The sequence below is a fragment of the Acinetobacter sp. NEB149 genome, assembly GCF_012516415.1.
In the GTDB taxonomy this organism is placed as follows: Bacteria; Pseudomonadota; Gammaproteobacteria; order Pseudomonadales; family Moraxellaceae; genus Acinetobacter; species Acinetobacter lwoffii_V.
In genome coordinates this window covers 1,038,083-1,095,753 of sequence record NZ_CP051208.1, presented here as the reverse complement: position 1 = coordinate 1,095,753, position 57,671 = coordinate 1,038,083, and the positions used below count along the sequence as shown (strand labels likewise).

The following is a 57,671-nucleotide window of genomic DNA, read 5'->3' as shown; positions in this document are numbered from 1 at the left end:
CCCAACAATGCATCCTTATCAATATCTTCCTCACCACGATAGACGGTAATGCCTAAACTGATAGTGATATGTTTCGCAACCGAGGATTTTTCATGTGGAATTTCCAGACGGTCAATCGCCTTAAAAATATTTGAAGCCACTGCATAAGCACCATGTGCATCTGTTTCTGGCAAGAGCACTACAAACTCCTCCCCGCCATAACGCGCGACAAAGTCCATATGCCGGATCGCATTCTTGATGGTTTTGGCAATAGTCGAAATGACATCATCACCTTTCTGATGTCCATAAAAATCGTTGTAATTTTTAAAGAAATCGACATCGATAAACAGAATCGCCAAAGCCGTTTCTTCACGGCGTGCACTTTCGAAATGCACTTGCAGCGTCTCATCAAAGGTACGTCGATTGGAAATTTTGGTCAGTTCATCGTACTGACTCAAATGTAATAATTCGTTGGTATGAATACGCTGGATCTGCTCACTGATTCTGGCGCGAATGCTATAGAGAAAAATCACACGCTCACGGGCAAAAATCATATGGCTAATCACGTAACCAAGCAAGCAACTTCCAATTAAAATCCGGCCAAAAACCATAGGATTAAATTCAACTGAAAGGCTAAACAATACAAGAATAGTAGTTGCCGCAGCGAGTAATCCGGTGACCAGCATCTGAATCGGTTTAATGCCGGTCAGAACATAACCCAGGATATACACGATTGTGACTATCGCCATGGATTGATGCTGCAAGGCATCAGTTTTAATCGACATGGTGATACATGAAATTGACACCTGTACCCAGAATACCAACAGCATCGAAGCCTGAGGAAAAAAGCGCTTGATCTTGGGTAAGCAGGAGAACATATAAAAGATAATTAGCGACACGCCGCCATTGAGCAAGCCCAACATACACAGGACAAAATCATGTACGAAATATTCTTTGCTGATGCTCCAGTAATCTGTGGGAATCATCACCACCAAAAAAAGGAAATAGGCTAGTACTCCAGCCCACACATATTTTTCGACATGTTTGCGGGCGCGTTCCAGATTTTTGGTCCAGAATTCTTGTTCCAGATTTTGAGGGAAGACCGGGCCTACACGCTGGCTTTGCCGTGTAATCAGTTGTTCTATGTCTTCTTTATCATCTTGCAATTTCGCTAGATTGTACTTGTATTCCATTGCCAAGTATTTATGTAATTTTTTTATTAATTTTAAAATAACTAGGACTTACGCACTATTATTTATAGATTCTCTGTGGTAGCAGATGATTTTTATCGAGAATAAAGTCATCAATGAAGTTTTTGATAACTGGTCTAAATAATTTCTTCTGCCAACGATATACATTTTCAAAGATCCGCTCAAACTGGTTCTTTTGTATCTCAACGTAGGCCATCAAGGCTGAAAAAATATGATTCAAAATCAGTTTAGATCGTCTTACTTGAAACTTTTCAATATGACAAACCTGTTTAATCACCCGGTGATATTGCTCTATTTTCCAATGACTTGAATGTAATTCATGAAAACCCTCAAAGGACAATAAATCATCTTCATCTTGATGCACAATATAAAACCTCTGCTGTTCTTTTAACTGAGTCTTAAATAATTGTACAAAGCCAAAATCTTTGAGCCAGACCACTTGACCCTGATGGAAATCTGGCAATAAACGCAGTTGAAACCATTGTCCTTTTTCTGGGGAAACCTTACGGTTACAGTCGATACCAAACATAAATCGAATACCATATTTTCTTATGGTTTTTAGATTTCCAGTCGATGAATACCAACTATCACCTGTAATAAATTGAATCTTTGCACCCCAACTGAGTACTTCACTTAACATATCCATAAAGTAATCATTCTTGGTTTTACTTTCAGATTTGTCATAAATTCGGAAATTAATTGGAATATTTTGACCATTTTGATCTGTCGCATACAAGGTAATGAGATTAATACCCTTGACGGATCGGTGGTGTTTGCCTGACCAAAAATAGCTAACCAAGTCCATATGTTGACTATATGGTTTATCTAAAACAGTATCATCAATGCTGACTATAAGTTTATTATTATCAATATGTTGAATTGATTCTTGATATAGGTCGTGAGGTGTGTAGTCTTCACACTCTAGAAAGCGATTTACACTATCATGCGAGATATTATAAGTCTCGGCAAGTTGTGTGCAGCTAATAGAGTTCGGTTCTGTCATGAGAAAGCCCATATAAATGGGTAATGTACAAGTTGCTGTAGAAGCATGTTTAATTCGTCTAATCACAGATACTTTATAAAGTATTTTAATACTTTTTTGAATCCGTCAATGCGTAAGTCCTAATAACATACTTTTTAAAATTAATTTATACATATCCCTTATTTTGTAGCGCTTTCTCGTTACCATTTTTACTATAGATGGATTATCATTTGTTTTATTTGTTCGACTGAATTTGCCTTGAATACGATTACGATTCTCCAGCCAGATGATTGGCACGTTCACCTGCGTGATGGTTTAGCACTTCAACGTACCGTTCCCGATTTAGCCAAGCAGTTTTCTCGCGCCATTTGCATGCCAAATCTGGTGCCACCCGTTAAAACTGTCGAAGAAGCCAATGCCTACCGTGAACGTATCATGGCACATGTGCCTGAAGGGGTAAATTTCGACCCGCGTATGGTGCTGTATTTCACTGACAACACCCCGGCAAGCGAAGTTAAAAAGATCAAAGAATCTGCGCATGTCAATGCCATCAAGCTCTATCCTGCGGGTGCGACCACCAACTCCGATAGTGGTGTGAGCGATATGAGCAAAGTCTACGGCGTAATTGAACAGCTTGAAGAACACCAAGTGCCTTTATTGCTACATGGTGAAGTGACGCATAATCATGTCGATATTTTTGACCGTGAAAAGCGTTTCCTGGATGAAGTGCTGGCTCCCTTACTCAGACAATTTCCCAAGCTGAAACTGGTGCTCGAACACATCACCACCAGCGAAGCAGCAAACTTTGTACTTGAGCAAGACCGTAATGTCGCTGCAACCATTACGCCGCAACATTTATTGTTTAACCGCAATGACATGCTGGTTGGTGGGATCAAGCCGCATTTCTACTGCTTGCCGATTTTAAAACGTCAAACGCATCAGCAAACTTTGCTGGAAGTCGCAACCAGCGGTAATCCTAAATTCTTCTTGGGAACAGATAGCGCGCCGCATTCAAAAAATGCAAAAGAAAATGCGTGTGGCTGTGCAGGATGTTATAGTGCGCCGACTGCTATTGAGCTGTATGCTCAGGCATTTGATCAGGTGGGTAAAATTGAACGCCTGGAAGGTTTTGCCAGCCATTTTGGTGCAGACTTCTATGGTCTGCCACGTAATACCAGCACAATTACCCTGGTTAAAGAAGATCAAGTAATCCCTGAAAGTTTAGACTATCTGGATGGTGAACAGATTATCCCACTGTATGCTGGTAAAACCATTCAATGGAGAAAAGTGTGACAAATGAAACGCTCCCAATCATTGGTCAACGTTTTCGTGGATTCTTACCTGTAGTTGTCGATGTCGAGACTGCAGGTTTTAATGCGCAGACTGATGCATTGCTGGAAATTGCGGCCATTCCGATTGTTTATAATGAGGAGGGTCAATTTGTGCCGGGTCAAGCTTACCATGCACATATCAATCCTTTCGAAGGGGCAAATCTCGACCGACGTTCGCTGGAGTTTATTGGGATCGATCCTTCGAATCCGATGCGAATCGCAATGGCCGAAGATGAAAAAACTGCGCTTAAGCGTATTTTTAAATCTGTGAATGAAGTGCGTCGCCAGCAAAACTGTACCCATGCAGTTTTAGTTGGACACAATGCACATTTCGATTTGGGTTTTCTTCAGGCCGCGATTGCGCGTACCGGAACCAAAAACCAGAACCCATTTCATAGTTTTTCTGTCTTCGATACAGTGACTTTAAGTGCGGTGATGTTTGGTCAGACCGTACTGGCAAAATCCTGTATTCAGGCTGGGATTGAGTTTGATGGCAAAGAAGCCCATTCTGCATTATATGATACGCAGAAGACCGCTGAACTGTTTTGCTATATTTTAAACAAACTCGCACCTCACCTGCTTGACACTCTGGTGGCGGATCAATAAGATACCGCCATCTTCTAAATGTCCCTATCGTCTAGAGGCCTAGGACATCGCCCTTTCACGGCGGTAACCGGGGTTCGAATCCCCGTAGGGACGCCATCTATTTTTTCTCTTCTTTATATTTCTTTGATCAGCATCTTAAGCTGCTCAAGTCTTACGCTTTTACTAATTAATGAAAATAATTCTCATTACTATTGATTGCCTTCTTAAATTTAATGATAATCACTTCCATTATCTTTCGCATATTCAACCCTTCTCATGCGTTTTGCTTATTCCCCACTTTCTATTGCAGTTTTAACAGCTTTATCAACATCTAGTTTTGCAAAAGAATCAAATTATCAAGAGCCTGTTCTCAATGAAACAACGATTAAGTTCAACACAATTATTATCGAAGCTCAGCAAGAAAATGAAGTTGGAAAAACCATTTATTCAAAAGAAGATTTAGAAAAGACGCCGAATAGCTCAAAGAACATTACCGATTTTTTAAAAGTGAATCCGAATGTGCAGTTTAGTCAATCACAACTTGCAGCAGGTTCTCAAGGTGAAATTAAACCTGCCGAAATCTCTATTAATGGCGCACAAACCTTCCAAAACAATTTTATTGTGAATGGTGTTTCCAACAACCTACTTATTAATCCAGCAAATTCAAACACAAATACATTTCAAGATATCGGAACTGGCGCACAAGCTATGGCAGTGAACACTAACCTACTTTGTGAGCTTGAAGTATTAGATAGCAATGTGTCTGCCGCTTATGGTCAATTCACAGGTGGTGTTATAAATGCTAAAATATGCGCACCGCAAACAGAGATAGGTAAAATTCACGGTTCTATCACTTACGATTACACTGAAAGTGATTGGGCTCGCTACAACTCAATTTCACCTTTAGAAGAAAGTAAATTTGAAGAACCTACAGATTACTACCAAAAGGAATATACCAAACAAGGTGTAAGCACCAATATTTATGGGAAGCTCTCGAATGATTGGGGCTTTAATGCTTATGCTTCTCGAAGAGAGTCCATTATTCCAGTCAAAAGTGGCTTTGAAACACCTAAAACAATTGATCAAGAACGACATATCTCAAATCTTGGTGCAACATTATTTTATACACCAAACGCCTCAACCAAAGCGAAGTTTGGTTTGGATTATGGATTGCTGGACAGTTTGAGCTATGTGGACAGCAATCGTGATTCGGGAAGTACCACTGAAACCGAAACACTTACATTATTCTCTGAACTCGAACACCAATTCAATCTAGGTACTCTCGTACATAAACTTAATTTCCAAAACTCGGCGACACAACGCATTGCAGATAATAACTACAGTATGCATTGGTACTACGCCGAAGGAAGTAAAGATTGGAATAATACCGATGTTGTTCGAGAAGGCGCCATCATGGGAGAAATCAAACAACTCCAAGACGTTCTCTCTTACGACCTACAAGCCAATATAGACCCATTTAAAGTTGGTCAATCCCAACACAACATGACTCTAGGTGCGGGTTATAGCCATGCTCATGTTGAGTGGAAACGAGCCGAGGATGTTTTACTCGCGACAAAGATCAACTTAAAAGAACTTGGCAAAGATACTACCTGCCTTCAAAGTGACCCATATTGTGATGATAAACTAACGATAAATGGTTGGAATGGACAATATATCGCTGGTGGCACTCTGTACAAAGCTGGTGATATTCAAGCCCAGCAAGATCGCCTAAATATATTTATTTAAGACAATATTCAATGGAATGATCAAATTTCAACACGCCTTGGTGTTCGCGCTGATTATGACTCTTTAAGTAGTAATATCAATATTGCTCCTCGTAGCCATCTCTCTTACAAACCCTTTAGTAATGATCAATTGCATTTATCCGCTGGGTGGAATCGCTACTATGGTCAGCAAACGTTAGGTACAGAACTGGATGAAATTCAAAATGATTTGCTCTATAAACTGTCACGTGAAAACCCACATGCGCCTTGGGTAGAAACACAAACTGCACTATCCAGCGGTGCGCGTAGTTCAGCGCTCAATACGCCTTTCAGTGACGAGACTGTTTTAAGCCTGAATACACAAATCCAGAATTGGGATCTAGGGCTAAAATGGGTCAATCGTAAATATCAGGATGAAATATCAAAAACTAAAGTTACTCCTTTAGATGGATCAAAATTCTTCTACGAATATAATAATGATGGAAGTGGCAAAGCTGACATCTACACCTTAACACTTAGAAATCGTCAACCGATCGCTCTGGGGGATAGCCAACATTTATTTGCCTTGGGATTTGACTACAGTGAAGTCTTCCGCAGTTATGTAGATTACACTTCAGCCTATGATCAAGCCACTCAAGATGAATGGGTCTCTTATGATGGTCAAATTATCCGTTGGTCAGACCGCCCTGCCCCAAACTTTAACCAACCATGAACCGCACGAGTAAACTGGGATATTGCATTCGATACACTGCCTGTACGTATTTCAAACTTCTTTAGCTATAAAGACAGTTACGATGATATGGTTGCAGTCTCCGATAAAAATGACAAAGTCGAGTATGAAGGTGAACTGTTTGACACCTATTTAGCCTCTGAAATTAAACCAAAATTTACATGGGATATGCGCACCACCTATGATTGGGAAATTTCAAAAGATTTAAGGGCAATTTTTGGTTTAACCATTAACAATGTAACCAACCGCGTGAATACCTATACAACAGGCTCGACCTCAAATGATAGACCACGTGTGATGACTGAAATCGGCCGCCAATTTATTGCGGATGTTACTTTTAAATTCTAGAGCCTGAATAGGTACATGCTGCTGCTCTTTTTAATTTGCTTAGGCTATAATTAATGCGATTTCATATTTTGCCTTTGTATCATGTTAAAAAAGATCTTACTGGTTTTACTGATTTTAGCCCCATCCGCGCTATATCTCTATATCGTCAACCGTGATGATGACAACACTGCGGAGACTGAGACAGTATCAACCCCAGCTGAAAACTCTCAGCCTGAGCAATATCAAACTCCTGATCACTAAGTTTTAGTGATCTTTTCAAATATTTATTTTTTATAGTCCTGAAATCTGTTCAGAAAATAACATCTTAATAAAATAAAGTTTTTGTTTTGCCTAATGTTTAAACTATTAAATGAATTTTAGCAAAAACCCTTTTGACAAACCCCGGCTTAATCCTTAATATACGCATCACCTCGCAACGTCCCTATCGTCTAGAGGCCTAGGACATCGCCCTTTCACGGCGGTAACCGGGGTTCGAATCCCCGTAGGGACGCCATCTATTGATCTCATACGATCAGACCTTATTCGAAATTACCATTATTCGATTGCAGATTTGTAGTTTTTCACTACAATAGCTCGCTTCATTCCTTTGAAGTATTTCTTATTTCCTATGCACTCATCTCCGAATGATGCTACGCATCAGGGCAATTCTGCGCCTTTAAAACGCGCTATGAGTACTCGACATCTGGTCATGATTTCGCTTGGTGGCGCAATCGGAACAGGCCTATTCTTAGGGTCGGGTGAAGTCATTGCACAAACGGGGCCTGTAGGTGCCATTCTCGCTTATCTCCTGGGCGGTATTATCGCGTACATGGTGATGCTATGTTTGGGCGAACTTGCCGTTCATATGCCAGAATCTGGTTCATTTGGTGCTTATGCCAAACGTTATATTGGACCAGGCACAGGCTATACCATCACCTGGTTATACTGGCTGACATGGTCGGTCACTCTTGGAACTGAATTTACTGCAGCGGCCTTGCTGATGCAGGAATGGTTCCCGGATATTTCCATGTGGTTATGGACCATTATCTTTGGTGTATTCGTATTTAGTCTCAATATGATTTCGACCCGCTGGTTTGCCGAATCCGAATTCTGGCTGGCACTGGTAAAAGTGGTCACGGTTGTTGCTTTTATTCTTTTAGGTCTATTGGCCATCTTTGGTGTTCTGGGCTATCAAGGCTATGAAGCTGCGCCTTTATTTACCAATCTAACTGCACAAGGCTGGTTCCCTGAAGGTCTATTCCCGATTTTTGCTACGATGCTGATTGTGAACTTTGCCTTCTCTGGTACCGAGCTGATTGGTGTGGCTGCCGGTGAAACTGAAGATCCTGCGAAAAATGTTCCTAAAGCAATTAATACTGCGATTTTCCGCTTATTAATTTTCTTTGTGGGTACCATTATCGTGGTGACGGCATTACTTCCGCATCAGGAAGCAGGCTTAGCCGCTGAAGGCGTGAGTAGCAGTCCATTCGTAACCGTATTCCAGCACATTGGTATCCCATATGCTGAAGACATCATCCGTTTTGTCATTATCACTGCGTTGTTGTCTGCTGCCAACTCGGGCTTATTTGCTGCTTCACGTATGATGTGGTCATTGTCATACAGCAAACAGTTGCCTGCTGTATTCTCAAGACTGAATGCTCGCGGTGTACCGTATATTGCAGTCATGGTGACTATGCTAGGTGCATTGCCAGGTTTATTGTCTGAACAGTTTGCGCCAGAGACGATCTTTACCAACTTGCTGGGCGTTGCAGCGTTTACCATGGTGGTGGTCTGGATGAGTATTTGCTTAAGCCAGTTCAACTTCCGTCGTCAATGGTATAAACAGGGTCATACGGCCAAAGAACTGGACTTTGCTGCACCATTGTTCCCGATTGTACCAATCCTGGGCTTTGTGTTCTGTTTTATTACCTGTATCAGTATGGTCTTTGATCCATCAATGCGCATCAGCTTCGTAGGATGTCTGCTGTTTATTGCAGCGTGTTATGCAAGTTATTATGCCTTTTATCACAACAAGTCTTAATCATCATGCTTAAAAGAGCGGCTTCGGCCGCTCTTTTTTTTATCTATACTATAACTATAATGGGCAGCCTTAAGGGTGCGTCGATGAAAATTGTGTTTATTCACGGCATGAACAAGCAACAGTATACGGCGACTTCATTACGTCAACATTGGCTGCATCTCCTCAAAACAGGCCTCCGGAAAAACCCACAACAGCAAGCCCGTTTTACTTATTTAAAACGGCATATCCGTATCCCTTTTTATGGCGATTTACTCTCCCGGCATCATTTTCATAACGTTTTGAATGCCAGTACCCTGATGCCGCAACAATGGCCGCATTTCCCTTTTTTACATCCCGCCCAGCTGCAACCGGCACCACCACCAGATCAGTGCACCTATCAAATTTGTGACGTCCCGCAGTTAAATCTTGATGATGCCTTGAATTTCAATCAGAAACTGAAATTCATTACAGCATTAAGCAAAGATATCGCTTTGCGGGATTTTGCGGTACTTATCAATTATTTTCCCAGCTTACACACCAGCTTTTTGCATAAGTTTTTGCTGGAAACTTATCTTTATTTATCCAACCCGCATTTTATGCAGGAAGTTCACTGCCGCATTCATGATCAACTCTATAGTAGCAGGCCACAGATTCTGGTGGCACACTCGCTCGGCAGCGTGATTGCCTATAATTATTTGATTCAGCATCCGGAGCTGAATATCAAGCGTTTTATTACCCTCGGATCACCGTTGGCATTTCGGGTCATCCAGGCTCATCTGCCGCAACCGATTGTACGACCTGCTGCAATTTCAGGCGACTGGATAAATTTCTATTGTAGCGATGACTTTCTGACTGCCTTTCCATTATCAGAACCACCCTTCCAGTTTCAGCCAGCGATTATTAATCAGGAGATTCATACCTCCATCTATCATCCGCATGATATTGATGGTTATATTCAGCATCCGGACGTCATTAAAGTGCTCCTGGAATTACTATAAAACTCACGCCAAACTCTAAATTCAACTTTTACAGCTCCATTCATATTCTTTTTCTATTCAATATAATCTTTCATCCGAACCTACCAATTTACTGCTTTTTCTGCCTTTTTTATAAATATACAGATGTCTGTTAATGATTGTTTTATCAAAGATAATTTACACATTAACGCCACAAAAAGTGCAGCTTGGCTTGCCGCAATTTTCTCTATACTGTGAATATATAGATCGACCTCCGTGAGGTATCGATGAAAGTTATTTTTATTCATGGAATGAACCAGCAACATCATAGTGCTGCATCGATCCGCCAGCGCTGGCTGCATATACTTCAAAAAGGCATTCGCAAACACCGTCATGATGCCAGATTCAGTTATTTACGACGTCACATTCACATTCCATTTTATGGAGACTTGCTTTCACACTATAACGTTCGCAACATCCTGAATGCTGGCACCTTGATGCCACAGCAATGGCCCAGCTTTCGTTTCCGTCAACCTATACATCCTCAGCTTCCTGCACCAGTTCCACGTCCTGGCTGGCGCAAGCCCGTGATTTCAGATCTTCCTCAGCTTCATCTGAATGACCCGATGGATTTCAAACAGAAATTCAAATTTATTACCACGCTGAGCAAAAATGTTGCACTACGAGACTTTGTATTATTGCTGAATTATTTTCCCAGCCTGCATCGTAGCCTGCTTCAGAAATTTCTGATTGAAACCTATCTGTATCTCGACAATCCTGCTTTCATGAAGGAAGTTCATGAACGGATTGCCCGGCAATTGAATGGTCGCAAACCTTGCATTGTGATTGCTCATTCTCTGGGCAGTGTGATTGCCTATAACTATCTCATCCAGCATCCTGAACTGAATATACAGCGTTTTATTACTTTAGGATCGCCACTAGCCTTCCAGGTGATCCAGTCACATTTACCGCAACCCATTGTACGACCTACTGCAATTACAGGCGACTGGATAAATTTCTATTCAACTGATGATTTTCTTACCGCCTTTCCTCTTACACAACCGCCATTTCAGTTTCAACCCGCCATTATTAACCACGGCATTCGTACGCATATTCACTGCCCGCATGACATTACCGGCTATTTACTCCATCCGCAGGTAGTAGAAGCAATTCTGGAATTGCTTAAAAATCCAGCTTAAACCATGTAATTTTCCAGTATTTTCTCTAGATTGTTTTAATTTTATGCACTCAACCCAGAAAATCATTTTTTTTATGGAAATGCGTTTGACACCCCCCTGTTTTCACCATATTATACGCCCACCTCTGAAACGTCCCTATCGTCTAGAGGCCTAGGACATCGCCCTTTCACGGCGGTAACCGGGGTTCGAATCCCCGTAGGGACGCCAATTTTCAGAAGTACATTTTATTAAGTCCCTATCGTCTAGAGGCCTAGGACATCGCCCTTTCACGGCGGTAACCGGGGTTCGAATCCCCGTAGGGACGCCATTACTTCAAGCTAAAAGTAGCGGTTTTAAAATTTATCTTCTGTACTGTCCCTATCGTCTAGAGGCCTAGGACATCGCCCTTTCACGGCGGTAACCGGGGTTCGAATCCCCGTAGGGACGCCATATTCGAGATGGCAACATCTCAACAAAAAGCCCGAGCATTGCGACTCGGGCTTTTTTTTATCTTGCAAATTTTATTTCTGAAAACTTTAAACCTTGTTTTTATCATTCGTTCAAATCTAGCTCTCTTTCTGGGGGCTGCCATCCCATTCTTAATTTTACAATTTGTATTGTTTTAACATTTCTATGCATAGAAATATCCGTTCATTTTCATTTAAAGCAATACACCAATAAATTAGAACAAAAATTCAACACCCTGCTTTTAGAGGGCACGTTAAGGTAAATCAAGAGAAATCTGCAAGGATCAGATTATGTTCGTCAGCACAGAGCTAAGTTTACCTTTATCGCCAAATAAAAATCATAATTATCAAATTAAAAGCTTTAAGGATTGGGTCGACTTTTTTCAAGATACTGAAATTTCGACATATACCAAAACTGAAAAAGCTGAATCTTATTTGAGCGATCTGATTAAAAATTTAAATATTGATACTCTCGGATGGTTAGATCAGCCCCCACAGGTTGAACAGCATCTTTTAGAACAACATCATCAAATCTGTGCCACTTTCCAGGCCTATGTCAATCGCCGTAAACAGCAGCAGCCTCGGGGATATTTTCCAACGGTTTCTCATGCTTTCGAATTCCTGGCGAAAGTTGCACCGGTCAAACTGGTCGATGGTGCCTGGTTATATTCGACCGTGCCAAACTGTAATCAGCCCGAGCTAAAAGATTTGATTTACATCTATCTCGAAGAGCTTGGTTTAGGGCATCCGCGTGCCAATCATGTCACCATGTATCAGGACCTGTTGAGTCATTATGAGCTGAACAGTTACGCCGAGCATTTGGATGACAGTTACTACGAACAGGCTGCCGTACAGCTAGCACTAGCTTATGCCCCAGCCAAATATTTACCTTTGGTCATTGGCTTTAATCTCGGCTATGAACAGTTACCGCTACATCTGTTAATCACCAATTATGAACTGGCTGAACTAGGTATCGATCCGCATTATTTCAATGTGCACATTACTATTGATAATGTTCACAATGGTCATGCGCAGAAATCCCTGCAAGCGTTTATCCAGCATTTTAATCAAGCTGAAGATCCACAAATTTATCTTGAACTGATTAAAAAAGGCTATGTTCTGAATGACATCGGCAAAAGTTCCTCTCAGATCATTAATGAACTGGATATTGGGCAGATGGCTTTAAAAGTTTTCCAGAATAAAGCGCTGATTGGTCAATATATTCATAATCAGAAATGCCAGTTTAGTGGCAAGACCATCAATGACTGGTTATCCGATCCTGCCCAGATTGCCGAGTTTTTGCAGGTCATGATTGACAAAGGCTGGATCGTAAAAGATGCACCAGTGGAGCAAAGCCGTTTCTGGAAAATGATAGATCATCCGGAAGGTAAAATGTTTGGGGTCTTTAATGCGACCGAAAAACAGATTATTAAAGACTGGATTCAGGGCGCAGGCTTGGCAACTCGCCTGTCCTCACGTAGTGCAACCCCATCACAGGCAAAAATTGAACCTGCAATGAGCCGTATGGACCAGCAGCGCTTGAATCAGTTAAAAAGTCGCTTCATGCGCTGTGAAGGTGCGGAACAGAAAATTGATTTACTGATTCCTTATACTGCACCGCATATGCATCATACTGAAATTGGTTTATGGGCGACTCGTCAGTTAAGCCAGTTATTATTTCCTTTTCAGACCCAGGCGATGCATTATTCCTAAAGCACCCCTAAGTGCCAGAAATTAAAAAACCGGACATTTGCAGTGTCCGGTTTTTTAATAAAGATTAAGCCGATTTTCGCGAGTTTAATTGTCCCTTGATCACCGCTTTGACATTGCCTTTCAGATACTGCAAAAAGACCTTTAGTGGTGACAGCTTTGGATTAGGCTGCTTGCCTTTGGCAATTTCTTTAAACTGCGCGGCATACCAGATGATTTCCATAATCGCCATTTTGTCGACCATTGGAATACCGGTTTTAATTTTCTCAACCGCATAACGTACATCCTGCCCCGCAACCAGACGATTACCCAAGTCAGGTTCTACCGCAAAGGGACGTGCAATCCCGACAAAATCACAGGCACCACTGTCGAGCGCGGCATTCATGCCTTCAACTGTTCGGAATCCACCAGTGACCATGATATGGCACTTCACTTCCTGACGGATTTTTTCGGCAAAATCGAGGAAATAGGCTTCACGGGCAATGGTCGAGGCCTTGCGCTTGTCTGCTTTCACGCCGGCCATCGCAGGTGCTTCATAGCTACCACCTGACACTTCAATGATATCAATGCCTGCAGTGTCCATCGCCTTAAAGACATAAATGACATCTTCTTCGCTAATACCACCGCGCTGGAAATCAGCTGAATTCAGCTTGACTGAAATAATAAAATTTTCCGAAGTCGCAGCACGAACAGCCTGATAGGTTTGCAGCAAGAAACGGGTGCGATTCTCAATACTACCACCCCATTGATCCTGACGCTTATTGGTCAGCGGTGACAGAAACTGGCTAATCAGATAACCATGTGCCCCATGCAACTGCACCCCCTCAAATCCTGCTTGTTCACAGATAGCAGCCGAAGTGGCAAAGCGCTGGATAATATCCAGGATTTCATCTTCACGCAGTTCCCGCGGGGTTCCAAAGCTCATTGCCAAAGCCGGACTAAATGGGACTGCGGACGGTGCAACCGTTTCTTGATTCAGGCCCTTGGGACACTGGCGGCCCGGATGCGACAACTGGACCAGTTGTACCATGCCATGCTGTTTGCCTACGTCGGCCCAGACTTTGAGCTGCGCCAGATCGCGTTCTGTTTCTACCACTACGACCCCCGGTTCATTCTTGGCACGATAATCCACCATGACATTACCCGTAATAGCACAACCCAAGCCACCTTCGGCCCATGCTTCATACAACTTGAAATGCGCCTGATTGGGCTGGCCGGCATCATTGGCCAGTGCTTCACTCATGGCACCTTTAATGATGCGATTTTTAAAAGTGGTATTACGAATTTGAATGGAATCGGCCAATTGAGTCATGATCTGTCCTGATACGTTACTATTATTTTGTATTCGTTTATAACGTAAGCCAGAACAATTGACAATCAGTCTTGTCAAATTTACACAATTTTTATCTGCTTATTTTTTTATGGTTAAAGATTTTTGTGATTTAGTTTCTTGGATCAAAAGCATCCCGTACTGCTTCTCCCATATAGATCAGCAAACTCAGTACAATCGCCAAACTAAAGAATCCAGACAATGCCAGCCACGGCGCATTTAAGTTGTTTTTGGCCTGAAGCAAGAGTTCCCCTAGGGATGCCGAATCGGGTGGCAAACCATACCCTAAAAAATCCAGCGCTGTCAGTGCAGTAATATTGGCGGTTAGCATAAAAGGTAACTGTGACAGGCTAGAACCTATCACATTGGGGAGAATATGTTTGAACATGATCCGTCCATCCCCGGCCCCAATACTTCTTGCTGCCCAGACGTATTCCAGATTTCTGGCGCGCAAAAACTCAGCGCGCACCATACTCACCAGTGTGGTCCAGCCAAATAACAGCATGATCAGAAATAACCAGTAAATACTCGGGGTAAACAGACTGACCAGTACCATCACCATAAACAGCATCGGCAAACCGCTCCAGACTTCGAGTATGCGTTGCCCGATCAGGTCAATCCATCCACCATAATAACCCTGAATAGCCCCTGCTAAAATTCCCAGCGCCGCAGACAATAAAGTCAGTGCAAAACCAAACAGTAATGAAATCCTTAAGCCATATAGAATCCGTGCCAGAATATCACGGCCCTGGTCATCTGTTCCCAGCCAGTTTTGCACACTCGGGGGCGAAGGCACCGGTTCAGCCAGTTCAAAATTTGGCGTTTGATAGGAAAACGGAATGATGGGCCAGATCGCCCAGCCTTTTTCTGCAATCAGTTGCTGTACGGCAGGATCTTTATATTCTGCTTCTGTCTCAAATACTCCACCAAACGTGGTTTCCGGGTAGGATTTCAAGATGGGCAGATAAAAAGCATGATCATATTTCACCAACAGGGGCTTATCGTTAGCAATCAGTTCTGCACCCAAGGAAATGATGAAAATAGCACTGAAAATAATGAAACAGCTAAAACCCAACTTATGCTGCTTAAAACGTTGCCAGCGTGCTTGCATCAAGGAAGACATTATTGTGATCCTCGACTTGAACTGAAATGAATCCTTGGATCAATCAGTTGATAGAGCAAATCGCTCAGCAAGCGCAGCATCAGGCCGAGCAAGGTAAAGATAAACAAAGTACCGAAAATCACCGGATAGTCACGCTGGATAATCGCCTCAAAACCTAAAACACCTAACCCATCCAGATTAAAAATAATCTCGATAAACAGGTTGCCCACGAAAAACACCCCGATCAGAACTTCGGGTAAACCTGCGATAAGCACTAAAATGGCATTCCGGAATACATGCCGATACAGTACTGCATGTTCAGTTAAACCTTTGGCCCGCGCAGCCAAGACATATTGCTTGCTCAGCTCTTCCACAAAAGAAAATTTCACCAGATAAGTCAAACTGGCAAATCCGCCAAGCACCATGGCCAACAGCGGCAAGGCCATATGCCAGAAATAATCTTGAATTTTCGCAAAGAATGAGAGTTCTGCAAAATTTTCAGAGCGAATTCCCTGCAAGGGAAACCATTGCAGATAAGATCCGCCAGCAAAAAAGACGATGAGTAAAATGGCAAAAATAAAGGCTGGAATGGCATAGCCTACGGCCAACACTAGAGAGGTAGTCTGATCAAACAGACTGCCATGTTTTCGGGCTTTCCTAATCCCTAAAGGAATGGAGACCAGATAAATCAGCAAGGTACTCCACAGGCCTAAAGAAAGTGATACTGGCAATTTTTCCCAGATGAGTTCAGTCACAGGTTTGTCTTTGAAAAAACTCTGCCCCAGATCAAACTGCGCATAACGCGTTACCATTTCCCAAAAGCGGATATGCAGCGGCTGGTCAAAGCCGTACTGGGTATTGATCTGCTCAAGCATCTCCGGTGTGAGGCCTTGCTTTCCCTGATACTGCAATCCGGTATGCGCCAAACCATTCACCTGTTGCGCCTGATAAATCGCCTGCTCCACCGGACCACCGGGTGCCAGCTGGATCACCATGAAATTGATCAGCAAAATGATCAGCAAGGTTGGAATCATCAGCAACAGACGTTTGAGAATATAAGTGCTCATGGCACTCCCTGATAGGCTTGGAGCTTAATGCTGTTTGAAATAATCAGCCACATGTCTGACCTTTTCTGCATTGACCCACCAGTAATCAATCCCGGCGGAGAGTTTAGGTTTTCGTTGCGGCTGCTGATACATATTCCAGTAAGCATACCAGTATTCGCCCGTACCATAAGTCAGAATATGATAATAGCCTGCTCGCAGTAAACGGTCTAATGCTCGGGTACTATTCACCAGCTGTTCACGGTTTTGAGCTTGAGTCACCTGCTGAATGACTCCATCAATGGCCGGATTTCGAATACCGGCATAATTATAATTACCTGACTGCGCTGCGGCCTGACTGCCCCAGAACTGTTTCTGCTCCTGCCCCGGTGTCAGGGATTGCGGCATGGTATCAACAATCATATCAAACTGATAATTCCGCAGCCGTTCATAATATTGCGCGGTTTCTACCATACGAATGCTGGCCTGAATGCCCAAGCGTTTTAAATGACGTAGATATGGCATCAGATCACGCTGTTGCTCCGCCTGATGCAACAGGAACTCAATCTGTACCGGTTGACCCGCAGCATTGACCAACTTCCCCTGTTGATAACGATAGCCTGCCTTTAATAGCAATTGACGGGCTTTTAACAGATTGTTCCGGTTAAAACCGGAGGCATCTGACTGAGGATATTTCCAGTCCTGCAGTACAGCCTGACGTTGAACCGGATCAAGCTGCTTTAAATGGGGTTTTAAAATGTGCAGTTCTTGAATGCCTGGCCGTCCATGAGATGCAAGCTCGGTATTGGAAAAAAAGCTGTTCAGGCGCTGATATTCACCATAGAACATGGCTTTATTCAGCCATTCAAATTCATAGGCAAAACTCAAGGCTTGGCGGAAACGGATATCGGCAAAAGGCTGACGGCGGGTATTGAATATCAGACTCTGGGTCGGAATCGGGTTGTGATGCTGAAAGCGGTAACGCTGCACCTGTCCTTGCCGAACGGCGGGAAACTGGTAGTCTTTCACCCAGCGGTTGACCTGTTTTTCCTCATGCAAGGTAAATTGGCCCGACTTGAAAGCTTCAAACTTGATTTCAGGACTACGATAATAACGATACTTGATCCGGTCAAAATTATAACGCCCGCGATTGACCATCAAGTCTTTGCCCCAGTATCGGGGATTGCGTTTGTAGCTAATACTACGTCCAGCATCTATGTGTTCAATGACATAAGGCCCTGAACCCAGCATCGGTTTCAGCGTCAATTCTTTAAAATTACGTTTTTGCCATTCCTGTTTAGAATAAATGGGCATCTGCGCGACAATCATCGCCATTTCCGGATTATGTCCGGATTTAAAATGCATTTTGACCTGTAAAGGTGACAGGACTTCCAGCCGGTTTAAATCAGCTAGATACATTTGCAGGCCAAAATTGGACTGGGTCTGAAACAACTCAAAACTGTATTTGACATCTTGTGCAGTCACCGGCTGGCCATTGCTAAACCGTGCTTTGGGATTTAAATGAAAAATAATAAAGGCAGTTTTCTTGGGGTCAAAACTGACTTTTTCCGCCAGCAAAGGATAGTACACACCGGGCTCATCCAGTGACTTGGACAGCAAACTGTCAAAAATATAGTTGCCCCCCTCAGTGACATTGCCCTTGCCATTCATGCTGTTCAAATTATCGAAACTGCCATCAGCTGCCAGAATCAGCGTACCGCCTTTCGGTGCTTGCGGATTGGCATAAGGCAGGGATTTGGCCTGGGCATATTTCGGCTGGCTATGTAGTGCAATATATGGGGTGGTGATCAGAGCTGCCCAACTGCTACTTACGAGCAGCGGGGCTAGCCAGATCAACCTGAAAGTTTTAAATAAATGCGCGAATCTCATGATCCATTCATTAATTCGGCACTTTAATCACATCACCAATACGCAATTGTGTATTTGGTTTGAGATCATTCATTTCCGCCAGTTCATTGCTGTTCAGACCATAACGTGAAGCCAGACCGATTAAGGTATCACCGCGTTTGACTTTATAATCCGTCACCAGTTTTGGAATCTGGATCGTTTGACTGACACGCAATCCTGCGCGTGGACTCAGATTATTTAACTGAGCCAGGTCGGTCACGCTTATGCCTAAACGGCTGGCAATTGCATTCAGGGATTCACCGGATTTTACCGTATAGGATTCAGTTGCCTTAGAAGCTACAGGCTTAGCTGCCACTTTCACGCCTTCAACTTTTTTATCTGCCGGAAAGTCACCCTCAATTTTTAAACGCTGACCAATACGCACTGTGCTATTGGTATTCAGGCCGTTCAAATCTGCCAGATATTGCAGTTGTAAATGATACTGACGTGCAATAGAGCTTAAGGTTTCCCCTGACTTCACCACATGCGAATCCGATTTTGTATTCTTGACCGCAGTTTCCGCGACCACTTCACTTACCGGTTCTGTCACGTCACCACTCAGTTTCAGACGCTGCCCCACTCGCAAACCTGCATTACGTGACATGCCATTCAGGCTCGCCACCTGGTCCATTGACAAATTATATCTTGCGGCAATACCGGTCAGCGTATCATCCGATTGAACCGTATAGGTTTCAGGGATTTGACTGCCGGCTGGAATCTTGATGGTCTGACCTATACGTAAACCACTATTGGCAGACAACCCATTCAGTGCAGCCAGTTCAGAAACACTCAGCTTGCTTTGACTGGCAATGCTATACAGGGTTTCACCGCGTTTGACCTGATAGTTTTCAGTCGCAGTCTGATCGACTTTGACATTTTCAAACTTCTGCTCAGTTTTCTGGCTAGATGCCGTTAGCCCTTCAACTTCCTGAAGTGGTACATTGATTTTCTGTCCCACCATCAGACTGCTACCGGCAGTCAGACCTGAAGTCAAGGATGCCAGTTCAGCATTTGAAAGCCCATAACGATCGGCAATCAGTTTCAGATACTCACCACGTTTCACTGTATAGGATTTGGTCTGAACCTTGACAGTTTCAGCTTTTTTCGTGTCTTCAACTTTGGCTTTGGACTGCCCTGTATCTTTCAATGACAGCTTTTGCCCAACAAACAGACCGCTATTACTATTCAGTCCATTAAAATCAGCCAGTTGTTTCACGCTAAAACCAAACTGGGTCGCTACGCTAGTCAGAGAGTCATTGGCCTGAACGACATAAGTTTCCGGCTTTTCTTTGGCTTTGCTGGCTTCCTGTACAGGTTTGGCATCATACAGATAAATGGTGGTGCCCACATACAGTGGAGAATTTGGATCAATCTGGTTCCATTTCGCCACATCACGCCAGTTCACCCCATTTTTAGCCGCAATCATTGCCAGATTATCACCTGGTAACACCTTATAGGTACTGCGTTTTCCTTTTGGAGCAACCACTACCACTTCAGAATCCGTCTTGACGTAATTTTTGCCCTGATTTAGCTTGGCTTCAACCGAGTTCGCAGTGGTATTGTCAGCAACTTCTTTCGGATAAGAAAAGCCTTTGGTGAGCTCTTTGCCTTGCTGCTCAGCAACAGACAGGCTGGTTTGAATGGCAGTCAGCTTGATTTTACCGTCATAAGGATCAACAATTTCTGTGCCAGCCGGCGCCAATGCTTTCAGCTCTTCAACCACTTGGGCCTGTTCTGCCGGTGTTGCAACAGGCTGCAGAATTTCATCTACAGTTTTCTGAATATCCTGTGCGATGACCGCCTGCTGAACTTGCTGACGCTCAGCTGCCGAAATCGGTGGTTCGACCTGAATCTGTTTCGCTGGCGCTGCAGGTGTTACAGCTACCGGAATACGCGGCGCACTTGGAATTGGCAAATCACTTTGTGCCGCAAAACTGGCCAAGGCAGATGAGCCTTTAGGCGTCGAAATCTTTTTCGTAGTTTGGGTCACAGTATTTGCCGTTGTCGCGGTACTTACCGCTGCTGTGACGACAGGTGGCGTACTTGCAGCTTTAGCCGGAGTCGTTGTTTTAGCAACGGTCGTTGCAGGCTGATTACTAACAACCGCTGGCGGAGTCTGTTTAGAAGGCGTAATCGTTTTCGTATTTAATTCTGGCGGTGCAGCTCTGGTGGGCACCACTGTCGTCGTATTTCGCGGCAGGCTGCTCGTGTTACTCGCCCATAAACCACCTGAACCGGATAATTTTTTCAGCTTCTCATCCACTGAAGGACTTAAGTCAGCAGGAATCAGAATACGGCGCGGACTTGCAGGATCAATATGATCACCACGATGACCCGGGTTTAATTGATACAGTTCTGCACGGCTCAAACCGGTAATCGCTGCAATTTCATTTAAACTGGCAACACCGACCGATACTTCACGGAAATGCGGACGGTTGGCAATCGGTGGCAAACTCACCCCATAACTGCCCGGATTTTTAATAATTTGTGCAACCGCCAGGAAACGTGGCACGTAACTCATGGTTTCTTGTGGTAGTTTCAATGACCAATAATCGGTAGGCAGACCTGCAGCTTTGTTACGGTTAATCGCCTGCTGGATACGGCCTGGGCCGGCATTATAAGAAGCGAGCGCCAATTCCCAAGAACCAAACTGGTTATACAGACTGCCTAAAAATTCATAGGCTGCACGGGTAGATTCCACCACATCACGACGACCATCGTATAAAGAAGTCTGCTTTAGACCATAAATGCGGCCGGTACTTGGAATAAACTGCCATAAACCTGCTGCCGCCGCACTACTGGTCGCTGCCGGGTCATAAGAACTTTCAATAATCGGTAACAGTGCCAACTCGGTCGGCATGCCACGGCGTTCTGCTTCTTTTACTGTGTAATATAAATAACGTGATGCACGCGCACTTAAACGATCCAGATAAGGCTGACGTGAAATAAACCAGCCACGCTGCGCATCAATCCGCGGATTCCAGACACTTAAGTCCATCTTGAAACCTACGGTCATGCGTTTCCAGACATCACCATGTTTCAGAATCTGTAAACGGTCGCCTTCGACTGCACGCATATCCGTTGCAGAGAGTAAATCTTCGAGTCCATCCAGACTGCTGGCATCCAGATATTGTGATCCAACCTGCTTGCTTGATGCTGTTTGGGTCGCACTTTGTGTAGATGAACAGCCCGTCAGTCCTAGAGAAGCAAGCGCAGTTCCCAGTACAGAATATTTTAAAAATGTAGGTAATGTCGGCTGCCACAAAATTGCGGTTGGTTTATACATAAAGAAATCCAAACAACTCGTATATAAATTTATTTTTTAGATATGCCATTGTAGTGAAGCATGTCGAAGACTCAAGCCAATAATTTACCGCGATTTCACGTTAAATGTTACAAGAAATTAAAAAATCCCGGACATATAGATTGATCGACTGCATTTGCGCTATACAATAAGCCTTCCAGCTTGTTCTATTTTGATCGGATTTAATCTATGTCACACACTATCACACTTTATGTTGATGGCGCCTGTCGCGGCAACCCGGGTTTAGGCGGCTGGGGTGCGTACATTGTTAATGGCCAACAAGAACACAAAATTTATGGCGGTGAAGATCATACTACCAATAACCGCATGGAACTGACGGCTGCGATTGAAGGGATTCTGTTCTGTGACAAGCAAGACAAACTGGTGATCTATACCGATTCCAAGTATGTCAAACAAGGCATTACCGAATGGATTCACGGCTGGAAAAAGAAAAACTGGAAAGACGTCAAAAATCCGGATCTGTGGCAAAAACTCGATGAAGTCTGTCAGGGACGTGACATCGAATGGCACTGGGTCAAAGGTCATGCTGGACATCCGGGCAATGAAATGGCCGATCAGTTGGCCAATCTGGGTGCTGATGAAACCCTGAAAAAATCCAAGCAAAGCCCTTCAATGTCTGAAGATAAAAAAAAATCTGAACCCGACTGGTTGCTAGACGATCCATTTGGTCTTGATCTGGCCGATAGTGAAGAAGAGCTGGAAGATCTACCGGAAGAAATCATCGAAGTGACTGTTGAAGAAATTACCCAGACTGAAGTTTTAGCAACGGACAGCAATAAAGATGCTTCATCTTTAGAAGCATCTACCTCGACTGAGCTACATCCGCAAATTGTCATTACACCAGCAAAGCTACAGCTGCATGGCCCACGACAACTGATTCTGGATACTGAAACTACCGGTTTTTATTATCAGGATGGTGACCGGATTATTGAAGTCGGCGCGCTGGAAATGATTAACCGTAAACTGACCGGCAGCTCGATTCATATTTATATCAATCCGAAAACACCGGTCGGTGATTCTGTCAATGTCCACGGGATCACCGACGAATTCCTGCAAGACAAACCGCTGTTTGAAGAAATTTCTCAAGTGCTGTTTGACTATTTACACGGCGCGGAAATTATTGCGCATAACGCGACCTTCGATATGAACTTCCTGGATATGGAATTCAAGCGCGCAGGTTTTAAAGCGCTCTCCGAGGTTTGTGAAGTCACCGACACCTTGGCACTGGCCAAGTCCAAGCATCCTGGACAGAAAAACTCGCTGGATGCCTTAGTGCGCCGTTACGAGATTCCACAACGCGACCGTACCTTCCACGGTGCCTTGCTCGATGCAGAGATCCTGTCCGATGTTTATCTGGCCATGACCGGTGGACAGGTGTCTTTTGATATCGATGCCCTGTCTCAGTCTGAAGACCAGAATAGCCGCTCAGGGATGGCCAGAGTTGAAATTGAATTGCCGGTGATTCTTCCGTCAGAACAGGAATTGCAGGAACATGAGAATTGGGTCAAACAATTCGAAGAAAAACATGGAACTGCTTGCCTTTTCGCGAAATAAAATCTACATTTCCGGGGATACTTTAGGTTTAAAACTATCGTTCTTCAGTTATAGTAAATACAAAGAGGCCCCGCAGTTTAAAGCGGGGCTCATATATAGATAATACTCCAGGAAAGGTGCAGATCATGTCTTACCAAACCTCTATACATTTTGATCCAACAGCTTTACTGATAATAAAAAATGAGGTTGATAACTCGATCAAGTTAGTCGAATCAGCAGTAAGCACCTTGGTAGAAGACCAGACCTTACCTTTTGGTATTGATGATGCATTAAATCAGTTCGAACAATGCGCCCAGGTTCTGGCACTCATCGACATGTCCAGTCTGGCAAAAGTCGCTCAATATTCAGCAGAATTAATGCGCAAGATTATGGGGAATCCGGCGCAGGTCAATACTCAAGAAGTGATCGCCTTGAGTGAAGGCACCACCATGCTGAAACGCTATATCGAATTTATCTGCCTGCGTGAAGTAAAAATTCCACAGTTTTTGCTGGATACCCTGAACCGTCTGGAACTGGCTTTGGGTAAACCACTGACGACTGAAGGCCAGCATGTAGAAGGTTTATTGGATTGCGTCACCCCTGATTTTTCGTTGCCACAGGCACCAAGTCTGGAAAAATCCCAATATGTACATCGCCTGTATAAGCTGTCACTAAACAAGCTGATCAATCAGGAAGAAAGTGAACTGGATCTGCAAGCCATCAAACTGGTAGGTGCTTATCTGGCTGGACTTTCAGAACAACATGACAGCAAGCAGTACTGGAATCTGGTCTATGTCGCGTTGAACAATATTGATCACCTGCTGATTAATGAGCCACGCCTACGCACATTGGTGAGCATTGAACGTAACATGGCACAGTATTTTAGCTCGGCAGACAGTTTCAAGGCTTCGCTGGCTGATCTGGCCAATGTGCTCAGCCTGTGTATCAGTCAGGAAGATGAAACTGCGCAATCTATCCGTAGCCAGCTCAATGTGGGCGATGACCTGCTGACCGATATGCAATTACAGGTCTTCAGTCGCCATCTGTATGGCCCAGACTTTGAAACCATGCATACCATCAGCGAATTGGTGACCACGGAAATGGCGCAAATTCGTAATGACATCGAGTTCAACTATCAGAACATGACGCCTGAAAAGACTCAGGAACTGCAGGCACAACTGAATAATCTGGCGAATATCTTCAAGGTATTGAACCTGAATGAAGCCTATCATGACCTGACTCGTCAGGCCGCTTCACTGAGCCAGCCGGAGATGATGCAGGATGCCAGCTTTGCCGAGCAGTTGATGAATGTGATTCTGTCTGCCATGAACTCGATTGGAGTGCTGGAACGTCATCATACTTCGAGCCGCTTGCAGCTGCGCGTCAACAACATGAATATTTCTCTGGACCGTCTGGATGAAGCACACGCTGCTTTACTCACAGAAACCAAGGCCCTGATCGAGCTTTCTAGCCAGATTCTCAGCAATTACCTGCAAGATCATGACTTGACTGCCCTCGAACCTGTTCATGTACAGTTTTGCGAGATTGGCGGCGCGATGCTGTTCCTGAATGCAGAACATGTTCGTACTGCGTTCACCACCACTGCAGAATTCATCAAGAACCGTATTGATCTGTCGATTGCATTAAGTCCGGAAGAAATTCATCGTGCTTTAGACACCCTGGCCAGTGCCGACATGATGATTGATAACTTAAAGAACAAACAGCCTGTATTACAGGCGATGTTTCAGGTAGCATTGGACAGTAGTGAGAAACTCAAAATAGTTGCCTAATGTCCAAATTATCACTTGCTTATATTTTTCAACAACAGCAACTGCTGGTCGATCAACACTTTCAACTTCCACGGGTTGAAGCCTTAGCAAGTGATTTGCTACTCCACACGGGTGATCAGGTGATTGCCCGTGATCTTCTTCCCGATGAGCCGATTCCTGCAGGCTTGCAACTGGTTCCCATCCGTCAGCTGTTACAGTTCTGGAATACCCAGCAATTCGAACAGGCCAGCCGCGCAGTACAACTTTTAGAATGGCGTCGTAACCATAAGTTCTGTAGTCATTGCGGTACAGCGACTGAAGCGCATGCTGTTGAATATGCCATGGTCTGCCCATCCTGCAACTACCGGCAATATCCACGGGTACAGCCTTGCGTTATTACCGTCATTACCCGAGGCAAAGACGAGATTTTACTGGCCCAAAACGCGCGCAATACCAAAAGTCAGATGTATGGCCTGATTGCCGGTTTCGTTGAAGTGGGTGAAACCCTAGAAGATGCAGTACGTCGTGAAACGCTGGAAGAAGTCGGTCTGCATCTCAAAAATATCCAGTATCTGGCCAGCCAGCCCTGGCCTTTCCCAAGTAACCTGATGATTGCCTTCAAGGCAGAATATGCTGGTGGTGAGCTACAGCTGCAGGAAGAAGAAATTAGCGATGCGCAATTCTTTAAATTCGATCAGCTGCCTGAAATTCCGTTTAAAGGCAGTATTGCCCATGCCATGATCATGCATGTGACTCAAGGTACAGTAGTCGCAGATGATACCAAGACCTGGCTATAAATCTGCATTCGAAAGATTTAGCTCAACGGCTTAAAAAAGAATCCAGTGGATGTTCTCCCCTGGATTCTTTTTTGGTGGTGTTTCAAAAAGTATGCTGACATTAAATGAAGCCATTATTGATGTAAAAAAAGGTTAAGTCGAAAGCTTTAAAATGGTTTTCAATCTTTTTTGAAAAATTACAACTCCTTCTAAAACCGCGCCTAATTCGATGCCTTATTTTGCAATTATTACCTTCAATACCTACAGTAAAAAATTTACCAATACTTTGCTTGCAGTTTTTAAAAGCAGTTATGAAACTGTCCCAATGATCACTTGCAATTCGGGTGTAGTGAATACCTAATTGTTTAAGCTTTGTCTTCAATCGTTGAACTGTAGCTAAGTCTCTTTTACCCCAAACATAAGCAACAATCTCACCTGTTTCTCGATGGTAGGCGTAAATAAGCCATTGTTTATTATTTTTATTTCCCACAAAAGTCCAAAACTCATCAACTTCAAGAGACTCATAATGACTTTGTTTAGGCTGAATTTGGTAGGTCGATTCGGTTAAAGTACGTAAAACTTTACCGATACTGATTCGCTCAACTTCAGCGATATCTCGTATACCACTACCTCTGACCATCAACTGTAATATTTTTCGAGTAATGCCTGAATTACATCCTAGATAGCTCAGAGCATGGTCACCAATAAACTGACGTTTACAGTCTTTGCACTGATAGTTTTGTTTCCCATCTACTTTGATGCCATTTTTCTTTATACTGTCACTGAGGCAGGTTGGACATTTGATTTCTAGAGTTATTCGCATTTCTCTATTTTATCAAAATTCAACCTGCTTTGTTTCAGCATACTTTTGAAACACCACCTCTTTTTTATCTATTGCTTAGTTAAACCAAATATCAGTCTCAGGATTTAAATGCATCCTCGAGCGCCCAAAGCACCTGTGCCTTGGTCTGGAAAAACTGGCTAAACAAACTGGAGAGTGAACCCACAATCGTAATATGACCAAGTTTCGGAATTTGAATCAGATGGCTATGATTGCCCTTCTCTTTCAGTACACGGTCCAAATCCTGGCTATTGAAATGCCCAACAATCTTGTCTTTTTCGGCAATAAACAGATAATGCCGGATTGAGCTATTTTTAACAAAATAATAAGGCATCACCTGCTGATAAGGCACCGCCTGATCAAATGCATCGGCACAGATCGGATCATTTTTGTAATCAAAATGATAAGGCCCCGCCAGACCAATAATCGCCCGAATTTGACCGTGGTCAATACTGGCAGATTGCGGATGGTACAAGGCAGACATGACATTAAAGGCCCCGGCAGAATGTCCCATCAGGACCAGATTATCAGCACAGATCTGCAAGTGCTTAGCCGACTGCTGCAAATGATTCAGTAACAAATGCAGATCATGAATATAAGTTGGGAAAATATGTTGTGGTGCCAGATGATAATTCATTACCACCACGTCATAACCTTCTTTGGCAAAAGCCTCGCCAATAAACTGATAATCCTTTTTATCGCCATGTAACCAGGCACCGCCATGCACAAACACAATCAGGGGACGATGTGGCAAAGGCTGCTGACTCCGAAACAGGTCAAAGCGTTGCCGGGATTTCAAGCCATAGGCCAATTGGGTTTCGACTGTGTAACCTTGTTTCGGAGTTAAACGATTTAAAGCATAACTACCAAAATCGTATAACCGGAAATCTTGATAGTGCTGTTGAAACTGCAAAATACGCTGTGAGAGTTGGGTTTTAAACTGGCCGACCTTATGGTTCATAGGTCGGTTCAACCGTATCAGGATCAATCGCCACTGGCGTCTGTTCAATACCCGGCTGCGCATATGCCGGTGCGGCAAAGTTTTGGTTAGCCAGGCTTGAATATTGCTCAACATTATCAATCAAGGTCACAATTTTAGTGACATTACCCACCTGTTGTAACACCTGATTCAGGTCAGCAATCTCGGCACCATTTAAACGACCCATCACATACAGTACGCCATCTTCAGTATGCACATGCACTTTACTATCCGCTACCACAGTCGCTTTCATGATCAAGCCACGGGTATTTGCAGTCACCGCAGTATCCTGCATGATGGTGCTATAGCTGATCTGATTGCCGACAGTAATAAAATTATGTACCGCTTTGACATCACTCATGGATTTGACATTATCTTCAGCCAGTTGCTTTAAATGGGCATCCGGCACCTGACCGGTCAACAAGACATTGCCATGGAAACTTTCAATATTGACCCGGGCCTGCTTAAAGCGCGAATCCAATTTATAAAGATTAATTTTTGCAGTACGGACAATTGAGGAATCAATAAATACCTGCCCCAAGGTACGCGCCCCACTTTCAGTTCCGACAGGAGCCGTACCTGTGCCGCTGGAAATAAAACTTGCACAACCTGATAAACTTGCGACACACAGCATTGTTATTGCAATACGCTTAACCACTCAGCAAGACTCCTTCATTTTATTACGTCTTTTTCAATCTAATAATCTGTTTTCAAGCTCAGATCATGTCAATTCTGCTTGAACTTTACAATGATCTTGAAGCAAATATAAGCATCTTTAGACCTTATTTTGTTCAAAGGTTAATAAACTCTTGATCAAAAGTAAAAGCATTTTCAATCCATTCCAGATCATAAGGGTATTGCGAAAAGTCATGCTGTATGGTTTTTGCAAATTGCTGTTTAAAATCAAAACAAATCACGTCAAAACGATAGTAATAGTGTGCAAATTGTGGATTTTTCTGAATAAAGCACATCGCAGTCTTGAGCATCTTTCCCTGTTTTGCTCTGGAAATCGACTCGATCGCTTGCGCATATCGGGTTTGCGCACGTGCTTTGACTTCCACAAAGACCAGTTCCTGATCACGCACCAGAATCAGATCCAGCTCGCCATAGCGACTGTGATAATTGGCGGTCAGGAACTGAAATCCATGGTTTTGCATCAATTGGGCCGCTTGCTGCTCCGCCCATGCACCTAATTGCTGTCGCAGCATTACTCTTTCGCTCATAGTAGCTTGACGCCTGTGCCACTGTACTGGAAACATTCTGGACTACGCTGAATGCTGTGTTCACTGATCTGTATCCGGCCAGTTCTACCCTGAAATTCAATATGCTGCAAATGCGGTTGTGACAGGTACTGCTGGGTGATCTGCCAGGCATCGCCACCGAAGGCAATCAGGCGCTGATAGGACATATCCACCGGCTCTTTGGCATAGGCCTGTAGAACATCCGGCCAGTCAGCCAGATAAAGCACAGGTACATCACAGAACTTGATTCCTCGTGGCGGTTTATGCTGTTCGCTAATCGTATTGGCCACGGTATACATCCGTTTATGGCTTAATTCAGGTATGGCAGCCAGCCCTTCTGCATTGCCGAGGTATAACAGCCCTTGTTTTGGCATTAAAAAAATGGGCGCCTTGTTCACGATCTTGAATTTCAGATCACTTTGACTGAACAATGACATCAGCAACAGTTCATACTCGGCTTCACTGCCCGGCTGGCGTAAAATCAGCAGCTGTTGAATTCCATCTTTGTGCAATAAGGTTTTTAAGGCAGCGGCATCTTCTTTTTTGGACAGGCTGAATTGCCAGACTTGGGGTGATGACCCTGCTACATCATTCAGGCTGAGGGTACGTACTTTAGGTTTGCTCCTAAGTAGTTGTTCTACATCGCTACGCGCCAATGGACCCACCACCATTTTGGTTTTTTTATTGACATGCTGCTTCAGTAGCTGGGAGATATTTTTCTGATTGGAATTGACCCATTTTAATGGAACTTTCTGCCCGGAAGTAGCATAAGCACTGAGAAAACCCTGTTTGATACTCGATGCAGCTCGCGCCAAAGGCCCGGATTCGGGTAGAATGATCAGCACTTCTGCTTGTACGCTGCTGATGGAGCTGACTAAACACAAGCCCAATATTTTATTTTTCATCTTCCATTTTTTATTATTCAATTTATTCCACATGGAGAAACCTATGAGTGCTCAGTTATTTGTTGTTGCGACTCCAATCGGGCACTTAGATGATATTAGTTATCGTGCACTTCAGGTGTTAAAGTCGGTGAGTCTTATTGCTGCCGAGGATACACGAACTTCAGCACAATTGCTTAAACACTTTAATATTCAAACACCTCTGACTGCCTGTCATGAGCATAATGAAAGCAACAAGATTGATCAGCTGATCCAGCGCCTGCTCAATGGCGAAGATATGGCCCTGATCAGTGATGCTGGCACTCCCTTGATCAGCGACCCTGGTTTTAAATTTGTCCGTGCTGCACAAGCGCATAATATTCGCGTGATTCCTGTACCTGGTGCTTGTGCGGCTATTGCTGCCTTAAGTGCTGTTGGCTTGCCGAGTGACCGCTTCAGCTTTGAAGGTTTTCTGCCATCCAGACAAAGTCAGCGCCTGCTGAATCTGGAAAAACTGAAAGATGAAACCCAGACTTTAATTTTCTATGAAGCACCGCACCGGATTCTGGAGTCCGTTAAAGATATGGCCAGCGTTTTCGGAGCAGATCGCCCGGTCGGTTTTGCGCGTGAGATTACCAAGACTTTTGAAACTATCAAGAAAATGACCTTGGGTGAGCTGGTCGAATTCATTAGCAATGATCACAATCAGCAAAAAGGCGAAATTGTTTTGGTGATTGGCGGTGCCACCGAAGAAAAAGATCTGGATCAGGAAAAACTGGATAAATTATTGAACCGCTTATTACAAGATCTTTCGGTCAAAGCAGCATCACAGTTGGCAGCAGATTTAACGGGTATTAAAAAGAAAATCGCTTATCAACGTGCTTTAGAACTGACTTCGGCAAACGATTAATGGTTCAAAATTTTCTATCACGTTTTGATTTGCAAAAAAAACACCACAATTGATGTGGTGTTTTTTATAAGAGGCAAGTTAATCAATAACTTATTCTTTAGCTACTGATTCATCTGCCGGGACTTCAACAATACGACCACCACTGGCAAGGAAAGCCGCAATCTCGTCTTCAAGTGCTTGACGCTTTTTCAGCTTTGCAGTGACGGTCAAAGTTTCAGCTTCTACAAGATCGGTATCACTGACGACCTCTGTGCTATCGACCGCGCCTTTTTCAGCGGCTTTTGCTTCATCATCGTCAACAATTGAATCTTCAACGTCGTCATCATAATCATTCATGTCTGTCATTTGCATCTCCCCAAAAATGGCCCTCGCTTGGTATTCCAAGTCAGGTATCGAATTAAGTGAAATTTAGCAATCTCTTCGACCTTCGCCTAGTACCAAACATCAAAAAATCGTATCTTTTTTAAACAAAATCGTTACTCTTTATTGGTGTTTGTTTAAAAAATTTACATTTCTGTCTTAAGCTGCGTAGCGTGTGTCTTTAAGTAAACCCAGACCATTGGCTTGCGCCATAAATGCATCTTTCAACATGGGCTGATTTTCTACCTGTTTCAGGCCGAAATTGCGTGCCCAAACCATCGGGAAGAATAATGTGGTTTCCATCCAGCCAATCGCAGACATGCTGTGCATCATGGCATCGTTTTGACCTTTACGGCGATGCTCATAGCGTTTTAGGGTCTGTTCATGCGCCCATACGCCACGCGCATGATCATGCAGCAAAACATCACAAAGTACCGCAGCATCCAGACAGCCAATATTCACCCCTTGACCTGCTAGTGGATGAATGACATGTGCGGCATCTCCAATCAGTGCTAAACCATCTTGAACGTATTGCTGGGCGGCGCGGGCTTTTAAAGGGAAAGTGGCACGTGGTGTCGCCTGCAATACTTCACCCAGCATATGCTGGCTTTCACGGGTCAATAGCTGGGTAAACTCAGCATCTGACAACGCTGCATATTCTTCGGCATAATCCTCTGGCAAGGTCCAGACAATCGATTGCCAGTGTCCCTGCTCTTCCGGATTAAGGCTGGCCATAGGTAGAAAAGCCAATGGACCGGTTTCGAGAAAAATCTGACGTGCCATATGCTGATGAGGCTGTGCAGTTTTAATGGCACAACTGATGCCCGCCTGTTTATAGTCCAGTACATCAATATCGATAAACGCTTGCTCACGGACAAAGGAGTTTGCACCATCTGCGCCAATCACTAGTTTAGTTTGGAGTTGTGTACCATCAACCAGATGAATGACCCACACACCGACGCCACGTTCGATGCGGCTGACTTTGACCTGTGTTCTATAATCTTGAATATCTTCAAGCATCTTTTGCTGAATGGCCAGATTCAAAATGCTTGGTTCCACCATCGAGCCTAAAGCCTGTTCTACCGAAGGTATTTTTGCAGAAGGCTGGCCAAAATTGATTTCGCCATAGCCATTTTTATTCCAGACCTGCATGCTGGTATAAGGCTGCTGACGTGCTAAATTTTCCCAGACACCCACCGTTTTCAACAGGTGAATGGTTGCCTGACTTAAAGCCAAGACACGCGGATTGGCCACACACAAAGTTTTATTTGCATACAGAATTGGTGCTGCATCCAGAACTGTAGGCTGCACACCACCTTGAGCTAACAGAAGCGCTGTAAGTCCACCAACCAGCCCACCACCAATAATGACGACGTCTAATATTTCGTTAGTTTGATTTAAGCTCATGCTTTTAACCCCATGGCATAATTTGCAACGAGTGGCTTGATGCCAGGAATCGTATCAAAAGCGATTAAACCTGTATTACGCATCAGCTTTAAAAATGGATTCTGGTTACTAAAGCCACGTACCACTGAATCACAGAACTTGATCACACGCTGCTGGTCACTGAGACGAGATTTTTCATAGTCTTGTAATATTCCAGCATCGCCCAAGTCTGCGCCTTGTACCTGCTGTTCTTTCAGGTAACGCACCAATACATGCGCATCACGCATACATAGGTTAAAACCCTGACCAGCGACCGGATGAATCGTATGGGCAGCATTGCCCATCAATACGACACGGCCAACAGCCTGTTTTTCGGCTAACACTTGAGACAATGGAAAACTGAACCGTTTTCCGGTTTTCTGGAATTTTCCGGCACGATCGCCATACGTTTCCTGCAAGGCATCCAGAAAATGCTGGTCATTTTCATCTCCCAGCCATTCTCCTTCAGTACCTTTTTTCACTGGCCAGACCACTGAACGACGATACTCACCCGGTAGTGGTAAAAGTGCCAAAGGCCCTAAATGGCTGAAACGCTCAAAGCCCACATGAGCATGTGGCTTTGAAGTTTGTACTGTGGTCACAATCGCAACCTGATCATAATCATGTTCTGACGCACCAATACCCAAGGCTTTACGGCAGAAAGAATCCCGCCCATCGGCGGCAATAACCAGTTTGGACTGTAATTTTAGTGACGATTCACCACGCTGAGCTTCGATATAAGCAAAGTCTGTATCTTGGATAAGGGATGTCACTTGAACATCATCAATCAGTTCAATCAATGGCTCTTTTTTGACTTGGGTCAGCAGTACACGACCGAGCCAAGCATTTTCAATGACCTGACCAAAGCTTTCGACTTTTTCCTGTTCGGCTTTCAGTCGAGCCTTACCAAAACTGCCCTGTTCGGTAATATTCACTTCCAGAATTGGGGTAGCATGTTCTTGCAAGGCATTCCAAAGTCCAAGCTCCTGATAGATCTGCACGCTACGGCGTGACAAGGCACTGTTACGTGCATCAAAACTGGAATGATATGGCGCAAGATTTTCATCATCATAATTTGGGTATTTAATGGCTTCCAACAGTTTGACTGCAATATTGATTTTCGCCAACATCAATGCGAGGCTTAAGCCGACCATACCACCACCGACAATGATGACTTCTTGTTGCATGCTTACTTCCTTATCTGTTTATTCGCATCTATGGCGAATTACATAAAACGTATACTGGTTTTATCTTACCTCAAGGCTTTAAATTTTTATAATGATTCGTTTTATTTAGTTTTCTCCATGATGATCCAGCCTATATTGAAAAACCAAGACATCGCGCTTTTCAGTCCCCAACTTCGGCAATATAGTATAGGCATTGATCCGTTCAACGATTTCAAACCCTGTCTTTAAAAGCACTTGGTGGCCTGTATATGTTCTGCATCACAGAAAGTATCTAGTGATTTAAATGTAAGATATTGTCTAAAATACTGAATCACCGCTTTCATCGCCTCAAGCATATAGCCCTGCCCCTGAAATCGAGGACCAAGTCCGAAATGAATTTCAAGGCTGTTATTTTGCTGTTGAATAATCGTTAGTAACCCGATTGCCAGATGACTTTTTCGCTCAGCAATCACCCACGAAAATCCTTCACTCGGTTGCTGCCAATAACTTAACGCCCATTTCTGCAACATTTTTTGAGTCTGACTGACTATTGTATGCACCTGCCGTTGTAAATATTTTGATGCTTCAACGTTGCCACAATATTCTTGGAATAATGAGATTTCATCTCCGACTTTATATGCTCTTAACTCCAACCAAGTTGTCTTTAATTCAGCAACTAAAATATTTATACTCACTTTTATCAACTCGGCATTAAAAAACGGAATGTTATTATTTCATTTGGCACTTATACGATTCGATCGCAAACCTAGTCAAATTGGTATAACTCGATCTACTCGCTTCGCACAATTTTGAATACATACTGATGCTCGTAGATCCTGAATGATAAAATTGTGAATCAAGCCATTTATAAATGAGCTGATATTCACTTTCAGTAGCAGGAGGCCCATTTACAATCACTATTCTTTTCTTATTTTAAGATAATTGTATAAATATAACTCGATCTTTGAGCTAACAGATATTTTAAAAAAATTTATCCAACCATGTACAATCTAATCTTATTTGTATGATAGTGATCATCAATCTTTAGCTAGGCATTGTTGTAGATCTGGGGATGGTTCTATTAATAACGTATAAACACCCAATAAAAAACCCCGGAAATCTACCGAGGTTTCTTCATCTTCCACACTATTTCTATCCTCTCGGCAAGTTACTCGAAGACATGAATCCTATCTTGCAAGAAACTCGCCCAAGAAGAGTAGCTTAACGCACAATATTGGTATGATGATCTGTGTGGTGTACTGTTTTACCCAACTTCGTTCCTGTATAAATCAGGTACAATGCCGACAAACCAACCAATACATAAACAATTCGAGATAAGGCGCTCATATCACCAAAGATTGCAGCGACCAAATTAAAATCGAATGCACCAATTAAACCCCAATTAATGCCACCAATGATTGTTAAAGCATAAGCAATCCAGTCAATCGTATTTAATCTCATAAGTGTTCTCCTGCTGTTATTTAAGTTTATTTAAGGATCAGAGAAAGTATGAGAATCTCAGCGCATTTAATATGTAGCTTTGATGCTAAAAACAGATTTTCTGTGTTGACTTCCTGTCACTTTTTAAGCTGTAAATTTTACTTAGGTTAGTTTTATTTGACTTGTTCGAGATAAACGTAAGCTAAGTCACTTTTTGATCGATTCGATATAGCTAGGAATTCTTATTTAAAACGATATAGAAATGTCATAAAAAAAGCCGATCTCGCGACCGGCTTTCTGTATTTTTTCAAATTAAGCAGCGCGGGCTTTCGCCATCAATGCTTCAATCTCTTCTACCGTTTTGACAACTTTCGCAGTTAAAACCAGCGGGCCATTTGCAGTGGCTACCACATCATCTTCAATCCTGATACCAATTCCACGCCATTTGGCATCGACTGTTTCATCATCAGACGCGATGTAAAGACCCGGCTCAACGGTCATGACCATGCCCTCTTCATACGAGCGCCATTCACCATCAACCTTATAAGCACCGACATCATGCACATCCATACCGAGCCAATGCCCCGTACCGTGCATGTAGAACTGACGAAAAGCTTCTTTTTCTATAATCTCGTCGATATTACCCTGCATCAAGCCAAGATCGAGCAAACCCTGCACCAAAATACGCACTGCAACATTGTGAGGTTCTTTATACGAGTTACCAATTTGCACGGCATTGATCGCAGCGATTTGAGCATCTAGTACTACGTTATATAAGGCTTTCTGTTCCGGACTGAATTTACCATTTACCGGAAAGGTACGGGTAATGTCTGAAGCATAGAACTGATATTCAGCTGCGGCATCAATCAGGACTAAATCGCCATCTTTCAGTTTTTTGTCATTTTCTACATAATGCAGGATGCAGGCATTCTCACCGCCACCGACAATACTGTTATAAGCCGGAACACCGCCATTTTTGCCAAAGACATAATTCAGCTCGGCTTCCAGCACATATTCCATCATACCCGGACGTACTGCTAGCATCGCTTGCGTATGTGCATCAGCAGAAATATCGGAAGCAATCTGCATCAGTTCGATTTCATTTGCATCTTTATGCAGACGCATTTCATCAACAATACGATCCAGCTGAATGACTTGCGCTGGCGCAGAAGTACCACGACGGCTTTCACCACTTGCAGTTGCAATCCATTTGGCGACACGTGCATCAAACTCTGCATGCTGTCCAATGCGATAAAACAACTGATCTTTATTTTGTAACTTTTCTAAGATTTCTTCATCCAGCAAATCAATCGCATAGGCTTCATCTGCATCATAATCCTGAATAGCCCCATCAATACCCGCGCGGTAGCCATTCCAGATTTCCATTTCACGGTTGCGTTCACGACAGAACAAACTGTAGCTATAGCCTTCTTCTTCAGTGTCAAAGGTTTCAATCACAGCCACAGCTTCAGGTTCCGCAAATCCAGTTAAATAGAAGAAACTACTGTCGGCGCGGTATTTATAATCTGCATCACGGTTACGCATAGCTACCGGACTGGTCGTGATAATGGCGATACTGCGTAAACCAATTTCCCCTGCGAGGATTGCGCGACGCTCCTCAAAAACTGCCTGTGTCAATTTCTTCATTACACCTTACTTCTTATCGATCAATACTTGTATTTAGAATATAGTCTTGAAATCAGACTATAGATTTCACTGTAAACAGCAAAATATATGCCTGATTTCAAGCAGGTGATGACTCACCTCAGCATTTCATCAGCTTGGACGTTTAGGCGAGAAAATCTCGACTACACTTTGCGCTTCTGTAGTAGCGACTTTAGGCTGATTTTTTTGACTAAATTGCTGTAAGAGGGGCGTTTCTTCAACTTCGACCTTTTTACGCCCTAAAGACAGACTGACAGGAATCAGCCGCACAAATTCGTACAATTCCTGATAGCTTTCTTCACCTTCGGCATCATCGTCCGAGTCTTCAAATTCAACTGCGGCTACATCTTGTAAATGTTCAATCAGTTCAACTTCATCCTGACGGATATGCCCTGAAGCCAGTCCGAAACCTAAGACCACGCCGGCACACCAGTCCGCCAGAGCCTGTACACGTTCTGAAAGCACATGCTCATCATCAGGCAGCAAAGGTAAATAATCCAGCTCATCTTCAGACAATGCATGGGACACATCTTCAGCTTCGCCCGTCAACAACTCTAATGCTTCGGCATCCAGTTCAGGTACATCCAGTGTTTCTAAAATCTGTAACCACTCTTCACTGCTTGGCGCCTGGGTGACACACACAATGCCCGTGAGCAAACCATGTAGTTCGCTAGGGCTAGAAATTTCCTCAATTGAAGAAAAATTGCGGTGCCATTCGGTCCAACCTGAAATATCGTCTTGCATTCGTTTATCCAATCTTTATACTGCTTATATATTACCTTTGTTTGCAACACTGTGCGACCTCGATATGTTAGAAGAATTACAGCGTCTACAAGTGCAGATCGGCGTGTTAAAAACGCGACTTGCACGGCTTGAAAGTGAAAATTCCAGTTTGCGCGAAGAGCAAGACTCTTCAATGATGCAACATCAACAGCAAATTGAACAAAAAAATAGCGTGATTGCGCAAAAACAACAAGAAAATGAAAATCTGACAGAACAATTGACGGATTCTCGTGCCCAATTTCAACTGCTCAATAATGATGCAACTGCACTGGCAGACCGTTATGGCCGTCTGGAAAAAAGCTGTACCGATCTAAAAAACCGTTTTCAGGAAATTCTGGCTGAACGCAATGAGCTGCGCATAGTTAAGGAAAAGATGATCCTTGAACAGCGTCATGCTCAGCAGGAAATTCAGCGTCTGACTCAGGAATCTGAACGCTTAACCCAGAAAAATGAAAATGCCAAAGCCAAGGTTGAAGCGATTATTCAACGTCTAGCGATTCTCGGTACTGCGCAGGATCATCATGCACAGGAAATTCAACAACTGGCCCATCCGACTGAAGCGACTGAGGAAGCCTCATCATGAGTGAACAAATTGCAATTGATCTCAGAGTATTGGGGCATAGTTTCCGTTTGGCCTCTACTCCTGACAAGCAGGAAGAATTAGAACGTGCGGCACAGTTATTGAATGACAAATATGATGAATTTCGCCGTAAAGCACCACGCATGGAACCGAGTAAGCTGATTATTATGGTAGCACTTGAGCTGATGCAGGAGGTCTTGAATATGAACAGATCACTGCAACAATATGCGCATTGCGAGCGTTTGTTACAAACTATTTTAGAAGAAGTTGAAGAACTGACTGAATAATCTCGAATTCTGTTTAAACTTCGGACATTCGACCGAACTGTTTACAGTTCATGAACAGCATAGAGTTGCCACACCGGGATTATTGTTTATAATTAACTTAACTCTGAGGTGTTCGCCAGCGGGTCTATTCCCCTGCCGATACTAACACTTATGGGTGTGTTCTGTATATTTAGAGTGTATGCCCATCTCCGTATGGGAAACCCAGCAAGTATACGTCGCATCCTCCTTGAACTCATCGGGTTCAGGGTAACGACACATGCAGCGGCATCTTCGGAGTACTTCAATTTCTTTTTCAAAATATAATTATAATTTTTCCCGAATTTCCTCTTATTTTAATTTTGTAGTATTTCTCTCGAACATTCCTCTAGATTCATATTATCGATGTATTCATCATCTGGAATGCGAAAAAAATCTTTCGCTATAAAAAATATAGAGCTTTAATTACTTCCGTCAAAATCAAACAATCTTTCAGTAACTTATTTTCCTATTTTTAGACAATTTTATCCCGATACAAAGTATGCATCGCCCAGATTGCAGCAGGAATCCAGCCTAAAATCGAAATTTGAAGCATTAAGCACACTGTCGCTTCGGCTGGTCGATGAATGGTCATAAATAATGACCAAGGGAAAATAAATGCAATAATTGATTTCATTCTTAAAATCCTGTTTTTTGCAACGTTCTAACTTTTATATCCAGTTTTTATTGGCACTTAAAACTGGCACTTAGATTTAGATATTTTTAATAGGATCAGCAGAATCTCTGTACATGCTGTAATCCCGCTTAAAAATATCCAGATAGCCTAATTCAGCCAGCTTAAATGAAGCTTAAAAATTATTTTAAATCCGCTAGCCTTTGCATATTTTCAATCAAAATATTGACGTTTGAATGAAACAGTCTTTGGTTCAACTTTGCTCTCTAACAGGTCTGGATCTGAATAAAACCCTGAATCCTTAGACCTTTATTTACTTACTGTAGCTGGTGTACTCAAGGGTGATACTCGCCAAATCACATCACCGACATCATCAGCAACCAAAATGGCTCCAGAGGAATCTACCGCCACACCGACCGGTCGCCCATATGCATCGCCCTGATCGCTTAAAAATCCAGTCAGAACATCTTGAGGCGGGCCCATCGGTTGTCCATTTTGAAAGGGAACAAAAATCACTTTATAGCCAATATGCGGTTTGCGGTTCCATGAACCATGCTGACCAATCAGCGCCCCATCACGATATTGAGGCATCAAATCTGCCCTATAGAAGGCCAAGCCCAATGATGCGGTATGATTACCTAATGCATAATCCGGTGGAATTGCTCGCGCAACTAAGGTAGGGTTTTGCGGTTTGACCCGCGTATCTACATGCTGACCATAATAACTATAAGGCCAGCCATAAAAAGCGCCCTCTTTGACAGAGGTCAAATAATCAGGAACCAGATCATTGCCGAGCTCATCACGTTCATTTACCACCGTCCAGAGTGCGCCGCTCTGGGGTTGCCAGTCCATGCCATTCGGATTACGTAGTCCGGTTGCAAAAGGTCGTGCTTGGGCACGATCCAAATCAAACTCTAGAATGAGTGCCCGGCCCTGCTCCTGCTCTAAGCCATTTTCAGCCACATTGCTGTTGGAACCCACTGTGATATAAAGTTTATTGCCTGCAGGATTGGCAATGACATTTTTGGTCCAGTGATGGTTTAAACGGCCTGCCGGTAAATCCAGTATCTTAGTGCCGGCTGCTATGATTTGAGTCATCCCGTTCTGATAAGGAAAGCGCATCAAGGCATCAGTATTGGCTACATACAATGTATTGCCAATCAGCACCATACCAAATGGAGAATTGAGATTTTGCAAGAATACGGTTTTTTGTTCAGCAACCCCATCTCCGTTACTGTCCCGAAGTAGTGTGATGCGGTTGGCACTAGGATGCGATGAGCCGGCGCGCTGCATTACCCACTTCATGATTTTTCCTTTGATCCCTTTGCTATCATCGGGCTTGGGTGGTGCATCCGTTTCAGCCACCAGCACATCACCATTCGGCAATACATACAACCAGCGTGGATGTCGCAGTCCTTTGGCAAATGCCTGAACTTTTAAACCTGTCGCAGGTATAGGCATTTCACCCACAGGCCAGCCTTTGGCAGGCGCAATATTGACCGTAGGCAGCAAGCTTGATTGTGGTTTAGGTAAATCTGGATCGGAACCATAACTGTCATTGATAGGCGACTTGGAAGGCATGGCACATCCAGTCATGGTTAGGAGAAGTGCACAGCTAGCACCCGTAAGTAAAAATTGAATAGGCTGATGAAGCATTTTTATCTCTTGTTATTATCATCCTCGACTTACTTTAAAAAACAATTTGAGATGTCACTAGCGGGTTCTTGTTTTTTCTGGTTATGAATTGGTTATCAATTTTGAGTTAAGTCTGATATTTATCTTGCTATAAAAATAAATTTATCCTGACTAACTTACGCAGGACGGCAGGACAACATTTCCAAAGTAATTTTTTTTACCTCATTACGGCTGTGTCGAATATGAGCCTCTAATATAGAAAGACAAGCGACTGCATCTTGGGCAAGCAGCGCCTTTAAAATTTGTTGATGCTCGGCATAGGTCGCTGTAACCCGATAATCCTTGGAAAAATCCAGACGACGTATGATCCGAATTTTCTCGCTGATCTCACTGTGAATTTTCGCTATTTCTGCATTGCCGGCTGCAAATACTAAATGACAATGAAATGCTTCATCTTGTGCAGATAGCTGCCTGAGATCATAAACATACTGTTCTGGTTGAACACACCAGGTTTGAATCAAAATTTCTAGAGCAGCTTTCAACTGGTCTTTGGGCATCTGACACAGTTGCTCGACTGCATAACATTCCAGCAAAATTCGCAGATCATACAGTTCTTCATAAGCTTTAAAATTTAGTGGCCGGACCTGCCAGCCACTTCTAAACTGCACCTCGACATAGCCTTCCTGCTGCAAACGATATAAGGCTTGCCGAATGGGGGTACGGCTTACGGCATAGCTTTCAGCAATCTCTGATTCGGTAAACCGCTCTCCCGGCATCAGCTTAAAGTCAAAAATATCATTTTTAATTTTCTGGAAAACCAGCTCAGACAGATTGTCTGAGCTTTTTCCGGTCGCTTTAGTACTTGGATTGCGAACAATAGTCATGGCTCACTCCATTACTCCATATAGACCAGTGGCTCACCGCTATGTACAGTCTGACCAGAACGGCAGATAATCGCCTTAACGATACCATCATCGTCAGCATAGACCGGCAGTTCCATTTTCATGGCTTCAATGATGGCCACCGTGTCGCCTTTTTTCACAATCTGCCCCGCTTCTACAAAAATCTTCCAGATATTGCCGGTCATAGAGGCGTTGAGAGGGACATACTGGCTGTAATCGGTGTCATCCTGCAGCACTTCTATTTCTACAGGTGCATCAAACTCGTCTTTCCAGCGTTCTACCTCGGCACTAAAAGCAGCCTGCTGCTGCGCTTTAAAGGTGGCAATGCTGTCCTGTTCTGCAGCAAGGAAATCCTGATATGCTGCAAAGTCAAACTCGCATTCCTCAATTTTGATTTCTGCCAGACCATGGGCGAAATCAGCACGGAACTGATCCAGTTCGGCCTCAGTGACCTCATAATATTTAATCTGGTCAAAAAAGCGTAAGAACCATTGCTGATCGCCAAACTGCTTGTTCTTTTTAAACTTATTCCAGATCGGTACGGTACGGCCAATCAACTGATAGCCACCCGGTGAGTCCATGCCATAAATACACATATACATGCCACCAATCCCGACTGTACCTTCAGCGGTAAAAGTACGGGCCGGATTATATTTGGAACTCAGTAAACGGTGGCGCGGATCAATGGGCACTGCACAAGGTGCAGTCAGATATACATCACCTAGCCCTAAAATCAGATAATTGGCATTAAAAATGATGTCCTTGACCTGCTGGCGGTGACTTAAACCATTAATCCGCTGAATAAAATCAATATTATTCGGAAGCCAGGGGGCTGTGGCACAGACGCTTTCCTGATAACGCTCAACAGCACCCAGAGTCGCCGAGTCCTCAAAGGCCATGGGTAAATGGATAATTCTTGAAGGAATTTTAATGTCACGTAAATCGCCCATCTGTTCTTCAAGACCAAGCAGGAAGTGAATCAGTTGCTGTTGACTCAAACGCAGACCATCATATTTAATCTGCAAGGACCGTACACCAGGTGACAATTCCAGGATACCGTCCAGATCAGCCTCACGGATCAGTTGCATCAAGCGGTGTACGCGCAGGCGTAGGGCCAAATCCAGTACGTTGTCACCATATTCCAGCAAGATATAACTGTCACCTGCCTGACGATATACAGCTTTTGGTGCATCTGGCGTAGCTTCACGCAATGCCAGGATACTTTCTGCCTGAACTGCCACGATTTCAGCCTCATGGGTCATCTCTGCCTTGGCAAAGTTTTGGAGGGTTTGAATTTGCTGCCGCTCCAGCGCATTGGCCTGTTCTACCGAGATTGGATAGAAGCTAATCGTGTCATCGGCTTTTAGTTGACCAATTTTCCAGAGTTCAGCTTTGGCAATGGTCACCGGACAAACGAAACCGCCCAGGCTCGGACCATCTTTGGCAAGAATTACGGGGAAATCACCGGTAAAGTTGATTGCACCAATGGCATATTCACAGTCATGTACATTGGATGGATGCAGACCCGCTTCACCGCCATTTTCACGCGCCCAGCTTGGCGTCGGTCCGGTTAAACGGATACCCAACCGGTTCGAGTTAAAATGCACTTTCCAGCTTGATGCAAAAAACTCCTCAATATATTCAGCTTTAAAGAAATCAGGAGCGCCATGCGGGCCATAGAGCACACCAATTTTCCATTCCTTGCCATAACTTGGAATCAGAGCTGTTGCCAAAGCTTCAGGTTCTGCAATCGCTAAAGGTAGACCATCGGCCGGCAGCTCAGGATTCACCATCTTAATCATGTCACCAGCCCGTAACACTCGGCCTGCATGTCCACCAAAATTACCTAAAGCAAAGGTAGAACGGCTACCCAGATATTCCGGCACATTCAGACCATTTCGTACAGCCAGGTAGGTCCGGCATCCAGATTCAACCTGTCCAATTTTTAGGGTTTGGCCTGCTTTTACCTGAATAGGCTGCCAGAAATTTACTGCTTCATCATCCAGACTTACCAGACAAGGTGCGCCAGTTAAAGCAATGATATTTTCTGCATGAAATTTGAGGATTGGACCTTGCAGGGTAAATTCAAACCCGGCGGCGGCCTCGACATTCCCAACAATTTTATTGGCCAGCCGGAAGGCATAATCATCCATTGGGCCTGAAGGCGGTACACCAATATCCCAATACCCGACACGACCCGGATAATCCTGAATCGAACTTTGTGTACCCGGCTGAATCACCTCAATCACATTCGGCACATATTTGAAATCATCCAGCATGCGTGTCCAGATCTGCATCTGTTCAAAACGTGGATCTGAAATAACAGTATGCACATAATCCAGATTGGTACTAATACCATTCAGGCGAGTTTCAGCTAAAGCTGATTTAAGCGTATGAATGGCAGTATCACGATCTTCAGCATGCACAATAATCTTGGCAATCATCGGGTCAAAGTATTGGGAAATTTCAGTTCCGGTACTCACCCAGGTATCAACCCGGACATTTTCCGGAAAAAAGACATCGGTCAAAATCCCTGGACTCGGCTGGAAATTCTTAACTGGATCTTCGGCATAGATGCGTACTTCAATCGCTGCACCTTGAGGCTGAATACTGCTTAGATGCTTCCAATCCAGAGTATCACCTGCTGCAACTTTCAACATGCATTCAATCAGGTCTAAACCGGTCACCATTTCAGTCACCGGATGCTCCACCTGCAAACGGGTATTCACTTCAAGGAAATAAAACTCGTCATGCACTGCATCATAAATAAACTCAACCGTACCGGCACTGCGATATTTCACCGATTTGCCCAGTTCAACTGCCGCCTGATGCAGTTTTTGACGGGTTGCTTCAGGTAAATGAGCCGCTGGGGTTTCTTCCACGACTTTCTGATTACGGCGCTGCAATGAGCAGTCGCGTTCGCCCAAAGCCACCACCTGTCCCTGTCCATCTCCAAAAATCTGAACTTCGACATGACGGGCTTTATCGATAAAGCATTCCAGAAATACTCCGGCATCTTTAAAGAACTGCTCACCCAGACGTTTTACACTTTCATAAGCCTCCTGAAGTGCATCTGCATCATCACAACGGGTCAAGCCAATTCCGCCACCGCCTGCTGTACTTTTCAGCATAATCGGATAGCCAATTTTTTCAGCTTCTGCCAAAGCTTCGTCCAGACTATTTAGCAGCCCTGTACCGGGAGTCATGGGTACATTGGCAGCTGCAGCAAGTTCACGCGCCCTGTGTTTTAAGCCGAATTCCAGAATCTGCTCCGGTGTTGGCCCCATGAAAGCAATATTATTTGCTTCGCAGGCACGGGCAAAGTCAGCACTTTCTGACAGAAACCCATAACCCGGGAAAATTGCTTCGGCTCCGGTATTTTTGGCTGCAGCAATCAATTTTTCGATACTCAAATAGGTATCGCCAGGTTTGGTCCCTTCTAAGGACACTGCAATATCTGCATCAATCACATGCTGTGCATAACGATCTGTTTCTGAATAAACGGCGACACTGGTTACACCCATTTTTTTTAATGTGCGAATGGCGCGAACGGCAATTTCGCCCCGGTTTGCAATCAGTACAGTTTTAAACATGTGAATCCCCTTTTATTCTCTCTATTTTTTGAATCTGCTGAATGGATCTGTTTCGTTTTTTTCTGATTCAGCTGCTGCATATAAACCCGCTATCGACTATGTTCACTGCTCTCTGTCGTAGCCTTTGATGCATACCTTCCGCAAATACAGCTTTTTTAAATGCATCGATTTTTGCTCGAAGATGTGCAGTAGTCGCAACCGAAATCCAGACAAGTTCACCCACCTCAACATGGGTAGTGCGTTGAGCAAGATGATTCAGTTGAAGCTGTTTTGACTGATCGGCATCGCGCCATTTTAGGACTGTCCAGCCGATCATTTTCTGATGAAGCATTCTGCATCCAACCTTGTATCCAAGTTTGAATACAGTTATGCAGAACTTATGCCAGTTTAATTTTTATTTTATTTTCAATATATTAACAAAATTTAAGATGTATAAATTGGGAAGAATTTCATTGGATGGTTGTTTTTGGTTCAGCCTGTTTTCAATTCAGTGCAAAAATTATTCTGCAACTCATATTGTATAATCTGCATCATCTCAACTTTTGCAATGCTCATATAAAAGCCTATCTGTTGATGAGCTTCTAAGTGAACTATTCTATTTGTAGCTTAGTACAGTCATAAAAATTGAGTGTATTAAATACCTGAATTGAAAGGTTTGAATCAGCGTGTATTCGTCATTACGGTATTCACTATTTCACCGGGATCATTAAGTGCTGATAAGGCGTCCCAGACCACATGACATAAGGCACAGCGGTATCCGGTTGCGTATGTTTAGGATACATATCATAGAAACGAGCTTCAGCACCGACGATCATGACATGGGGACCCGTTTTGACCCAATGATTGCCCGCACTAGGCTTCTTGGCATAGGGATCGACATTACTGGCATCCGTACCACCTGCCAGCATATACATGAAGCCTACTTTTCCAACTGTGGGCTGTTTATTCCCCATCCAGGCTTCTGCCCATTCTAGAGCGGCCTGATCCATACACATTGGGTCTGGACCTGGAGCGGTCAGATTATCAGGCATACAGGTAAAACCATTATTGCCCTTGCGCAAGGTACGTATTTTGCCATCTGTACCGACAGCGACAATCGTGGCTGCAGCGGCTACTTTCTTAGGTGCAGCAGTCATGGCACTTGCAATGGCTTTCTTATCGGCAGCAGATGAAGCTGCGCCTGAGCTGGCTTTGCCCGACATGGGCGGTTCAACGGCTAAAGCGGCAGGTGCAGACAGCGCGACCCATCCCGCCATAAGCAGTAATTGAGGAAAATTCATGGCACATTCTCCTTGAATCATCATGGAGAAATTGGATTTAGGTTCAGATCAAGTTGGATTAATCTGTAATTTTTGTAACGTATCCTTATAGAGTTGAGGGATAATTTGAGTTGATCAAAAGAAAGGAGAAGATTTAACTATTGCAGTGAAATTGCGCTACACAGCAATATCAACTGCAATGAAAGACAATATCTTTGGCGCTTAACCACGAAATGCTGCTTCGATCACGGAGATGTCAATTTTCTTCATGGTCATCATCGCATTAAATGCGCGCTTGGCCGCAGCACGGTCAGGACTGTTACAGGCGTTGATGAGGACCATTGGCGTAATCTGCCAGGAAATACCCCACTTGTCTTTACACCATCCACACTCGCTTTCCTGACCGCCATTGCCAACAATGGCATTCCAGTATCGGTCTGTTTCTTCTTGGTCTTCAGTCGCCACCTGAAATGAAAATGCTTCATTGTGTTGAAAGTCAGGGCCACCATTCAGAGCAACGCCCATCACCGTAAATTCGACGGTGATAACATCGCCTTCTTTTCCGGAGGGATAATCTCCAGGGGCAAGGTTGATCGCGCCAACTGAGGAGCCTGGAAAGGTTTCTGCATAAAATCGTGCTGCACCTTCGGCATCGTCATCGTACCAAAGGCAGACGGTGTTTTTCGCAATATTCATCATCTTCAATCTCCATTGATTTAGGTCTTACGCGTTCTGCCTAAGTCCAATGTGTCCCATATATCGGTCGAGAATAGTTATATGATCCCTTGTCTATCTTTCACCAAAAACAGAATAAACCTACTTTAGAATTGTATTTTTATTGATCGAAAGCTGTTTCAAAGTGCTTAAACTCATGCATTTCCAGAGTTTGTCACTGAACAATTGATTGCTTGGAAAATCGTGAATCAAAAAAATAAATTGACCGTTTCAACACATTTTAACAACCAGTGATGCAACTGTTTTTTAACTTTGAAACTGGTGACAAATTAGCTAAATTTAAATCAGCAGATACGGAATAATATAAAATTGCAGCTTACAATTATTTTTTACTTTTCCAGAATTCCCACTTAGACTAGAGCACAAATTTGTTGCATATGCTTTTTGCCCTATGACCATTCAGGAATTAAGAAGATACCTTCGTAAAACGCGTCGTCATCTCTCTAAATTTGAGCAAAGGCAATCCGCACAAAAAGTTCTAAACCGTCTGATCCGCAGTCCAGAATTTATTCATGCCCAACGTATTGGCCTGTATTTGCATGCTTTTGGGGAGATTCAGACCCAGGCGATTATTGAACGCTGCTTTAAACTGGGCAAACAGGTGTATCTACCAGCGATTTGCGACATGAATCAGCAGCTGGTCTGGATCCGGATCACCCAGCACCAATACCATAACAAGCGCTTTGCCCATCATCGGCTGGGTATGCGAGAGCCCATGAGCACCCGTGGTGTACATGTTTCCAAACTGGATTTATTGCTCATGCCACTATTGGCCTGTGATACTTCGGGCACACGGATTGGTATGGGCGGCGGTTTTTATGATCGTACCTTGGCTTCTGCACCTGGGCGTCCATTCCGTCTGGGGCTGGCGCATGACTTTCAACTGCTGGCACAGCCGTTAAAACGTGAAACATGGGATCAGCCCCTTGATGCTTTAATCACCCCGACAGTTTTTATAAAATTCAAACGTTAATTTTGCAATTTTACCCTTGCTAACTACTTTAAAATCACATAATTAGTCATTTTTCATACAATTTAATCTTAACTGCCCTTGTATTTTTAAAATTACCCATCACTATTAAAAGCATGGCAACACCGTTGTCACTCATTAGGAGTGCTCATGTCTGAAATTATTATGAATCAAGAAACCTTAGAGCCTCAGGTTCCAAGTGTACTACCCCTTTTGGCGTTGCGTGATGTGGTGGTTTATCCGCATATGCAAATTGCGCTGTTTGTCGGTCGTGAAAAATCGATCAATGCAGTTGATGTGGCTCGTAACAGTGACAATCTAGTATTTGTAGTTGCGCAAAAAGATTCGCTTACAGAAGAAATTGATCACGACAATTTATATCAATACGGTACTGTCGCGAAGATTGTGCAAGTTGTGAATCACGAAAATGATGAAAACTGTATTAAAGTCCTGATCGAAGGCCTACACCGTGCCAAGCTGAAAACCATCATTGACGAAACTGAGTATCTGACAGCAGAGCATGAACTCAGCCCAATGACGGTGAGCGTCGATGCAGACACCCAAGCTGTGCGCTTGCAGGAATTACGTGCGCTTTTCGCTCAATATGCAGAAGCGAAACTTCGTAATGCGCGTGAACTGATCACCGCAGCCAACAAAATTGAAGATCTATTACAGTTATTGTTCTTCGTCGCAACCCGTGTTCCATTGAATATTGATGTCAAACAGAAATTCCTGGAACATGACGAATTCGAAGCGCATTTGACTGAGTTGATGACTTATCTATTGCAACAGTCTGAAGAACAACAGATTGAGCAAACCCTGCATGACTCTGTTAAACGTCAGATGGAAAAGAACCAGCGCGAATACTTCCTGAATGAAAAAATGAAAGTCATTCAGCGCGAGCTTTCTGATATGAACGGCGGCGCGGAAGATGATGTCGCTGAAATTGAAAAACGTCTTGCTGAAGCAGATTTGCCTGAGCATGTACGCAAGAAAGCTGAAAACGAGTTCCGCAAGCTGAAAGCGATGCAGCCTGCTTCGAGTGAAGCTGCTGTGGTACGCAACTATCTGGAAGTGATTCTAGATACACCGTGGAATAAAGCCAGCAAAGTCAGCATTAACCTGAACAAAGCACAGGAAATTCTGGATGCAGACCACTATGGTCTGGACGATGTCAAAGATCGCATTGTGGAATATCTGGCAGTTCAGTCTCGTGTGAAAAAATTGCGTGGTCCGATTCTGTGTTTGGTTGGTCCTCCAGGTGTCGGTAAAACTTCACTCGGTGAATCAATTGCTAAAGCAACTGGTCGTGAGTTCGTGCGTATGGCGCTGGGCGGCGTACGTGATGAAGCGGAAATTCGCGGTCACCGTCGTACCTATATCGGTGCGATGCCAGGTAAAATTGTGCAGTCATTGACTAAAGTGGGCGTAAAAAACCCGTTATTCTTGCTCGATGAAATCGACAAGATGGCGCAAGACTACCGTGGCGATCCGGCTTCTGCGATGCTTGAGGTACTTGATCCATCACAGAACAACAAGTTCAGCGATCACTATCTGGATCTTGATCTGGACCTGTCTGAAGTAATGTTTATCTGTACCGCAAACAGCATGAACATTCCTGAGGCCCTGCTAGACCGTATGGAAGTAATTCGTCTTCCGGGTTATACCGAAGAAGAGAAAGTCAATATTGCGGACCGCTACCTTGTTCCTAAAGCCATCAAGAACAATGGTCTACGTGCCAAAGAGTTGACCGTGCATGAAGAAGCAATTCGTGACATCGTGCGTCGTTATACGCGTGAAGCCGGTGTTCGTAACCTTGAACGTGAAGTGTCAAAAATTGCACGTAAAGTGGTGAAAGAGGCTGTTAGCAAGAAATCTAAAAACCTTCAGGTTGAAGTGACCGCAGCGAATCTTCCAGAATACTTAGGTCCACATAAATTTGACTACGGTATGGCGGAAGAAGAAGCGCAAATCGGCCGTGTAAATGGTCTGGCTTGGACTTCTGTTGGTGGTGAATTACTGACCATTGAAGTTGCAGCAGTACCAGGTAAAGGCAAGTTCATTACCACCGGTTCTCTTGGCGATGTCATGAAAGAATCGATTACTGCTGCAATGACTGTGGTGCGTACCCGTGCGGATGAACTCGGCATCGAAGCCTCGCGCTTTGAAGAAACCGACGTGCATGTGCATTTACCTGAAGGCGCAACACCGAAAGATGGTCCATCGGCAGGTTTGGCTTTGACTACAGCACTGGTATCTGCTTTCACGGGTATCCCGATTCGTCCGGATATCGCGATGACAGGTGAAACCAGTCTGGGCGGTCGTGCGCTGCGTATCGGTGGCTTGAAAGAGAAACTTTTGGCAGCCCATCGTGGTGGCATCAAGCTGGTATTCATTCCACAGGAAAACGTACGTGACCTGGCGGAAATTCCAGAAAATGTCAAAGAAGGTCTAGAAATTAAAGCCGTAAAATCGATTGATGAGATTTTACCGCTGGCACTGACCTCTTTGCCAAAAGCCTTGGTTAAAGCACCAATTGTGAAAACCAAAGAAGAAGCGAAAGCAGCGCGTCATTAAGACTTGATGTTTCGTATAAAAAACCCTGCTTCGGCAGGGTTTTTTATTGAGTTATTGAATAAAACAACTGAATTATGGCTGTAGTGCCATCGTAACCAATCCATCAATCACATGAGTCATCTTGTTCAGATCAAGCTTGTCGAGGGTATCCAATTCGGTATTGTAATAAGGATTACGATAACTCGCAGTATCGGTAATCAGCATGGTCGAATAGTTGAATTTGGCATAATTCAGATAGCCCGAGAAATTCATATCCTGAGCAAAACTTGGGCTGACAAAGCGTTGACATTCCAGACGGTTAAAACGCTGCATGGCATCACAATAATCTCCAGTCAGGCCAGTTGAGGCTAAATGCCCAATGGCTGCAATGAAATTGCCATGTCGTGGATAAATCCATTTTAATCCCACCGGATAGCTCTGCACCTGATGTTCATCAAAATAACCAATCGAATCCAGAATCACCACGCCCTCAATTTTCTGCTTCTGCTTTTTTAAAGACTTGGCATGCATATAACTGCCCATATGTTCTGTCTTGAAAAAAGGCGGCTCTTCAAGCGTATAGAAAGCAAATTCGACATCATGTTTGAGCTTGGATTTTTGCAGGGCCAGTAATCTTGCAGTTTCCAGTAAACCCGCTACCCCTGAGGCATTATTATCAGCACCGTTTCGGGCACTAAAGACATCATAATGTGCCCCCATCACCATCTTGGTTTTGGCTTGAGTATCCAAGCTACAGATGACATTTCGGTAACTCAGGTTATTGACCACATAAACCTGAAACTGGCATGGAATACCAAAGCGCTGCATCTGCCCTTTGATCCAGGCAGATACCCGATTCAGCTCTTTTAGATTTTTATAATTTCGGTATTCATCGACACTCATGATCTGGCTAAAAAATAATTCCAGATGAGAGACCTGAGCATTTTTGCTCGAATTGGCTGCACAGAGACTAGGCCCCATGAGGCCTATCAGTAACAGCAGCACAGTACAACATCCTTTTATCATGACACTGTTCCGCATTTATTATTATTCCATTCCTTTATCAAGCGGATACTTGAACTAAGGACATTAAAGCAACACTAAATCTCTCATTTCAATTTCAATTTGTTTCCCTGCTCAACTTCATGTTGTTTGATCGTTATAATGAGGTATCCAATTATTGATCTGTCTGTATGAAAATCCGTATCCTGACCATTGGTCAAAAAATGCCAGCGTGGGTGCTGACTGGTTTTGAAGATTATTTCAAACGTATTCAGCCTTTTGTACAGACCCAGATTATTGAACTGCCGATGGCCAAGCGCGGGAAAAATGATTCTGAAGCGGATATTCTGAAATACCGCAATATTGAGGGCGACAGCATTTTAAATGCGCTCAAGCAGAATGAAACCCTGATTGCACTAGAAGTGGGCGGACGTGAATTCAGTACCGAAAAACTGGCTGAAACCATGAAAGGCTGGATGCTGGAAGGCAATGATGTAGCACTTGCAATTGGTGGACCGGATGGTCACTCAGAAGCCGTGCGTAAAGCTGCTGCATGGCACTGGTCACTTTCCAAGTTAACTCTGCCGCATCCTCTGGTACGTGTGATGCTGATCGAGCAGCTTTATCGTGCCATGAGCATCAATAACAACCATCCTTATCACCGAGCAGGCTAATGATTTTGCTGAAGCGTTCTTTATATGCAACGTTTTGTTGAATAATCTCTTCTGCTCTTATTTCTATTTTTCATGCATTATTGAGGCATCTTCCAGATGTGGTTTGACTTATGAACTTACAAACGTTGCCCGGCTTATTTATTTCTCATGGCTCTCCTATGCTGGCGCTGAATCCTGAGCAAGTGGGTCCTGCCTTGCATCGTTTGAGCGAAAATCTGCCACGCCCGGAAGCGATTATTGTGATGTCCGCGCACTGGGAAAGTGATGCGTTGGAAGTCAGTAGCGCAATTCGCCCAGAAACTTGGCATGATTTTCGTGGTTTCCCGCCTGAACTTTATCAATTACGCTACCCTGCACCGGGAAATCCTGAATTGGCCGAGAAAGTCTTAGGCTTGCTGGCCAATGCCGGCTTTTCTGCACATGCCAACAGTACTCGTCCGCGTGATCATGGTGTATGGATGCCGCTGCTACATATGTATCCAGATGCCAACATTCCCGTGGTAGAAATTTCCTTACCCATGTCGATGAGTGCGGATGAGATTTATCAGATTGGTCAAAGTCTCGCACCTTTACGTGAACAGCAAATCCTGCTAATTGGTTCGGGCAGTATTACCCATAATTTACGTGAACTGTCTTGGGATGGATCGGCTGCTGATGTACCCGAATGGGCCTCAGGCTTCCGTAATTTTGTGGTGCATAAACTGACGCACAATGATTATGATGCTGTACTGGACTGGTCCAATATTCCGCATATGGCACGGAATCATCCAACGCTGGAACATTTTGCTCCGATTTTCTTTGCGATGGGCACAGGTCAGCGTTTTAGTCTGGTACATAGCAGTTTCACCATGGGTTCACTCGGTATGGATATTTACCGCTTCGATTAATCTTGCTTCAGCGCTAAAATCTTAATGATGGATACATTTTGCAACTCAAAGCTGCGAAATGTATCCATATTTTTTTGCAATACATCCATTATTATTGTTTGAACTTTATATACTTCATTATAAGTCCATGAAATTAAAATTTATTGTGCTGGCATTATTGCCTTTAACTTTTGCAGGCTGTCAGTCCAGGGATATTCAACGAGCTGGAGATCTTGCGGTGGCCACCATCCAACAAAAAAATGCAGATCAGATTCTTCCAGCCTATTACTGGGAACTGAATCGTGGACTAGAACGACCCGTTGTACTGAGTTTCAACGCTCAAGGCCGGCTGAGCGCCGTGACGGGCTGTAATGGACTCGGGACGACCTGGTCAGTCAAAAACAATATCATCACCACCAGCGAAGTTATAGGCACTGAAATGGCCTGTGATGCAGCATTGATGGAGCAGGAACGTTTTGTCAGCCAACTTTTACAGAAGCGTGACATTCCTTTTACGCTCAATACCACAGATCCTGACAAGCCGACCCTGACGTTGATGGCCGCAAATGGTCAAACCTATGAATTTATCGGGAAAATGACTCCGGAAACCAAATACCAAGGACAGGCTGAAACAATTTTTCTGGAAATTTCCCCCGATACCAAACAATGTACCGGCGTAACCCAACAAAGCTGCTTGCAAGTCAAAGAAGTGAAATATGATCAGAATGGCCTGAAAACTCAGGTCGATAAGGACTGGACTTTATTCTATGATCAGATTGAAGGTTTTCGGCATTCACCAAATGAACGGCAGATTATTCGGGTCAAACGTTTTGAAATTAAGCATCCGGCAGCTGATCAATCGAAATATGCCTATATTTTTGATATGGCGGTTGAGCGTGAATTAGTTAAGGGTGCTCTTTAAGGCTAAAAATACCAGATATAAAAAAACCGGGGCAACAGCCCCGGTTTTTTCAGCTTAGACTAAGTCAGACTTAGAATACGCCTTGAGCAAGCATCGCATCAGCAACTTTTACGAAGCCAGCAATGTTTGCACCGTCTACATAGTTCACAGTACCGTCTTCCTTAGTACCGAATTTTACGCAATTGCGGTGAATTTCTTTCATGATTGCGTGTAAGCGCTCATCAACTTCTTCGAAAGTCCAGCCTAAACGCAATGCGTTTTGAGACATTTCCAGACCAGAAGTTGCCACACCACCTGCATTTGATGCTTTACCTGGCGCATAAAGAATTTTCGCTTCAACGAATTTCTCAACCGCTTCAAGTGTAGAAGGCATGTTCGCGCCTTCAGCTACACAGATTACACCGTTTGCAAGAAGCTTAGCAGCGTCGTCTGCATCCAGTTCGTTTTGAGTTGCACATGGCAATGCGATATCACACTTGATACCCCAAGGACGTTGTCCTTCAAGATATTCGAAACCATGTTTAGATGCGAATTCTGAAATACGGCCACGTTTTACATTTTTAAGTTCCATGACTTCAGCAAGAAGCGCCTCAGTGAAACCGTCTTTAACGTGAACTGTACCGGCAGAGTCAGAAAGTGAAACCACTTTCGCACCGAGGTACATTGCTTTTTCAGCAGCATATTGCGCAACGTTACCAGAACCTGAAATCGCAACGACTTTATCTTTGAAGCTTTCGCCACGAGACTTAAGCATTTCCTCAGCGAAATACACAGTACCGTAACCCGTTGCTTCCGGACGTGCCAATGAACCACCGAAAGTTAAACCTTTACCAGTGAATACACATGCCGTGTCGTTACTTAATTTTTTCATCATGCCGGCCATGTAGCCCACTTCACGACCGCCTACACCAATATCACCTGCAGGGATATCTGTGTTCGCACCAAGGTGACGATACAGCTCGATCATTAAAGCCTGGCAGAAACGCATGATTTCGCCTTCTGATTTGCCTTTAGGGTCAAAATCAGAACCACCTTTACCGCCACCCATAGGAAGTGTGGTTAAAGCATTTTTAAATGTTTGCTCAAAGCCTAAGAATTTTAGGATTGAAAGATTCACTGAAGGGTGGAAACGCATACCACCTTTAAATGGACCGATCGCTGAGTTGTATTGTACGCGGAACGCACGGTTTACTTGAGTCTGACCTTGGTCATCTACCCAAGAAACTCGGAACTGGATCGCACGTTCTGGCTCAACTAGACGTTCTAGTAAACCATGTGCTGCGTATTGTGGATTCTTTTCAATGAACGGCCACAAACTGGTCATCACTTCTTCTACAGCTTGAAGAAATTCTGGTTGATGTGCATCACGTGATTTTACGTAATCTAGGAACTCATTAAGTGTGTTGTATTTCAACGCTTAATCCTCAGCAGAAAATGGATCAAAATTGGTCAAATTTACAATCAATGTTAAATTTTGGCGCAAAATATTAAATATCTTTTGTAACTAATCTACAATACTTTTTTGAAAATACTTTAAAATTAATTTGATAACAAATATTTATATTGATTATGAAAATTTTTTCTATGTCAGGAAATGCGAATCGAATCAAGACTTACATTCAGATTTATGCCTAATAATAAGGCACAAGTTGACCCTTAATTGCGCACGACTTAGGAGTTTAAAAATATGTTAAAATTGATGAATCGACATATTTTGTTTCACTTACTCTCTCATGCTTGCCATGAGTAACGCTGGTTATACATGAATTCGCCCATTTCTCTGGTCCAATCGATTGACGCTTTACTCCCTCAAACCCAATGTGGACTCTGCGGTCACCGTGACGGATGTTTACCTTATGCCCAGTCGATTACTGAGGGGGAAAATGCCAATAAATGTGTGCCGGGCGGACAGCCTGTTGCCGATGCTTTGGCTGCATTATTAAATCGTCCTAAACTTCAAGCTGAAGAAAGTGTCTGGCCAGTTCAAGCCGATGGTCGTCCTCAGCGCATCAAAGCCGTAATTCGTGAAGATGAATGTATTGGCTGTACCAAATGCATTAGCGCCTGCCCGGTCGATGCAATTATTGGTTCCGGTAAACTGATGCACACCATTCTGACCGATCTATGTACGGGCTGTGAGTTATGTATTCCCCCCTGTCCGGTAGACTGCATCGATTTGGTTGAAGATCAACAACCCTTGCCGACTGAAGCACAGCGTCTTGCGGAACAGGATGATCTGCGTCAGCGTTACTATGCGCACATCCAGCGTGAAGAAAAACGGCGTACCGATCGTAAGGGACCTGTGGTCCGTGCAGAAATTGATACTGCCCTGTTTGCCCGTTTCTCTGCTTTAAATGAGCAACTTCCTGTGATTGAAGTCGCGAGCAAGCCAGAGAATGCACCTGTAGCTTTCGATTCCAAGACCACGATTGAACTGGCAAAACTACGTACCCAAATTAAAAAACTGGAAAAACAGCTTTCGGTTCGTGAAGATGCCCGAAAACGCACCCAACTGGAAGAACTGACACAGCAATTACAGGCTTTACAGGGATAGAACATGACCACAGCAAAGGCCAAGCCCATTAAAAACATGACCAAAAAGCAGATTCAGACCTTTTTTGAACGCCTGCGTGAACAGCGGCCTAACCCAAAAACTGAGCTAAATTATTCCAATCCCTTTGAATTGCTGGTCGCGGTCACGCTCTCTGCTCAAGCTACCGATGTCAGCGTCAACAAAGCCACAGACAAACTCTTTCCAGTCGCCAATACACCGGAATCAATTTATGCGCTAGGTGTGGACGGTTTGAAGGAATATATCAAGACCATTGGTTTATATAACTCGAAAGCGGTCAACGTGATTAAAGCCTGCGAGATACTGATTCAGAAGCACAACAGCGTGGTACCGGACAATCGTGCAGACTTAGAAGCCCTGCCGGGTGTAGGTCGTAAAACGGCGAATGTGGTGCTAAATACGGCCTTTGGTCAGCCGACCATGGCGGTTGATACCCATATTTTCCGGGTCGGTAACCGTACCGGACTAGCGGTAGGTAAAAATGTGCTGGAAGTTGAACACCGTCTGGTCAAAGTCATTCCCAAGGAATTTATCATTGATTCACATCACTGGCTGATTTTACACGGTCGTTATACCTGTATTGCGCGTAAACCAAAATGTCATGAATGTGTGGTATCCGATGTGTGTAACTGGCCGGACCGATTCGAGTTTGGCGCAGCCCGCCCGATTGCAGTGAAAAATATTGAGCTTGCGGAATAGAACGGCGCGATCAAGCTGGAATAAAAAATAGGTGACCAATGTGTCACCTTTTTATCGACTTTGAGAATTCTGCTTTTCGTTTAAACCAAATTC

50 protein-coding genes, 5 tRNA genes and 1 other RNA gene (1 of these 56 cut by a window edge) are annotated in these 57,671 nt (G+C 43.8%); 28 read left to right on the top strand and 28 right to left on the bottom strand.

Translation table 11 applies throughout. The features are described 5' to 3' along the window. Together HGD77_RS05115 and HGD77_RS05110 are read right to left on the bottom strand one after the other, a co-directional pair. On the bottom strand, window positions 1–1,172 hold the 5' portion of the coding sequence (locus HGD77_RS05115) for a GGDEF domain-containing protein (RefSeq protein WP_138742898.1). It extends 100 nt beyond the left edge of the window; only the first 1,172 of its 1,272 coding nucleotides appear in the window; its start codon is at window positions 1,170–1,172; its stop codon lies off the left edge, out of view. A 58-nt stretch (window positions 1,173–1,230) separates the two neighbouring features. Beyond that, entirely contained in the window at window positions 1,231–2,259 is a 1,029-nt protein-coding gene (locus HGD77_RS05110) for a transposase (RefSeq protein WP_168730725.1), read from the bottom strand. A gap of 171 nt (window positions 2,260–2,430) precedes the next feature. Here HGD77_RS05110 and pyrC point away from each other — a divergent pair, with 171 nt between their 5' ends. The 14 genes from pyrC to HGD77_RS05050 all read left to right on the top strand — a co-directional run bounded on the left by pyrC (window position 2,431) and on the right by HGD77_RS05050 (window position 13,203). Next, window positions 2,431–3,465: a dihydroorotase gene (gene pyrC / locus HGD77_RS05105; RefSeq protein ID WP_005246868.1), complete on the top strand. Its 1,035-nt coding sequence runs from the start codon at window positions 2,431–2,433 to the stop codon at window positions 3,463–3,465. Continuing rightward, complete coding sequence (gene rnt, locus HGD77_RS05100) at window positions 3,450–4,109, top strand: ribonuclease T (RefSeq protein ID WP_004279557.1); 660 nt, start codon at window positions 3,450–3,452, stop codon at window positions 4,107–4,109. Before pyrC ends, rnt begins: the two co-directional genes overlap by 16 nt. A gap of 20 nt (window positions 4,110–4,129) precedes the next feature. Then, window positions 4,130–4,205, top strand: a tRNA-Glu gene (locus HGD77_RS05095). 159 nt (window positions 4,206–4,364) lie between these two features. Further along, entirely contained in the window at window positions 4,365–5,834 is a 1,470-nt protein-coding gene (locus HGD77_RS16960; RefSeq protein WP_228761464.1) for a TonB-dependent receptor plug domain-containing protein, read from the top strand. Window positions 5,835–5,963: 129 nt separating this feature from the next. Continuing rightward, window positions 5,964–6,524 (top strand): hypothetical protein, encoded by a 561-nt coding sequence (locus HGD77_RS16955; protein ID WP_228761463.1) that lies wholly within the window; start codon window positions 5,964–5,966, stop codon window positions 6,522–6,524. Between the two features lie 87 nt (window positions 6,525–6,611). Then, on the top strand, window positions 6,612–6,890 hold the full coding sequence (locus HGD77_RS16950) for a TonB-dependent receptor (RefSeq protein WP_228761462.1): 279 nt from the start codon (window positions 6,612–6,614) through the stop codon (window positions 6,888–6,890). A 417-nt stretch (window positions 6,891–7,307) separates the two neighbouring features. Further along, window positions 7,308–7,383 (top strand) — tRNA-Glu (locus HGD77_RS05085). A 114-nt stretch (window positions 7,384–7,497) separates the two neighbouring features. Then, window positions 7,498–8,910, top strand: a complete 1,413-nt coding sequence (locus tag HGD77_RS05080) for an amino acid permease (RefSeq protein WP_138742700.1) — start codon at window positions 7,498–7,500, stop codon at window positions 8,908–8,910. An 83-nt stretch (window positions 8,911–8,993) separates the two neighbouring features. Further along, entirely contained in the window at window positions 8,994–9,887 is an 894-nt protein-coding gene (locus HGD77_RS05075; protein WP_138742701.1) for an alpha/beta fold hydrolase, read from the top strand. 245 nt (window positions 9,888–10,132) lie between these two features. Then, window positions 10,133–11,044 (top strand): alpha/beta hydrolase, encoded by a 912-nt coding sequence (locus HGD77_RS05070; RefSeq protein WP_138742702.1) that lies wholly within the window; start codon window positions 10,133–10,135, stop codon window positions 11,042–11,044. Window positions 11,045–11,175: 131 nt separating this feature from the next. After that, a tRNA-Glu gene (locus tag HGD77_RS05065) sits at window positions 11,176–11,251 on the top strand. A gap of 24 nt (window positions 11,252–11,275) precedes the next feature. Continuing rightward, window positions 11,276–11,351: transfer RNA gene (locus HGD77_RS05060), tRNA-Glu, on the top strand. Between the two features lie 46 nt (window positions 11,352–11,397). Further along, a tRNA-Glu gene (locus tag HGD77_RS05055) sits at window positions 11,398–11,473 on the top strand. 308 nt (window positions 11,474–11,781) lie between these two features. Further along, window positions 11,782–13,203, top strand: coding sequence for an iron-containing redox enzyme family protein (locus tag HGD77_RS05050; protein WP_138742703.1), 1,422 nt, complete (start codon window positions 11,782–11,784; stop codon window positions 13,201–13,203). 64 nt (window positions 13,204–13,267) lie between these two features. On the opposite strand, the gene HGD77_RS05045 is transcribed toward HGD77_RS05050, so the two are convergent. The 5 genes from HGD77_RS05045 to HGD77_RS05025 all read right to left on the bottom strand — a co-directional run bounded on the left by HGD77_RS05045 (window position 13,268) and on the right by HGD77_RS05025 (window position 21,869). Beyond that, window positions 13,268–14,512, bottom strand: a complete 1,245-nt coding sequence (locus HGD77_RS05045) for an NADH:flavin oxidoreductase/NADH oxidase family protein (protein ID WP_138742704.1) — start codon at window positions 14,510–14,512, stop codon at window positions 13,268–13,270. 130 nt (window positions 14,513–14,642) lie between these two features. Continuing rightward, window positions 14,643–15,653, bottom strand: a complete 1,011-nt coding sequence (locus HGD77_RS05040) for an ABC transporter permease (RefSeq protein ID WP_138742705.1) — start codon at window positions 15,651–15,653, stop codon at window positions 14,643–14,645. Next, window positions 15,653–16,699, bottom strand: a complete 1,047-nt coding sequence (gene yejB / locus HGD77_RS05035) for a microcin C ABC transporter permease YejB (protein WP_138742706.1) — start codon at window positions 16,697–16,699, stop codon at window positions 15,653–15,655. The genes HGD77_RS05040 and yejB overlap by 1 nt, the downstream gene beginning before the upstream one ends. Before the next feature lie 24 nt (window positions 16,700–16,723). Beyond that, window positions 16,724–18,565 (bottom strand): extracellular solute-binding protein, encoded by a 1,842-nt coding sequence (locus HGD77_RS05030; protein ID WP_138742707.1) that lies wholly within the window; start codon window positions 18,563–18,565, stop codon window positions 16,724–16,726. A 10-nt stretch (window positions 18,566–18,575) separates the two neighbouring features. After that, window positions 18,576–21,869, bottom strand: coding sequence for a LysM peptidoglycan-binding domain-containing protein (locus HGD77_RS05025; RefSeq protein ID WP_138742708.1), 3,294 nt, complete (start codon window positions 21,867–21,869; stop codon window positions 18,576–18,578). Between the two features lie 207 nt (window positions 21,870–22,076). Here HGD77_RS05025 and dnaQ point away from each other — a divergent pair, with 207 nt between their 5' ends. From dnaQ to nudC, 3 genes are all read left to right on the top strand, one after another. Further along, window positions 22,077–23,462 carry a DNA polymerase III subunit epsilon gene (gene dnaQ / locus HGD77_RS05020; protein ID WP_138742709.1) on the top strand — a complete coding sequence of 462 codons (1,386 nt, stop codon included), beginning with the start codon at window positions 22,077–22,079 and terminating at the stop codon, window positions 23,460–23,462. A 125-nt stretch (window positions 23,463–23,587) separates the two neighbouring features. Next, entirely contained in the window at window positions 23,588–25,231 is a 1,644-nt protein-coding gene (locus HGD77_RS05015) for a chemotaxis protein (protein WP_168730724.1), read from the top strand. After that, window positions 25,231–26,007 (top strand): NAD(+) diphosphatase, encoded by a 777-nt coding sequence (gene nudC / locus HGD77_RS05010; RefSeq protein WP_138742711.1) that lies wholly within the window; start codon window positions 25,231–25,233, stop codon window positions 26,005–26,007. The genes HGD77_RS05015 and nudC overlap by 1 nt, the downstream gene beginning before the upstream one ends. A 100-nt stretch (window positions 26,008–26,107) precedes the next feature. Here nudC and HGD77_RS05005 read toward each other — a convergent pair whose 3' ends face one another. The 5 genes from HGD77_RS05005 to HGD77_RS04985 all read right to left on the bottom strand — a co-directional run bounded on the left by HGD77_RS05005 (window position 26,108) and on the right by HGD77_RS04985 (window position 29,985). Next, a complete protein-coding gene (locus tag HGD77_RS05005; RefSeq protein ID WP_001223318.1) occupies window positions 26,108–26,809 on the bottom strand; it encodes an IS1-like element ISPa14 family transposase in 702 nt (233 codons plus the stop codon). A gap of 97 nt (window positions 26,810–26,906) precedes the next feature. After that, window positions 26,907–27,788 carry an alpha/beta hydrolase gene (locus HGD77_RS05000; protein ID WP_138742656.1) on the bottom strand — a complete coding sequence of 294 codons (882 nt, stop codon included), beginning with the start codon at window positions 27,786–27,788 and terminating at the stop codon, window positions 26,907–26,909. Then, on the bottom strand, window positions 27,778–28,464 hold the full coding sequence (locus HGD77_RS04995; RefSeq protein WP_004279522.1) for a BON domain-containing protein: 687 nt from the start codon (window positions 28,462–28,464) through the stop codon (window positions 27,778–27,780). The genes HGD77_RS05000 and HGD77_RS04995 overlap by 11 nt, the downstream gene beginning before the upstream one ends. Window positions 28,465–28,597: 133 nt before the next feature. Continuing rightward, window positions 28,598–29,014 (bottom strand): YraN family protein, encoded by a 417-nt coding sequence (locus HGD77_RS04990; protein ID WP_138742677.1) that lies wholly within the window; start codon window positions 29,012–29,014, stop codon window positions 28,598–28,600. Window positions 29,015–29,025: 11 nt separating this feature from the next. Further along, window positions 29,026–29,985: a penicillin-binding protein activator gene (locus tag HGD77_RS04985; protein WP_138742657.1), complete on the bottom strand. Its 960-nt coding sequence runs from the start codon at window positions 29,983–29,985 to the stop codon at window positions 29,026–29,028. A 10-nt stretch (window positions 29,986–29,995) separates the two neighbouring features. Between HGD77_RS04985 and rsmI the strand changes: the two genes are divergently transcribed. Continuing rightward, on the top strand, window positions 29,996–30,838 hold the full coding sequence (rsmI, locus tag HGD77_RS04980; protein ID WP_138742658.1) for a 16S rRNA (cytidine(1402)-2'-O)-methyltransferase: 843 nt from the start codon (window positions 29,996–29,998) through the stop codon (window positions 30,836–30,838). Between the two features lie 90 nt (window positions 30,839–30,928). On the opposite strand, the gene HGD77_RS04975 is transcribed toward rsmI, so the two are convergent. The 7 genes from HGD77_RS04975 to HGD77_RS04945 all read right to left on the bottom strand — a co-directional run bounded on the left by HGD77_RS04975 (window position 30,929) and on the right by HGD77_RS04945 (window position 37,638). Further along, window positions 30,929–31,183: a hypothetical protein gene (locus tag HGD77_RS04975; RefSeq protein ID WP_004646359.1), complete on the bottom strand. Its 255-nt coding sequence runs from the start codon at window positions 31,181–31,183 to the stop codon at window positions 30,929–30,931. Between the two features lie 174 nt (window positions 31,184–31,357). Then, the gene (locus HGD77_RS04970; protein ID WP_138742659.1) at window positions 31,358–32,605 is read right to left on the bottom strand and encodes an FAD-dependent monooxygenase; all 1,248 of its coding nucleotides are present in this window, start codon (window positions 32,603–32,605) and stop codon (window positions 31,358–31,360) included. Continuing rightward, window positions 32,602–33,810, bottom strand: a complete 1,209-nt coding sequence (ubiH, locus tag HGD77_RS04965) for a 2-octaprenyl-6-methoxyphenyl hydroxylase (protein WP_138742660.1) — start codon at window positions 33,808–33,810, stop codon at window positions 32,602–32,604. The genes HGD77_RS04970 and ubiH overlap by 4 nt, the downstream gene beginning before the upstream one ends. Window positions 33,811–34,034: 224 nt before the next feature. Continuing rightward, a complete protein-coding gene (locus HGD77_RS04960) occupies window positions 34,035–34,484 on the bottom strand; it encodes a GNAT family N-acetyltransferase (RefSeq protein WP_005267020.1) in 450 nt (149 codons plus the stop codon). A 526-nt stretch (window positions 34,485–35,010) separates the two neighbouring features. Continuing rightward, window positions 35,011–35,250, bottom strand: coding sequence for a DUF378 domain-containing protein (locus HGD77_RS04955; RefSeq protein WP_004279510.1), 240 nt, complete (start codon window positions 35,248–35,250; stop codon window positions 35,011–35,013). A gap of 291 nt (window positions 35,251–35,541) precedes the next feature. After that, window positions 35,542–36,876, bottom strand: a complete 1,335-nt coding sequence (gene pepP / locus HGD77_RS04950) for a Xaa-Pro aminopeptidase (protein ID WP_138742661.1) — start codon at window positions 36,874–36,876, stop codon at window positions 35,542–35,544. A gap of 129 nt (window positions 36,877–37,005) precedes the next feature. After that, the gene (locus tag HGD77_RS04945) at window positions 37,006–37,638 is read right to left on the bottom strand and encodes a UPF0149 family protein (RefSeq protein ID WP_138742662.1); all 633 of its coding nucleotides are present in this window, start codon (window positions 37,636–37,638) and stop codon (window positions 37,006–37,008) included. Window positions 37,639–37,702: 64 nt separating this feature from the next. Here HGD77_RS04945 and HGD77_RS04940 point away from each other — a divergent pair, with 64 nt between their 5' ends. The 3 genes from HGD77_RS04940 (at window position 37,703) to ssrS (ending at window position 38,825) form a co-directional block, all read left to right on the top strand. After that, a complete protein-coding gene (locus tag HGD77_RS04940; RefSeq protein ID WP_005107471.1) occupies window positions 37,703–38,260 on the top strand; it encodes a hypothetical protein in 558 nt (185 codons plus the stop codon). Next, window positions 38,257–38,544: a cell division protein ZapA gene (locus tag HGD77_RS04935; protein WP_004279505.1), complete on the top strand. Its 288-nt coding sequence runs from the start codon at window positions 38,257–38,259 to the stop codon at window positions 38,542–38,544. Before HGD77_RS04940 ends, HGD77_RS04935 begins: the two co-directional genes overlap by 4 nt. A 97-nt stretch (window positions 38,545–38,641) precedes the next feature. Beyond that, window positions 38,642–38,825, top strand: a non-coding RNA gene (gene ssrS / locus HGD77_RS04930) — 6S RNA. A gap of 209 nt (window positions 38,826–39,034) precedes the next feature. On the opposite strand, the gene HGD77_RS04925 is transcribed toward ssrS, so the two are convergent. The 7 genes from HGD77_RS04925 to HGD77_RS04895 form a co-directional block, all read right to left on the bottom strand. After that, entirely contained in the window at window positions 39,035–39,196 is a 162-nt protein-coding gene (locus HGD77_RS04925; protein ID WP_138742663.1) for a YqaE/Pmp3 family membrane protein, read from the bottom strand. A 306-nt stretch (window positions 39,197–39,502) separates the two neighbouring features. Further along, complete coding sequence (locus HGD77_RS04920) at window positions 39,503–40,789, bottom strand: PQQ-dependent sugar dehydrogenase (RefSeq protein ID WP_415877836.1); 1,287 nt, start codon at window positions 40,787–40,789, stop codon at window positions 39,503–39,505. Window positions 40,790–41,004: 215 nt separating this feature from the next. Continuing rightward, window positions 41,005–41,712, bottom strand: a complete 708-nt coding sequence (locus tag HGD77_RS04915) for a GntR family transcriptional regulator (protein WP_138742665.1) — start codon at window positions 41,710–41,712, stop codon at window positions 41,005–41,007. 11 nt (window positions 41,713–41,723) lie between these two features. Beyond that, a complete protein-coding gene (gene uca, locus HGD77_RS04910; RefSeq protein ID WP_138742666.1) occupies window positions 41,724–45,323 on the bottom strand; it encodes an urea carboxylase in 3,600 nt (1,199 codons plus the stop codon). Between the two features lie 67 nt (window positions 45,324–45,390). Beyond that, a complete protein-coding gene (locus HGD77_RS04905; RefSeq protein ID WP_044111568.1) occupies window positions 45,391–45,654 on the bottom strand; it encodes a hypothetical protein in 264 nt (87 codons plus the stop codon). A gap of 358 nt (window positions 45,655–46,012) precedes the next feature. Continuing rightward, window positions 46,013–46,603 carry a hypothetical protein gene (locus HGD77_RS04900; protein ID WP_138742667.1) on the bottom strand — a complete coding sequence of 197 codons (591 nt, stop codon included), beginning with the start codon at window positions 46,601–46,603 and terminating at the stop codon, window positions 46,013–46,015. 201 nt (window positions 46,604–46,804) lie between these two features. Further along, window positions 46,805–47,278 carry a VOC family protein gene (locus tag HGD77_RS04895; RefSeq protein WP_171476903.1) on the bottom strand — a complete coding sequence of 158 codons (474 nt, stop codon included), beginning with the start codon at window positions 47,276–47,278 and terminating at the stop codon, window positions 46,805–46,807. Between the two features lie 430 nt (window positions 47,279–47,708). Between HGD77_RS04895 and HGD77_RS04890 the strand changes: the two genes are divergently transcribed. Both HGD77_RS04890 and lon read left to right on the top strand, forming a co-directional pair. Then, window positions 47,709–48,290: a 5-formyltetrahydrofolate cyclo-ligase gene (locus HGD77_RS04890; protein WP_005267045.1), complete on the top strand. Its 582-nt coding sequence runs from the start codon at window positions 47,709–47,711 to the stop codon at window positions 48,288–48,290. A gap of 147 nt (window positions 48,291–48,437) precedes the next feature. Further along, complete coding sequence (gene lon / locus HGD77_RS04885; protein ID WP_138742669.1) at window positions 48,438–50,864, top strand: endopeptidase La; 2,427 nt, start codon at window positions 48,438–48,440, stop codon at window positions 50,862–50,864. Window positions 50,865–50,936: 72 nt separating this feature from the next. On the opposite strand, the gene HGD77_RS04880 is transcribed toward lon, so the two are convergent. Next, window positions 50,937–51,869, bottom strand: coding sequence for a M28 family peptidase (locus tag HGD77_RS04880; protein WP_086043997.1), 933 nt, complete (start codon window positions 51,867–51,869; stop codon window positions 50,937–50,939). A gap of 167 nt (window positions 51,870–52,036) precedes the next feature. On the opposite strand from HGD77_RS04880, the gene rlmH reads away from it, so the two are divergent. From rlmH to HGD77_RS04865, 3 genes are all read left to right on the top strand, one after another. Beyond that, window positions 52,037–52,519, top strand: coding sequence for a 23S rRNA (pseudouridine(1915)-N(3))-methyltransferase RlmH (gene rlmH / locus HGD77_RS04875; RefSeq protein ID WP_004646335.1), 483 nt, complete (start codon window positions 52,037–52,039; stop codon window positions 52,517–52,519). A gap of 110 nt (window positions 52,520–52,629) precedes the next feature. Then, window positions 52,630–53,406 (top strand): DODA-type extradiol aromatic ring-opening family dioxygenase, encoded by a 777-nt coding sequence (locus HGD77_RS04870; RefSeq protein WP_004646334.1) that lies wholly within the window; start codon window positions 52,630–52,632, stop codon window positions 53,404–53,406. A gap of 127 nt (window positions 53,407–53,533) precedes the next feature. Further along, a complete protein-coding gene (locus HGD77_RS04865; protein ID WP_168730723.1) occupies window positions 53,534–54,307 on the top strand; it encodes an META and DUF4377 domain-containing protein in 774 nt (257 codons plus the stop codon). 70 nt (window positions 54,308–54,377) lie between these two features. Here the strand turns inward: HGD77_RS04865 and gdhA are convergent, their stop codons facing one another. Continuing rightward, on the bottom strand, window positions 54,378–55,721 hold the full coding sequence (gene gdhA / locus HGD77_RS04860) for an NADP-specific glutamate dehydrogenase (RefSeq protein WP_005262305.1): 1,344 nt from the start codon (window positions 55,719–55,721) through the stop codon (window positions 54,378–54,380). 348 nt (window positions 55,722–56,069) lie between these two features. On the opposite strand from gdhA, the gene HGD77_RS04855 reads away from it, so the two are divergent. Then, window positions 56,070–56,861: an RnfABCDGE type electron transport complex subunit B gene (locus HGD77_RS04855; protein WP_005104626.1), complete on the top strand. Its 792-nt coding sequence runs from the start codon at window positions 56,070–56,072 to the stop codon at window positions 56,859–56,861. A 3-nt stretch (window positions 56,862–56,864) separates the two neighbouring features. Beyond that, the gene (gene nth, locus HGD77_RS04850; RefSeq protein WP_138742671.1) at window positions 56,865–57,578 is read left to right on the top strand and encodes an endonuclease III; all 714 of its coding nucleotides are present in this window, start codon (window positions 56,865–56,867) and stop codon (window positions 57,576–57,578) included. Window positions 57,579–57,671: the final 93 nt, after the last annotated feature.

Coding starts and splice junctions, on each gene's coding strand:
- rnt (WP_004279557.1), top strand. CDS start 3,450: ATGGAGAAAAGTGTGACAAATGAAACGCTCCCAATCATTGGTCAACGT.
- HGD77_RS16960 (WP_228761464.1), top strand. CDS start 4,365: ATGCGTTTTGCTTATTCCCCACTTTCTATTGCAGTTTTAACAGCTTTA.
- HGD77_RS16950 (WP_228761462.1), top strand. CDS start 6,612: ATGGTTGCAGTCTCCGATAAAAATGACAAAGTCGAGTATGAAGGTGAA.
- HGD77_RS05080 (WP_138742700.1), top strand. CDS start 7,498: ATGCACTCATCTCCGAATGATGCTACGCATCAGGGCAATTCTGCGCCT.
- HGD77_RS05075 (WP_138742701.1), top strand. CDS start 8,994: ATGAAAATTGTGTTTATTCACGGCATGAACAAGCAACAGTATACGGCG.
- HGD77_RS05070 (WP_138742702.1), top strand. CDS start 10,133: ATGAAAGTTATTTTTATTCATGGAATGAACCAGCAACATCATAGTGCT.
- HGD77_RS05050 (WP_138742703.1), top strand. CDS start 11,782: ATGTTCGTCAGCACAGAGCTAAGTTTACCTTTATCGCCAAATAAAAAT.
- HGD77_RS05045 (WP_138742704.1), bottom strand. CDS start 14,512: ATGACTCAATTGGCCGATTCCATTCAAATTCGTAATACCACTTTTAAA.
- HGD77_RS05040 (WP_138742705.1), bottom strand. CDS start 15,653: ATGTCTTCCTTGATGCAAGCACGCTGGCAACGTTTTAAGCAGCATAAG.
- yejB (WP_138742706.1), bottom strand. CDS start 16,699: ATGAGCACTTATATTCTCAAACGTCTGTTGCTGATGATTCCAACCTTG.
- HGD77_RS05030 (WP_138742707.1), bottom strand. CDS start 18,565: ATGAGATTCGCGCATTTATTTAAAACTTTCAGGTTGATCTGGCTAGCC.
- HGD77_RS05025 (WP_138742708.1), bottom strand. CDS start 21,869: ATGTATAAACCAACCGCAATTTTGTGGCAGCCGACATTACCTACATTT.
- dnaQ (WP_138742709.1), top strand. CDS start 22,077: ATGTCACACACTATCACACTTTATGTTGATGGCGCCTGTCGCGGCAAC.
- HGD77_RS05015 (WP_168730724.1), top strand. CDS start 23,588: ATGTCTTACCAAACCTCTATACATTTTGATCCAACAGCTTTACTGATA.
- nudC (WP_138742711.1), top strand. CDS start 25,231: ATGTCCAAATTATCACTTGCTTATATTTTTCAACAACAGCAACTGCTG.
- HGD77_RS05005 (WP_001223318.1), bottom strand. CDS start 26,809: ATGCGAATAACTCTAGAAATCAAATGTCCAACCTGCCTCAGTGACAGT.
- HGD77_RS05000 (WP_138742656.1), bottom strand. CDS start 27,788: ATGAACCATAAGGTCGGCCAGTTTAAAACCCAACTCTCACAGCGTATT.
- HGD77_RS04990 (WP_138742677.1), bottom strand. CDS start 29,014: ATGCTGCGACAGCAATTAGGTGCATGGGCGGAGCAGCAAGCGGCCCAA.
- HGD77_RS04985 (WP_138742657.1), bottom strand. CDS start 29,985: ATGTGGAATAAATTGAATAATAAAAAATGGAAGATGAAAAATAAAATA.
- rsmI (WP_138742658.1), top strand. CDS start 29,996: ATGAGTGCTCAGTTATTTGTTGTTGCGACTCCAATCGGGCACTTAGAT.
- HGD77_RS04975 (WP_004646359.1), bottom strand. CDS start 31,183: ATGACAGACATGAATGATTATGATGACGACGTTGAAGATTCAATTGTT.
- HGD77_RS04970 (WP_138742659.1), bottom strand. CDS start 32,605: ATGAGCTTAAATCAAACTAACGAAATATTAGACGTCGTCATTATTGGT.
- ubiH (WP_138742660.1), bottom strand. CDS start 33,810: ATGCAACAAGAAGTCATCATTGTCGGTGGTGGTATGGTCGGCTTAAGC.
- HGD77_RS04955 (WP_004279510.1), bottom strand. CDS start 35,250: ATGAGATTAAATACGATTGACTGGATTGCTTATGCTTTAACAATCATT.
- pepP (WP_138742661.1), bottom strand. CDS start 36,876: ATGAAGAAATTGACACAGGCAGTTTTTGAGGAGCGTCGCGCAATCCTC.
- HGD77_RS04945 (WP_138742662.1), bottom strand. CDS start 37,638: ATGCAAGACGATATTTCAGGTTGGACCGAATGGCACCGCAATTTTTCT.
- HGD77_RS04940 (WP_005107471.1), top strand. CDS start 37,703: ATGTTAGAAGAATTACAGCGTCTACAAGTGCAGATCGGCGTGTTAAAA.
- HGD77_RS04935 (WP_004279505.1), top strand. CDS start 38,257: ATGAGTGAACAAATTGCAATTGATCTCAGAGTATTGGGGCATAGTTTC.
- HGD77_RS04925 (WP_138742663.1), bottom strand. CDS start 39,196: ATGAAATCAATTATTGCATTTATTTTCCCTTGGTCATTATTTATGACC.
- HGD77_RS04920 (WP_415877836.1), bottom strand. CDS start 40,789: ATGACTGGATGTGCCATGCCTTCCAAGTCGCCTATCAATGACAGTTAT.
- HGD77_RS04915 (WP_138742665.1), bottom strand. CDS start 41,712: ATGACTATTGTTCGCAATCCAAGTACTAAAGCGACCGGAAAAAGCTCA.
- uca (WP_138742666.1), bottom strand. CDS start 45,323: ATGTTTAAAACTGTACTGATTGCAAACCGGGGCGAAATTGCCGTTCGC.
- HGD77_RS04905 (WP_044111568.1), bottom strand. CDS start 45,654: ATGCTTCATCAGAAAATGATCGGCTGGACAGTCCTAAAATGGCGCGAT.
- HGD77_RS04900 (WP_138742667.1), bottom strand. CDS start 46,603: ATGAATTTTCCTCAATTACTGCTTATGGCGGGATGGGTCGCGCTGTCT.
- HGD77_RS04895 (WP_171476903.1), bottom strand. CDS start 47,278: ATGAATATTGCGAAAAACACCGTCTGCCTTTGGTACGATGACGATGCC.
- HGD77_RS04890 (WP_005267045.1), top strand. CDS start 47,709: ATGACCATTCAGGAATTAAGAAGATACCTTCGTAAAACGCGTCGTCAT.
- lon (WP_138742669.1), top strand. CDS start 48,438: ATGTCTGAAATTATTATGAATCAAGAAACCTTAGAGCCTCAGGTTCCA.
- HGD77_RS04880 (WP_086043997.1), bottom strand. CDS start 51,869: ATGATAAAAGGATGTTGTACTGTGCTGCTGTTACTGATAGGCCTCATG.
- rlmH (WP_004646335.1), top strand. CDS start 52,037: ATGAAAATCCGTATCCTGACCATTGGTCAAAAAATGCCAGCGTGGGTG.
- HGD77_RS04870 (WP_004646334.1), top strand. CDS start 52,630: ATGAACTTACAAACGTTGCCCGGCTTATTTATTTCTCATGGCTCTCCT.
- HGD77_RS04865 (WP_168730723.1), top strand. CDS start 53,534: ATGAAATTAAAATTTATTGTGCTGGCATTATTGCCTTTAACTTTTGCA.
- HGD77_RS04855 (WP_005104626.1), top strand. CDS start 56,070: ATGAATTCGCCCATTTCTCTGGTCCAATCGATTGACGCTTTACTCCCT.
- nth (WP_138742671.1), top strand. CDS start 56,865: ATGACCACAGCAAAGGCCAAGCCCATTAAAAACATGACCAAAAAGCAG.